This is a genomic window from Streptomyces sp. NPDC052396, assembly GCF_044593195.1.
GTDB lineage: Bacteria > Actinomycetota > Actinomycetes > Streptomycetales > Streptomycetaceae > Streptomyces.
Window position 1 is genome coordinate 1 of the sequence record NZ_JBIUAW010000018.1, and the last position, 54,841, is coordinate 54,841.

A 54,841-nucleotide genomic window follows, 5' to 3' on the forward strand; every position below is an offset into this window, starting at 1 on the left:
GCCCAACTTGGGGGCTCCCTCCAACTCCGCGCAAAACACATCGGGCCCCCTGCAAAACTAAACCCCCGCTTACCCCCCGGGGGTTAAACGCCCCGGGGGGGGGGCCCCCGCAAACCCCCCGGGCCCCCGCCGCCCTTTCGCGTCAGGAGGAGCCCAGCAGCCGGGCCGCCCGCACCCGGTGCAGATGGATCAGCACGTCATAGGAGCGGCCGAGCGCGACCGGGTACTCCGTGCCGGGGCCGGGGTAGGCGGTGCCGATGCTCCGGGTCGGCCGGGCCCGGCCCAGCCAGTCGCGGCCGGTGGACGCCACCTTCCGCAGGTCCAGGACGTAGTCGCGGTAGCGCACCCGGTCCAGGGTGCGCTCATTGCTGCCGGGCCGCGCCGGGCCCACGGTGTGGCGTGTCACCTTCCCGTCCGGCCCGGTGGCGTTGAACGAGCCCTGGCCGAAGGTGGTGGCGATGTTCAGATAGCGCTTGCCCAGCCGGTCACGGAGGAACTCTCCCTGCACCTTGGGGTAGTTGTCCGGGTCAAAGGTCTTGTGGGACACATGCGCGTCATGCGCGGAGAGCAGGATCTTGCTGCCGGTGTGCTGGTTCCACCAGAGCACATTGGCGGCCATCACCGAGTCGCGGTACCGCATCGCCGCCGCCACCTGCCGCTGGTCGTCGAAGTCGAAGGCATAGCCCCGGGCCGTCTGGTCGATGGCCGTGGCGTGCTGCACCGCCCACTCATGGGCCGTCCGGCCGGCGGGTCCGGCGGGTGTCTGCCGCTTGAGGAGCGCCAGGGCCTGCCCCGTACGGCGGGCCATCTCCCGGCGCGCGGCCGGCGGCCGCTTCAGATACTCCCGCATATAGGTGCCGGCATCGGTGACGGGCCGCAGGCCCCGGTACAACTCGGTGAAGCGGGGCAGCAGTTCGGGGTGGGCCCGGGCGGCATAGCCGGTCACCTTGTCATAGAGCTCGGGCCCCGCGTAGGCGAAGTCATCACCCATGAACCGCACCGGATCGTCCGGGTGTTGGCGATTGTAGGAGCGCATCCACTCCAGCAGCTCAAGGTATTCCCTGTTGTTCCACCAGGAATAGGATTCCTGGAATTCCTCGCGCATGATCCGCCGTATATCGCCCTTGCCGTGCAGCACATAGTCGTTGAGCCGCTGCCCGGTGCTCCAGCTGTCCTCCAGGGCGAAGGTACGGAAGCCCTGCCGCTCCACCAGATAGCGGAAGACCCGGTGTTTGAGGGTGAAGAACTCATGCGAGCTGTGGGTGGCCTCGCCCAGGCCCACCACCTGGGCGCCGGCCACCATACGGCCGAGCGGGCGGAGATCGGCCAGGTCCCCGGAAGGCTCGGTGGAGCGTAACGGGCGGGCGGCGTGCTCCAGATCGGGAAGGGGCGAAGCCGGCGCGGCGGCGACCAGCGCCCCCAGGGACAGGAGCAGCCCGCCCAGCACGGGAACCATTCGGCGTCGAGGTGTCATACCGCAAGACTTTCCGGTGGCGTGGACGGCCGCCATCCGGTATGCACCCGGGGCCGGGTGGGGGTATCCCCAGCCCTTTCCGGGCGCGGCCATCAGAGGTGTTGTGGCGCTCCCCCGAGGAGGAAAGGCCCTGCACCGGGCAAGGGTGGGGGAGACCCGCGGGCCGCGTCCGCGGATTTCACCGCCCGCTCTTAGCCCGTTGGAGAACCCGCATGACGCGCCGTTACGCCAAACGCCTCAGCGCCCGGCTGGGTGCGAGCGTGCTGTTGTCCCTGCCGGCAATCCTCCCGGCCAGCGGTGCCCCGGCCGCCACCGTCCAGCAGGCCTTCCTGGACGCGGCCGCCGAGTTCCAGGTGCCCCCTCAGGTGCTGCTCGCCCTGAGCTACCAGACCTCCTGGTGGGAGTCCCATACCGGGCAGCCGAGCACCAGCGGCGGGTACGGCCTGCTCCATCTCACCGATGCCACCGCCGCCGCGGATGCCACCGCCGGTGCCGCCGGTGCCGCCGAGGGCACGGCCGGCAGGCCGCCCGGCGAGGCGGACCGGGCCCGGGCGGGCGACGCCTCCCTGCACACCCTGGACGCCGCCGCCAGACTGCTGGGCACCGCCCCGGAGCGGCTGCGCAGCGAGGACCGGGCGAACATCCGGGGCGGCGCCGCACTGCTGGCCCAGTACGAGCAGTCGCTGACCGGCGGCCGGCCCCGCGACCCCGCCCAGTGGTACGGGGCGGTGGCCCGCTACAGCCAGGCGCCCGGCAGGAGCGGCGCCGCCGCCTTCGCCGACGAGGTCTACGCGACCATGCGCCAGGGCGCCCGGCGGGTGCGCTCCGACGGACAGGTGGTGCGGCTGCCCGCCGACCCCAAGACGGCCCCCGACCGCGGCCAGCTGGCCCGGCTCGGCCTGGCCCCGGACGCCGCCCGCACCTACACCGAGTGCCCGGCGGGCGGCGGCTGCCGGTTCGTCCCCGCCGCCGCCACCAACTACCAGAGCGCCAACCGGATCGAGAACGGCATTCCCATCAACTACATCGTCATCCATGATGCCGAGGGCAGCTACAACGGGATGATCGCCACCTTCCAGAACACCGCCGCCCGCACCTCCGCGCACTATGTGGTGCGCTCCTCCGACGGAGCGGTGACCCAGATGGTGGCCACCAAGAACGTGGCCTTCCATAGCGGCAACTACTGGTTCAACCTGCACTCCATCGGCATCGAGCACGAGGGCTTCGCGGCCCAGGGCGCCACCTGGTTCACCCCCACCCAGTACAAGGCCACCGCCGCTCTGGTGCGTTACCTGGCGGAGCGGTACCACCTGCCGCTGGACCGGCAGCACATCATCGGCCATGACAACGTTCCGGGCATCTCCCGGGAGGCCGTCGGCGGCATGCACTGGGACCCGGGCCCCTACTGGGACTGGAACGCCTTTATGGACCTGCTCCAGGCACATGACGACGCTGAACCGGAGCGGGCTGCTCCGGCGGTCGGCTCGGTGGTCACCATCGCGCCCGTCTTCACGGACAACAAACAGACGGTACGGATCTGCCAGCGCCCCCCCAAGCCCGCCAAGACCCACCGCAGAACGGTCAGTTGTGCCAACCAGACACAGCCCGCCAATCTGCTGTTCGTCCGCACCGCGCCCAGCGCTACCGCGCCGCTCTTCCCCGACCCCGCCATCCACTCCGGGGAGAGCACCGGCACCAATGCCATCGAGGACTGGGGGAGCACGGTGGTGGCCGGGCAGCAGTTCGTGGTCGCCGACCGGCAGGGGGACTGGACCGCCATCTGGTTCTCCGGCCGCAAGGCGTGGATCTACAACCCGGGCGGCAAGTACACCCGCGTGGACGGCGCCGCCCGGATCATCCGCCCCCGGGCCGGCGCCACCGCCGTCCCCGTCTACGGCAGCGCCTATCCCCCCGCCGACGCCTACCCCAAGGGCCAGACGCCGTCCGCACAGAACGCCGTCGGGCTGTACACCGTCTCCGCCGGGCAGGGCTATGTGACCACCGCGCCGGCCGCCGAGGCGGACGACTACGCCGCCAAGCAGGGCACCGTGGTGATCGGCAGGAAGCGCTACTACACCGTCCAGCTCAATCACCGGGTGGCCCTGCTCAACGCGGATGACATGGTGGAGTCGGGCAAGGACGAATGACGGCTAACCGGCCGGCGAGGCGCAGGACTTCTCGATGGCGGCCACCAGGATCGAGCAGGCCGTGTCCACCACCTCCGCGCTGACGTTCAGCGGTGGCAGCATCCGCACCACGCAGTCCTCCCGCCCGCCGAGCTCGGTGATCAGACCGTGCCGCAGCGCATGGCTCTGCACCGCCCTGGCCAGCTCGGGCGCCGGCCGGCCGTCCCGGGGGTCGGCCAGTTCGACGCCCCACATCAGGCCCAGGCCGCGCGACTGGCGCACCCAGCGGCAGCCGTCCAGCTCGGCCAGCCGGCGCTCGATCTGGGCGCCGCGCGCCCGGACATTGCCCAGCACGCCCTCCTCGCGGACGATGCGCACCGTCTCCACCCCGGCCGCGAAGGCCAGTTGGTTGCCGCGGAAGGTGCCGGTGTGCGCGCCCGGCGCCCAGACGTCCAGCCGCCGGTCGTAGAGGATCAGGGCCACCGGGGTGCCGATGCCGCTCAGCGCCTTGGACGCCACGATCACATCCGGCTCGATACCGTACTGCTCGAAGGCGAACCAGCTGCCGGTGCGCCCGCAGCCGGTCTGCACCTCGTCGACCACCAGCGGAATGTCCAGCTCGCGGGTCAACTCCCGGACCCGGGTGACGAATTCCCGGCGGGCCGGGATGACGCCGCCCTCACCCTGGACCAGTTCCAGCACCACCGCGGCCGGCAGGGACACCCCGCCGTTGCCGTCGCGCAGTGAACGCTCCAGAAAGGCCACGCAGTTGGTCTCGCAGCTGTCCGGCGACAGCGCCAGCGGGCAGCGGCCGCAGTAGGAGTACGGAAAGAAGTGCACCCCCGGCATGCCATTGGGCACCGGCTGTTTCTGGGCGACCAGCCCGGTGAGCGCCATGGCGGCATGGCTGCTGCCATGGAAGGCGCCCTGGAAGGCGATCACCTCCCCGCGGCCGGTGGCCGTCTTGCACAGCTTCACCGCCGCGTCCACCGCGTTGGCACCGGTGGGCCCGCACAGGTGCACCTTCATCCGGTCCCGCAGGGCGGCCGGCAGCATCGACAACTGGGCCTCGACAAAGGCGTCCTTGACCGGGGTGGGGAAGTCCAGGCCATGGGTGAGCCGGGCGGCCTGCCGGGTCACGGCAGCCACCAGGTCCGGGTGGCCATGGCCCAGGGAGAGCACCCCCGCCCCGGCGAGGAAGTCGATGAACACATTGCCGTCCAGGTCCCTCACCCAGGGCCCGTTCCCCTCGGCCAGCGCGATCGGCAGCCGGCGGGGGTAGGTACGGGCGTTGGACTCCCGGTGCCGCTGGCGGGCCAGCAGCTCGGCCGAGCGCGGACCGGGCAGATCCCCGTGCACCCGGGGCCCGTTCCAGGCGGTGACATCCGTTGCCGTCATGAGGACTCCCTTGCTGTGGTGAGGTGGCGGGCGCCGCCGGATGGGCACGGCCGGGCCGGAATGCCGCGCCAGGCGGTGCCGGAGGGCAGGTTCTCGCCCTTCATGACCAGGGAGAGCGCGTCCAGCACGGCACCGGCGCCCACCCGGGCGTCGTACAGCACCACACAGCGCGCGCCCACCGAACTGCCCGGATCCACCCGGACCGTGGACATCTTCATCACCCGGTCCTCGAACAGATGGGTCTGCAGCGAGGTGGCCTCGCCCACGGCGGCGTCATCGCCGATGGTCACCAGGTCGAACTCGGTGACAAAGGTGGTGTCGATCCAGCACCGCCGCCCCACGCGGACCCCGAACAGCCGCAGCACCGGGGCGATCCAGGGCGTTCCGGTGAGCAGGCCCACCAGTGAGGGCACCACCAGGTTCTCGTAGAGCCCGGTGATCAGCTCGGTGCGGCGGACCCAGATGCTCCACAACGGTTCGGTACGCGGCCGGTAGCGGCCGATCACCAGCCACTTGAGCGCCGCCACCACCAGGGTGCAGGCCAGCCCGGAGGCCAGCAGCAGGGCGGGGGAAAGAGCGAGCAGGGCGGTCGGCGACAGCCGCCGGGCCAGCGCCACCATGCTGTACAGCAGGGCCAGCAGGCCCAGTCCGCCGATGGTGGCGGGCAGGGTGACCCGCAGATACTCGATGGCCAGCCGGGCCGCGATCAGCCCCTTGGTGGGGGCGAAGGTGTACTTGGCCGGGAAGCTCCGGCTGGCCTCCCGCCGCGGCAGGAACAGCGCGGGCGAGCCCAGCCAGGTGGTCTCCGGCTCGATGGGGCCGTCCGGGGCCAGCGAGTGCACCCCCAGCAGACTGCGGTCGCCCAGCCGCGAACCCCCGGGCACCAGCGCGCCGTTGCCGACGAAGGCACGGTCGCCCACGGTGGCGGGGGCCAGCGCGATCCGGCCGCGGTGGAAGACGGCCGGGGCGACCACGGCGATGTCGGCGACAAAGCTGCGCTCACCGATCTCCAGCAGGTCGGGGTCGACAAAGCTGACCGTCGCCACCTCCGCCCAGCGGCCGGTGCGGGCCCCCAACGCCCTGAGGAACGGCACCAGATACAAGGTGGAGTACAGGGAGTGGGTGAGGGTCAGGCTGAGCGTCATCATGCCGTCGGCGATCCACTTGGCGGCGCCGAACGGGCTGCGCTCGGGATGGATGCCGATACGGGCCCGGGGCAGCAGGCCGCGTTTGACGGCCAGCACCAGCAGGCAGGTAGTCAGCGGAACCAGCGGCCCGGAGACGGCCAGCGAGGCCAGGGCCCACAGCGGTCCGCCCCGGGCGGCCGCCCAGCCGGTGAGCACCGCGCCCGGTGCCACCACCAGCAGCGGCGCCAGGACCATCAGCAGCACCCCCAGGCCGTAGCAGGCCAGCACCCGCCCGGGCCAGGCCCGTTGGCCGGCGGTGGCCTCCAGCTCGGCGATCAGCGCCGGCTTCCCGCCCTGTGGCGTGGCGGGTGATCCGGCCCAGTAGGCGCCGTCCGGAACGCTCTGGCCGGCGGGCACCAGGGACTGGGCGCCCACCACCGCGTCCCTGCCCAGCCGGGCTCCCGGCAGCAGCATGCTGTTGGTGCCCAGGCAGCTGCCCGGACCCAGGACGACCGGCGCCAGCCGCAGCCAGCCGCCCTCGACCGCGAAGGGCTGCACCCGTGCGCCGTAGCCGACGCTGCAGCCGTCACCGTAGGACACCAGCGCGGGCACCGCGGGCACGGTGGCCAGGTGACAGCCATGGCCCACCTCGGCCCCGAGCAGCCGCAGAAAGGGCGCCAGCAGCGGGGAACCGGCCAGCGCCGCGGCCGGGGACAGGCCCAGCACCTTGCCGTGCAGCCAGAACCGCAGATGCGTCCGGCCCCACAGCGGATACCAGCCGGTGCGGACCCGGCCCATCAGCAGCCGGGCCGCCGCCACCGGCAGCGCCACCACGTCCACGGCCAGCCAGACCAGGTCCAGGGGGATGAACCGCGCCCAGCTCAGATGCGCCAGCGCGGCCAGGACGCCCGGGCCGCTGGTGCCCTGCGCGGGCAGGCCCACGGTGGTGCACAGCCGGTAGAACAGCACCAGCACCGGCAGGCTGAGCAACATCAACCAGCCGTAGAGCAGGGCGAGTTGGGCCAGTCCGAAGACCCGCACCCGGGCGGTGGAATGGCGCCGGGGCGGCGGCACCGGTACCGCCGGGCGCTGCCCGGCGGGCTCCCGGTCCTGCTCCAGCCGGGCGGCCAGGGTGCGGATGGTGGGATGGGCGTAGAGGTCGCCCATGGCCACCCCGCGCAGCTCCGGTTCCTGGCGCAGCCGGGAGACCAGCCGGGCCGCCGCCATGGAGTGGCCGCCCAGGTCACAGAAGAAGTCGTCGTCCACCGAGATCCCACCACCGCCCAGGATCTCCCGCCAGGCGGTGGCCAGTTGGTGCTCCAGCGCGGTGCGCGGGGCGACCGGCTCGGTACGGCGGCGGCCGAAGGGTGGCGAGACGGGCGCGGGCAGCCGGGTGCGGTCCACCTTGTCGGCGGCCAGCAGCGGCAGTTCGTCCAGGATCTCCACAAAGGCGGGGATCATATAGTCCGGCAGCCGGTGGCGCAGCGCGGAGTGCAGCCGGCCGCGCAGCTGCTCCGTGTCCTGGCGGCCGTGTCCGGCGGCGAGGGTGAGATAGCCGACGAGGTCCTGGGCGGACCCGTTCACCTGGCGGGGCACCACCACGGCGTTCTCCACCGCCGGGTCCGCGCGCAGCAGTTGCTCGATCTCGGCGCACTCAATGCGATAGCCGCGGATCTTGACCTGGGTGTCGGCCCGGCCCAGGTACTCGATCTCTCCGGCCGGGGTGATCCGGCCCAGGTCTCCGGTGCGGTAGAGGCGGGGAACGGTGGCACGTTCGGCGGCCACCGGGTTGGCTATGAAGCGCTCGGCGGTCAGTTCGGGCCGGTTGAGATAGCCGATGGCCACGCCCGGGCCGCCAACACAGATCTCGCCCTCGCCGCCCTCCGGGACCGGCCGCAGCCGCTCGTCCAGGATGCTGATCCGGTAGCCGGCCAGCGGGCGGCCGATGGTGACCGGCCGGTCCGGCCGCAGTTCCGCGCAGGTGGCGGTGACGGTGGACTCGGTCGGCCCGTAGGCGTTGAGGATCCGCCGTCCCCGGCGCGACCAGCGGCGCACCAGATCCGGCGGGCACGCCTCGCCGCTGACCAACAGGGCACGCAGCGCCGGCAGTTCACCCTCAATGGTGGTGAGCAGGGTGGGCACACAGCACAGTACGGTGATGGCGTGCCGGGCCAGGAACTCGGTGAGCCCCTGCCCCACCCGGCGGTCGTCGCCCGGGCCGGCGTAGAGCGTCGCCCCGGCGATCCAGGCGGGCCAGATCTCCTCCAGGCAGAAGTCGAAGGCCAGCGAGAGCCCCTGGTAGACGCGGTCCTGCCGGTGCACCTGGTAGACCGGGACGGCCGCTTGGAGGAAGCTGACGATATTGGCGTGGCTGACCACCACCCCCTTGGGCCGGCCGGTGGTGCCCGAGGTGTAGATGACATAGCAGGGGGCGGCGGGGTCGCGCAGCGGGCGCAGCCGGCCGTCGGGCCGGCCGGCCGGCCCCCCTGCCGGCAGGTCGAGTTCGAGCACCGGGCAGCCCGCGTCCCGGGTCCGCTCACGGTGGGCGGAGGTGGTCAGCAGCTCGCTGAGCTCGGCGTCCTGGGCGATATAGCGCACCCGCTCGGCCGGGAAGGAAGGGTCCAGGGGCACATAGGCCGCACCGGCCTTGAGGACCGCGAGCAGGCCGGCATAGAGGTGCGCGGACCGGTCCAGCAGGATCCCCACCGTGCTGCCCTCGCCGATGCCGTGCTCCTTGAGCAGATGCGCCAGCCGGTTGGCGCGCCGGTCCAGCTCCGCGTAGGTAAGCCGTTCGTCCGCGCAGACCACCGCCAGGGCATGGGGAGTTCGGTCGCAGGTCCGCTCGAAGAATTCGGGAAGAAATCGTACGGGCGATTGCGCGCTTTCCTGTTCGGCTCTGGTGGCTTTCTCCTCCTGTCGCGGGGCCGGGCGTTCCGGAGTCGCTTTGGTGTAAGGCACTTACCCCCCTTGGGAATGGGGAATCGGGGTAGGGGATGTCGCCGGGCCGCGGACTTTGCCATGCGGGAGTCCGTGACGCGGGTGCGAGGAAGTTAGGCGGGTTGGGGGTATGGCCGATAGCGGAATTCCGGCCAAGGGGATTCCTGTGGAAGGGGTCCTGGTCGTTGGCCGGCGGTGGGACGGAAGTGGTTCAAGGGGGCCGGTGTGTTGCCCGACCTGCGCGAACGGGTGAATGCTTCCCAGAGGTTGACGATTAAAGGGGAGAAAGCGACCTCAACTGGCGAGCGTATACCGGCCAGTTCTCACCGAGCACCCGGCCGACCGGGCAAAGAATGCGTACCGGCCCCGGCCGCTGCCGTAAATACCGCATCAAAAACAGGTCGGTGAAGTGCCCGGAAGGTAATCGGGCACCGCGCGGCGGATGTTGTCGGCCGGGCGACGGCAGCGGTCCGCGCTCAGCGGGTTGGCTCTCGGGCGGCGTCATGCCCGAACACCCGGACGTCGCCGGCCGGTACGGGCAGCAGGGTGGTGATCGCGCGCAGTGTGGTGGTCCTGCCGGCGCCGTTGGGCTCAGGAGGCCGAAGACCTCGCCCGGGGCACCCGTCAGATCCAGGCCGTCGACGGCCCAGTGACCGCCGAAGGAGTAGCGCAGGCCGGTGCATTCCACGGCAGGGCTCTCGGCGCCTTCCGCACGATGAGCGATGGTCGCGGTGCCTCCTCGGTGTCACGCAGCGACATCGGGCGGGGTCATAGCCGGATTTCAGCTCCGTAGCAGAGCTGTTGATTCACGCAGGCCACCCGTGCCGCCGGGGTGGCCCACAAGTTCCGGCAGGGGTTCGGCCCTCACCCGGCCAGGAAGCCCAGGATGTCGGCGTTGAGCCGGTCCCGGTGGGTGAAGTACAGCCCGTGCGCGGCCCCTTGGTACTCCATATAGCGGCAGCCCGGGATGAGCCGGGCGGTGCGGCGCCCGGTGAACTCCACGGGGGCGCTCATGTCCGCGTCGCCGTGGACCACCAAGGCGGGCACGCCCAGCTTGGACAGCTCCTCCTCATGCGCGGCCCCGAAGTTGGTGCGGGTCACCTCCAGCGATGCCATGGGCGATGTGCTCAGGATCTGCCGGATGGTCTCCTCGACATACGCGGGGGCGACCTCATTGCCCAGATGGGCGGCGAAGTACGGAGCGGCGTTGTCCACCAGCCACTTGACCCGGTCCCGGCGCTGTGCGTCCAGCACCGCCGCACCGGCGGCCGCCGGCAGTCCGTCGGGATTGGCCGGACCGCGCCGTAGCGAGGGCAGGGTGGACGCCACCAGGACGATCCGGGCGACCCGCTCCTCCCCATGGCGGGACAGACAGTGGGCCACCTCATGGCCGCCGAAGGAATGGGCGATCAACACCGCCTCGCGCAGGTCGAGCTGCTCCAGCAGCGCGGCGAGGTCATCGCCCAGGGTGTCCATGTCGTACCCGGCCGAGGCGCGCTCCGAGCGGCCATGACCGCGCCGGTCCAGCAGGACGCAGCGATAGCCCTGCTCCACAAAGAACGGAACCTGGTACTCCCACATATCGGCGTGGAGCGCCCAGCCGGCGACAAACACCAGCGGGGTGCCGGAGCCGTAGTCCTCGTAGGCCAGGCGGGTTCCATCAGCGGTCTGTACGAAGGGCATGGTGTCCTCTTCCCCGAGTTCCCTTGGTTTTCCGGGGGTTGGGCACCGCCCGGTGACCCATACTCTGCCGATCCGTGGTGGCCGGGGTCGATTACCTCTGACGTCACGCGCGCGAAGGTCACCGCCGACTTGGACCCGACGGCCAACGGCTATACGCTCCGGCAGCTCAGGCGCCGATCGTGAGACGAGGGCTGGGATGAACGGCAAGGACGGAGTGACGGGCGGCTGGCGGCGGCTGTCCCGGGAGACGGTGTACCAGGACCCGGGGCTGCTGCTGCACCGGGACCGGGTGACCCGGCCGGACGGCGCGACCGGCGACTTCCGGGTGCTGGACGTTCCCGACGGCGCACTGACCGTCGCCGTGGACCAGGCAGGGCGGATCGCCCTGGTCCGCTATGGCACCTATCTGCACGACGAGATGCTGACCCCGCCCGGCGGCCGGGTGGAGCCCGGGGAGAGCCCCGAGGCCGCGGCGCGGCGGGAACTGGCCGAGGAGGCCGGCATCACGGCGGCGTCCTGGCGCCGGCTGGGCACGGTGGCGCTGATGACCAACAGCACCTCCCGGCTGCATATGTACCTGGCCACCGGCCTGACCCTGGGGGAGCAGCGGCTGTCGGGCACGGAGACCGGCATGAAGCTGGAGTGGTGGGAGCTGCCGGACGCCGTAGGGGCGGCGCTGGACGGGCGGATGCGGCTGTCGGGAGCGGCGCTGGCGGTACTGATGTACGCGAGCGGGGCCACCGGTTCCGCTTAGCTCCCGGGCCTCGGGTACGGTGCTGCCCCCGAGCCGGTGATCATGAAGCGTGGCCCACGCGACGGCCCGGGACGAGTGCCAGGAGGACACCTTGCTTTCATCCGGTCTGCGGGTCGCGGCAGCGGCCGCCTGCGGTGTGGTGCTGGTCTGCACCTCGGCGACCGGCGCCGATGCGGCGCCGGCCACCGTGCGGGACGGGGACGCCCGGATCACGGCGGCGCTTGCACAGTTGCGCGCCGCCGGCATGACTGAGGGCGGGGGCACCGGAAGCCTCGCCCCGGCCGCGCTGGCCGCCCAGCTGCGGGCCGGCCTGAAGAAGGCGCCCCAGGGCGCCGGCGCGGCGGCGGGGGGCTACAACCTGCCCAAGTGCCAGGGAATGTACAGGCAGGCCGCCGCGGACATCACCTTCCAGGAGTCGGCCCGGGGCGGTATCGCCTGGAAGGTCGCCCTGACCAAGGCCAACGCGAAGCTGGGCGTGGTCAACTTCAAGACCCAGATCTTCGCGGAGGGAGTCGAGGTGAACGTCTCCCCGCAGAAGCGCAAGGAGAAGTGGAACTACAACTTCCACGATGTGGTGGCCCGGTCCTTCAAGGAGAAGGACGGTGGCCGCAAGGTCACCATCCCGCAGGGGGCCTGGATGTCCTTCTTCTGGACCTGGAAGTCGGCAGCCAACCTCAACAACGGAGGGTATCGGTTCGCCAACTGTGCGTTCCAGCCGTAGCGGTGTCGGGCCCGCCCCATGGGCGGGTCCGGAGTAGCGGTTGGTGGGCGGTGGGTGAGTTCGGGGGGTGTGGGGTGTGAGCCCGACCATGAGACCTGGGTCACTTACGAGTCTCTTTAGTGATAACCGAACCCTGGGATGGGCGAGTTGGCGGGGTGTGGCCGGGTTTCAGCATGAGGTTTGGTCGTAGGTCACACCCTTTGCCAGGGGGTTTTTGCGTCGCTAAGACTGGTCGGGTCGCACGGCGCCGGTCGTCGATCGAGACGAAGCGCTGCGGCGCACTCCCCCGACTGGAAGGTTCAGCTCACTTATGCGTTCTGGCTATACCCACCTGACCAAGGCCCACAAGTTCGCTGTTGCCGGTATTGCCACGGCTGGTGCCGCTGCCCTGTCGCTGGGTGTGGCGGGTACCGCTTCGGCTGCTGAGTCCTCCTCGGTCAAGCCGGTGGCGTGGAACGCGCAGACCTTCGCCGGTGCGGGCCAGGCCGAGCTGGCCAAGGTGTCGGACACTGCCGCTGCCCAGGCCAAGGCCGAGGCCGCCACGGTCAAGACCACCGCCGCCAAGAAGCAGGCTGAAACCAAGGCCAAGGCCGCCGACAAGGCCAAGGCCGCCAAGGAGCGCGCTGCCAAGAGCGCTGCCGCCAGCCGTTCCGAGGCCCGCAAGCCCATCGCCGCCGCCCCGGCCCCGGCCGCCCCGGCCGCTCCGGCGCCGAAGGCGTACGCCGACAACCTGGATGGCTGGATCAACCAGGCGCTGGACATCATGCACGCCAAGGGCATCCCCGGCTCCTACGACGGCGTCAAGCGCAACATCATGCGTGAGTCGACGGGTAACCCGCAGGCGATCAACGACTGGGACGTCAATGCCCAGGCCGGTATCCCGTCGAAGGGTCTGCTGCAGATCATCGACCCGACGTTCAAGGAGTTCCACGTCGACGGCACCTCGTGGGACATCTACGACCCGGTCGCCAACATCGTGGCCTCCTGCAACTATGCGGCCAAGACCTATGGCTCCATGGACAACGTCAACTCCGCCTACTGATCAGTAGTAGTAGCAGTACGCCAAGAGGGCGGCGGCACCCGGCACACCAGCCGGGGCCGCCGCCCTCTCCGCTGCCCGGCGGAGGTGGCTCAGATGCGGTCGGCGGCGATGAGCAGATAGTGGAAGCTGCCCTCGCGGTAGGCGGTCAGGAAGGGCTCCTCGACGCCGGTGGCGACGGAGGACTTGGCCCGTAGCTCCCAGTAGGGGATGGTGGCAGCCGTCAGGTCGACGACATTGATGGGCACTAGGCCGTTGGCGGCCATGGCCTTGAAGTAGGCGCTGCGCGGGTGGATGTTGCAGGTGTAGTGCTCGTCGATACGGCTGACCGCCTTGGAGCGGCCGCCGGTGACATCGTTGGAGCAGCCGGTGATCACCACATAGCGGCCGCCGAAGGCGAGTTGGCGGGCGTGTTCGGCGAAGAGGTCGAAGAGGTCCACATACATGGTGGACTCGTTGTTCCAGATGCCCTGGAAGGCGGCGGTGGGCAGGGCGGTGTCGAGCATATTGCGGAAGTGGTAGCGGACCTGGTCCTCCACGCCCCGCTTGGCGGCCTGGGCATTGGCGAACTCCACCTGGGCTTCCGAGATGGACACACCGTCCACCTGGCAGCCGAAGCGGGCGTTGGCCATGATGCTGGTGCCGCCGCGGCCGCAGCCGGCGTCCAGGAGGCGGTGGGCGGGCTGGATGGAGCCCAGGTGGTCCAGGAGGACATCGGCCTGTGCGGATTCCAGGCGGTGCAGTTCCTCGATGATGCGGGCGTCGCGGGACTCCTCGGGGCCTTCGAGCACCGAGGGGTCGTAGTCGCCAATGCCGTAGTGGTGGTGGAACAGGCCGTCGACCTCGCCCAGGCGCAGATTGACCGGGTCCTTCTCGTTGTTCCAGTAGTCGGCGACCGCCTTCTGGTAGGCGGTGCGCAGGACATGGGCGGGGGCGTCCGGGGTGATGGTCATGGTGGGCTCCTTACGGCGTGCCGGTGGTTCCTTCCAGGACGTTCGCGGTGCTCAGACGCGGCGCGCTGCCGTAACAGACGACACCCGCGGGACAGGGGGACGGCTCAGGCGTCGGGAACGCGGGCGATCTCGACGTTCTCCAGGACGCCGAGCGCGTCGGGGACCAGTACGGCCGCCGAGTAGTAGGTGCTGACCAGGTAGGAGATGACGGCCTGGTCGTTGATGCCCATGAACCGTACATTCAGGCCGGGTTCGTACTCGTCCGGGATGCCGGTCTGCCGCAGCCCGACCACTCCCTCGATGTCCTCGCCGGTGCGCATCGCCAGGATCGAGGTGGTGCCCTGTGCGGAGACCGGCAGCTTGCCCAGCGGGAAGACCGGCACGCCGCGCCAGGCGGGCAGGCGATGGCCGTTGACATCCGCGTCGCCGAAGTAGAGGCCGCGCCGGTTGCACTCCCGGCCGAAGGCGGCAATCGCCTTGGGGTGCGCGAAGATCGCCTTGGTCTGGCGGCGCATGCTCAGCAGCTCGTCGAAGTCGTCCGGGGTGGGCGGACCGGAGAGGGTGGAAATCCGCTGACCGTGGTCGGCGTTGTGCAGCAGCCCGAACTCACGGTTGTTGACCAGCTCGTACTCCTGGCGCTCACGCAGCGCCTCAATGGTCAGCCGCAGCTGCTGCTCCACCTGGTTCATCGGGTCGTTGTAGAGGTCGGCGACCCGGGTATGCACCCGCAGGACCGTCTGCGCCACACTCAACGCGTACTCACGCGGCTCGAGTTCATAGTCGACGAAGGTGCCGGGCAGGGCGGGTTCCCCGGCGTGGCCGGAGGCCAGCGCGATATCGGCCTCGCCGCGCTTGTTCTGCGGGAGCTCCCTCTCGGCCTGGCGCCGCCGCACATGCTCGCGCAGCCGCTCGCTCCGCCCGGCCGCCTCCTCATAGGCCCGCCGGGGCAGTACCAGGACCGTGCACGCGGTCATCGCCCGCGCCGTGAACTCCCAGGTGCCGGGCTCCTCCGAGACCACCTGACCGCCGAAGAACCCGCCATCGGCGAGCACCCCCAGCCGTGACTCGTCCCCGTACTTCCCGGTGCCGACCTTCTCCACCTTGCCGTGTGCGATCAGGACGACCTGGTCCGCCGGCTGCCCGGCCTGTGCGAGGAGCTGGCCCGGCTCGTACTCCCGCTGCTCGAACCGCCCCGCCAGCGCCCGCAGCACCTCCGGGTCGTCGAACCCGCGCAGCAGCGGTAGTTCGCCCAGCTCGGCCGGTACGACCGTGACCTGGACCCCCTCCTGGACAAAAGTCACCCGGCCGTCGCCGACCGTATAGGCCAGCCGCCGGTTGACCCGGTAGGTACCACCGCCGACCTCCGCCCAGGGCAGCATCCGCAGCAGCCAGCGCGAGCTGATGCCCTGCATCTGCGGCACGGTCTTGGTGGTGGTGGCCAGATTCCGCGCAGCGGCGATCCCAAGGCTCAACTGCGCCCGGCCCGCGTCCCCTTCACCCTGCTCCGGTTGATCCTGCGTCACTGCGGTCGTCATTACGGTTCCCTTCCAAAGGAGTTGGGGAGCGCATGTCGTGCGCATTTCGGCAGCTGGCCGGTCCTGCCGCAGGAGCTGCGCACCGGCAAGTCAAGCAGCGGGCAACGAAGTTGGGCGAGAGCGGCCTTGGGCGGCCGGAATGCGATTGGCGCGTTTTGCGCCACCGTCCGCGCTGGACGGACGCCATGCTCAGCCCTCGCCGACACCCGTCAGGAGCGGAGGCCGTCGCTCCCCAGGACGGCCGGAATCGAGCGAACTGACCCATGTCATCCGACTTCATGAGCGAATGCCGTGGGTGGGCGGCGAGTGTTCAGCAGGATGGGCACATTTGTCGGGCCTATGGCAGCGGTGCAGGTCAGGGCCCTGGAGGGTGAGGACCGGCCTTGTTGCCGCCCCGGAGGCCGTGCTATCCCTTCGGCGAGAACGAGGACAGCGCCAAGTCGAGCCCGCGTGGACGGAGTTGCGGATGACGGCACCACTTCCCGGCACCACCGAGGTACCCGCGGCGGATGCCGGCTCATCGGAGCTACTGGCGCGACTGCTGTCCGGGCCGACCGGGATCGGGACGAACTCGCTGCGGCCGGCGTCCGCCCCGGCACCGGCCATGGAACCGCCGCCGGTCGCCGCCACCCCCGTGTCCGAGCCGCCCGAGCCGCTGGCGGCGCAGCCGTCGTCGTCGCAGCGTATCGAGGGCCTGTACTGCCCGCCGGCCGTACGGGACGACCGCGCGCTGGCCGATGAGATCAATGACCGGCTGGTGGAGTGGGCCGAGAAGGAGGTGGGCCTCTACCCGGACACCGAGCTGAGGGAAGCGCTCGTCGGCTTTGACGCGGGGCGGTCGGTGGTGCTGTGCCACCCGGACGCGCCCGGCATCGATCACCTCATGGCCGCCGCCCGCCTCCTGATCGGCGAGAACGCCGTGGACGACTACTTCTGTGAAGCGGAGTACGGCGGCAGCGCGGACCGCCGTGGCGCGGCGCTGGCCGTCGCCCAGTCCGCGATCGACCCGGCCCACAACACCCCGCGCTATGAGGCGGATTGGCGGACCGGCATCGACTCCCATCCGGCCCTGCGCTCCATGCGGTCGGCCATGGACTACTTTTACGCCCTGGCCACCCCGGCGCAGGCGCACCGCTACCGGCACGACATCGCCAACCTCTACCTCGGGTACAGCGCCGAGGGCGACTGCATCAGCCGGCACCGCACTCCCGCGGTGTGGGAGTACCTGGTGCAGCGGCAGTTCAACAACTTCCGTCCGTGCCTGACCATCACCGACTCCATCGGCGGCTATGAGCTGCCCGCCCACCTTTTCGCGGAGCCCGCCGTACAGCGTGCCGTCGCCCTGTCCTCCAACGCCTCCACCCTCTGCAATGACCTCTACTCGCTGCGCAAGGAGCAGGCCGGCGACCGCTTCCACTACAGCCTGCCCACCGTGATCGCCGCCGAGGAAGAGTGCTCCATCGAGGACGCCTTCCAGAAGGCGATCGGCGTCCACAACGACATCGTCCATCTCTTTGAGGAGCAGGCCGCCGCGCTCTCCGCCGGCAATCCGCTCGTGGCCCGTTTTATGACCGGGCTGCACAACTGGATGTGCGGCAACCACGAATGGCATGCCGGGAACGTCGGCACCCGCTATGCGACCTCGCCATGACACGAGTTATCAGGCGGGCTGGTCAATTCGGGGTGATCCAGGTCCCCTTGGCGGGATTCCAGTGGATGGCCGCTTTCTGGAATTTCTGGGCCCGGCCGCCCGCCTCGTCCATCTCGTCCGTCAGGGGATAGCCCAGCGCATGCTCATGCCCCGCGTTGTGGAACGCCTGGTAGATCTCGCCATGCACCACATGCGCACCGGCCTGCCGGGACCACAGGAACAGCCCCTGCTCAAAGAACTGGTACCGGCCCCGCGTCCCATCGGGTGCCGGCGCCGCGTCGGCCTCGTCCATGGTCGGAAAACCCCAGGCGCGTTCCGCGTCCGTGGCCCAGAACCTGGTCAGGATGTCGCCGTAGACCGCGAAGGCCGCATCCGGATGCCAGATGATGATCCCGTTCTGGAACTGCTGGAAGCGGCCGCCCAGCATGGAGTCGCGTTCGCCCCGGACCGGCGGGCCCAGCACACCGCCCGGGCCGCCCATGCCGTTGTACTTCGCCCCGATCGAGCCATAGGGCATCAGGTCGTCCAGCCGGTTGTACCGGCGGGGAGTGAAGCCCCGGAGACCGTTGCCCCACACCCGTTCCTCGGCCACATGCCCGTCGTCGTACTCCTCGCGCACCACCGGCTGGGTGTGGGCGTCATCCGCCCACCGGACGAACAGCGCCACATGGTGCCAGCCGCCCGAGTCCCGTAACAGGGCGTCCCCGGGCTGCAGATCGTCCGCCGGGATGTCGGAGGTGACGTTCCACAGACGCAAGGTGTCCAGGGACAGACTCAGATGCCAGGCCATCGACACAAAGCCCGAGCAGTCCGGGCGGTAGCAGCCGAACTGATTGCGGTGGCAGCCGACATTGCTGTACGGCACCTGTTCGGCGACCCAGGACCACGCACGGTCCATCACCTCGCCCCGCCCGATCGGCCCGTCCTCGTCCGAGGCGCTCGCGGCCGGTGCCGAGGCGAGGGTGGCGGCGATGGCCGCCAGCGTCAGCGCCAACGTTCCCAAGGCACGCCGGAATAGCGGCGGTCTCATGGCTGTCCCCTGTTCGGTGAGGGTCAGGACCAGCTCTGGTACTGGCTGTTGTTGCAGGCCCAGGTACGGAATCCCTGGGAGCTGTCGTCGATGCACCGCAGGGTGGCCTGGTTCTGGAAGCGGACGGTGCCGTCGTCCCACACTTTGACCCACCAGCTCTGCTCCCGGGCCGAACTGCAACTCCCCACGGTCCGGAAGCCGTTGTCGGTGTCCTCGATACAGCGGCCGGTATTGACGCTCCTCAGCTGGCGGGTTCCGTCGTCCCAGACGTGAATGGACCACTTCTGCGGGTTGCTGCCATTGCAGCTCCAGGTGCGGAAGCCGTTGTCCGTATCGTCCATGCAGCGGCCCGTGGCCTGGTTCCGGAAGCTCTGGACGGCGTCTTCGGCGCCCGCCGGGGCCGCGGCGACAGCCGGCGCGAGGGCGAGGGAGGCCACGGCAAGGGCCGTGCCGAGCAGGAGTGTTCGGGTGCTGCGCATAGATCCGCTCCATTCCTTCCGGTCCGTCCGGAGGCGTGAGTCGACGGGTGGAAGGTAGCCGTGGCCGGGCGGGGCGGAGCATCCGGAACGATCCGGGGTGACAGCGCACCAGGCGCGGGAAGACGGCCCTGGAGTTCAGCGGCCGGGCAAGGAGGCTTCCTGAAGTACCGTAACCTTGATCAACTTCAGCCACCGAGGAGCCCGCTCATGACCACGTTCGTCCTTGTCCCCGGAGCCTGTCACGGCGCTTGGTGGTTCGAACCGCTGGCCCGTCGGCTGCGCGAACATGGCCACCAGGCCTATCCGTTGACACTGACCGGCATCGGGGCGCGCAAGCATCAGCTGGCTGCCTCCGTCAACCTCGACACCCATATCGACGATGTGGTGAACCTGCTGGAGGACGAGGAGATCACGGACGCGGTGCTGGTCGGCCACAGCTACGCCGGCATGGTGATCACCGGCGCGGCCGACCGGGCACCGGATCGGGTCGAGGGCCTGGTCTATCTCGACGCCTTCCTGCCCTCGGACGGGGACTCCTGCTGGACGCTGACCACGGACGCCCAGCGCGAGTGGTACATCGGCGGTTCCGCGGCGACCGGTTACGGGGTGGAGCCGTTGCCGCTCTTCGGCGAGCGGACCACGCCGCACCCGCTCGCCTCGTTGCTCCAGCGGATCCGGCTGAGCGGTGAGCTGAGTCGCTTCAAGCGCAAGGACTACGTCTACGCCACCGAATGGGGCGGCGCCGAGTCCCCGTTCCGCCCGGCGTACGAACGGGCCTCGCAGGACCCCTCGTTCCGGGTGCACGCCCTGAAGACTCGGCACAATGTGATGCGGGAGGTGCCGGACGAAATCCTGCGCATCCTGCTGGAGGGGTAGAGCGGAACCGGACAAGGGGGGTTGGCGCGTAGCAAAGCCGTGCGGGGCGGCGCCCGGGACGCGGCTGGCGCCGCGCGGCGAACGGATGCTGCGGCCCGGCCCTGGCATGTGGGGCCTTCGTCGCGGAACGGGCCCCGGGAGACGGCAGGATGCGGTGGGTCCGCCGGACTTCCGGCCTCCGTGGTGAAGGGGTGGAAATGAAGCGTTCCTGGTTCCGGGCGTTCCGGGCTCTGGGAAGTGCGGCTCTGGCCTCGGCTCTGCTGGCCTGGCCCGCCGTGCCGTCGGCCTCGGCCCATGGGGGAGACCCCGACCGCCCGACGCTCACCTGCGCGGGCAGCGCCACCATCCGCTTCGAGCCCGGGCTGACGCTGCGGACCAGGCACTCAAGCATCGGCGGCGCGGCGGGCTATCTCTGCTCGGGCACCGACCCCCGGGTCACCTCGGCCCAATCGGTGATCAAGGGCGCCGGGGAGACCAGCTGTCTGTCGGTCTCCAGCACGGCCGTGGAGTGGGTCACCTGGAACACCGGTGAGCACAGCAAAATCCTCTACACCAGGCGGAACCTGGTGCAGCCGGTGGCCGGGGAGACGGTGGCGCTGGTCGAGGGCACCGTGGTGGAAGGGAAGTACCGGGGCAGGCCGGTGGCCTCGCCCGGCCTGCAGGGCACCCTCAATCTGCTGGACTGCGCCTCACACAAGGGAGTTGAGGAGATCAAGGGCCCGACGACACTGCTGTTCCTCTGAGGGCCAGCCGCATCGGCAGCGTCCTGGGCGCCAGCACACTGCGGGCCGCCGGGCGGACCGGGCGGCCCGGCAGCGGCAGCAGCCGCCAGTGGGCCGCGATGGCGGTCAGGGCCACGGTGGTCTCGGTGAGCGCGAAGGACTCGCCGATGCACCGGGTGGGCCCGGCGCCGAAGGGCAGGAACGCGGCCCGGGCCGGCTGGTCCATTGCGCCCGGCAGCCACCGCTCCGGGCGGAAGCGCTCCGGCCCGGGAAACAGGTCGGGCCGGTGATGCAGCACATAGGGGCTGAACACCAGAGTGGCCCCGGCCGGCAGCCGGTGGCCTGCCAGCACGGTCTCCTGGGTGATGGTGCGCGGGATGGCCCAGGCCGGCGGATAGAGGCGGAGGGACTCCTTCACCACCCGGTGGGTGTGTTCCAGAGCCGCCGGGTCGCGCCGGCCGGAGTCCACCTCGGCGTGCAGTTCCGCCTCGGCCCGAGGATGGGCGGCCAGCAGGTGCCAGGTCCAGGACAGCGCCGCCGAGGTGGTTTCGGCACCGGCCAGTACCAGCACGGCGATCTGGTCGGCCAGTTCCTCCTCGCTCAGCCCGCTCTGGGCGTCGTCACGGGCCTCCAGCAGGGCGGACAGCAGATCCGGCCCTTCGGTGGGCCGCCGCCGCGCCTCGGCGATGATCTGCCGGACGTAATGCCGCCACTGGGCCAGCGCCCGCTCGAAGCGGCGGTTGGCGGGGGTGGGCAAGGCGGCGGACAGCGGCAGCAGGGTGCGGGTGTAGGAACCGCGCAGATAGACGTCCAGGCAGCGCCGGAGCGCGGCGGTGGTGGCCGCGTCGGCCCGGGCGGAGAACAGCGTCCGCACCGCCACCGAGACGGTCAGCCCGAACATGGCCGCCACCACGTCGATCACCTGCCCGTGGCGCCAGCGCCCCAGCAGCGCCTCGGCCTCCTCGCGCATCACCACGGCATAGTGGTCCAGCCGTTCCCGGTGGAAGGCCGGCCGCAGCAGCAGACGCTGCCGGCGGTGCTCGGCGTAGGGACAGGTGGCCAGGCCGTTGCCCATATCCGCGCGGACGCGGTCGAAGAGCGGGCCGGTGCGGTCGAAGGTCCGTCCGTCGGCCAGCGCGCGGCGGGCCGCCTCCGGGTGGCAGAGGACAAACACCCGCCGCCCGGGCAGCCGGACTTCAACCAGCTCGCCGTGGACCGGCAGGGAGCGGAGGAAGCGCAGGGGATCCCGGCCGAACCGGGGCAGATGGCCGACCAGCGGCCAGGCCGCCGGTGCGCGGGGAGTCATGGGCGGTGCACCTCTCATGGGGCGATGGCTGCGGTTGTCCATCGGCCTTCCCCGGGCGGGCGGCCGGCAAGCCGGCGGGACCGGCTCCACATGACAGTGGGTGCCCACGATGCGACCATGCGTTCAAGTGCCACTGCCGTAGGAAGGAAGCCGTCATGGCCGGATCTGACCTGGGAAGTCTGCTGGAGCGGCTGCTCGGCGAGAGCGGCGGTCAATCCGGCGGCAGCCTTCTCGGATCCTTGCTGGGCGCGCTGGGCAGCGGCGGCGGGGAATCGCTGGAGGGCCTGATCCAGGAACTCAACGAGGGCGGGCTGGGCGAGCAGACCCGGTCCTGGGTGAGCACCGGCGGCAACCAGCCGGTCGGCGGCCCGGACATCGCCCAGGCCGTGCCGGACCAGGTGCTCAACCATGTGGCACAGCAGTCCGGCCTCTCCCCGGAGCAGACGGCGGACCGCCTCGCCGAGGCGCTGCCCCAGGCCGTGGACAAGCTCACCCCGGCCGGGGAGATCCCGCAGGGGTCGCTGGAGGACATCATCCGGCAGCAGGTCGGGTAGCCACCAGGGCATGGCGGTGCTGATCCCCGCCGAGGAGTGACCGGATGCCCGAAGGGGACACCGTCTGGCGCGCCGCACGGGAGCTGGACCGGGTGCTGACCGGGCAGCGGCTGGTCCACTGCGATCTGAGGGTGCCCGCGCTGGCCACGGTGGACCTCACCGGCCGGGAAGTCACCGGGGTGATCTCGCGCGGCAAGCATCTGCTGATCCGCGTCGAGGGCGGGTTCACCCTGCACTCGCACCTCGGCATGGACGGCTCCTGGCGGATCCGGGCCGCCGGTGAACGCCGGCGAGGCGGGCCGGAGCACCAGCTGCGGGCCGTGCTCGGCACCGCCGCCCACACCGTCCTCGGCTACCGGCTGCCCACCCTGGAACTGCTGCGCACCGCCGAGGAGGACTCCGTGGTCGGCCACCTCGGCCCCGACCCGCTGGGCCCGGACTGGGACCCGGCCGAGGCCACCCGCCGTCTGCTCGCCGAGCCCGGCCGGGCCGTCGGGGAGGCCCTGCTGGACCAGCGCAATCTGGCGGGCGTAGGCAATGTCTACAAGTCGGAGCTGTGCTTCCTGCTGCGGGTGACGCCCTGGCTGCCGGTGGACCGGGTGCCACGGCCGGAACGGATGGCATCGCTCGCCGGGAAGCTGCTGGAAGTGAACAAGGCCCGCACCGCCCGTATCACTACCGCCGACCGGCGGCCCGATCACCATCTGTGGGTGTACGGCCGGGCCGGCCGCCCCTGCCGCCGCTGTGGCACCGCCATCGCGGTGGCAGGCCAGGGACCGCCCGGGTGGGAGCGGCCTGCCTACTGGTGCCCCGGCTGCCAGACGGGCCCGGAGCCGGAGGGCCCGGTGTGACGCCGGAGGGCGTCGGCCCTCTTGGCGAACCGCGAGACGCGGACCGTCCAGGCTCCGGGGGCGGGTCCGTCAGCGGTCGCGGCCGACCGTCAGTGTCCGCAGGCGGTTGAGGGCCGCGGCGACCTCGAAGCGGCGGGGGAGGGCGAAGTCCTCGTCGCGTACCGACAGCAAGGGGCCCACACCGAGGGCGAGTTGGCCGTCCAGCAGATCCAGGGCGGCGGCCAGGGTGCGTCTGCCGTCCAGGTGGCCCTCGCGCACCAGCAGCGCCAGGGCGTGCCCTACGCCCACCACCTGCGGGGAGTCGGCCAGCTGCGCAACGGCCCGCAGGTCCACGGTGTGTTCGCCGAAGACCAGGGCGTCGGTGCCACGGGCGGCGATCCGTACCCGGCCGCGAGCCGTGCCGTTCACCGACGCCGGGTCGGGCCTGCGGTGCGCCACGGCGGGGAAGGCGTCCGCCTCGGGGCGCCGGCCAGTGGGTACCGCGGCCAGTTCTCCGGCCCGGGCGGTCACATCGGAGGGCCGGTAGCCGTCCATCATCAGCACCCGGTCGGCGATCTCCAGATAGTCGCCCGAGCCGCCCATCACCAGCACCGTGGAGACCCCGTGGTCGCGGTGCAGGGAGCGGACCAGGTCCACGAACGGGGTGAGCGGCTCCCGGTCCTTGGCGACCAGCGCCTGCATCCGGGCGTCCCGGATCATCAGGTTGGTGGCCGCGGTGTCCTCGTCGACCAGCAGCACCCGGGCGCCCGCCTCCACCGCCTCCACCATGGAGGCCGCTTGCGAGGTGGAGCCGGAGGCGTTGTCGGTGCGGAAGTCCGCCGTGTCCTGACCGGTGGGCAGGTGGCTGACAAAGGCGTGCAGATCCACCCGCTCGACCCGGCGGCCGTCCTCGGCACGGACCTTCACGGTGTCGGGCCGGGCGGCCACCAACTCCCGTCCGTCGCCCGGCACATGGTCGTGGATTCCGCTCTCCAGCGCGCGCAGCAGCGTGGACTTGCCATGGAAACCACCGCCGACGACCAGGGTGACGCCCTCCGGCACACCCATGCCCGGCACCCGGCCCGCATGCGGCAGTTCCACGGTCAGGCGGAGTTTCTCGGGGGAGCGGAAGGGGACCACGCCCGGTCCGGTGGCCATCCGGTCGTCCACCCCGCTGCGGCGCGGCAGTACGGCGCCGTCGGCCACAAAGGCGACCAGGCCCAGGCCGGGCAGCGCCTCCCGCAAGGCGCAGGAGTCCTCCACGGTGTGGATGAAGCGCTGGAGCGCGGCGGTGTCCAACGCCTGGTGGCGCAGGGCGCGTTCGGCCAGCCGGGGCAGGCGGTGGCACAGCAGCTCCTCGGCGGCGCGGCCGTCCACCCGGCGCCTGGGGCCGGGCAGGGGCGCGTTGAGCCGCAGGGTCACCGAACCGGGGTCGGCCGCGTCCGGTCCGCCGATCTGGCAGGAGGCCCGGTCCAGCACCTCCTGGCCGCCCGCGTCCACCAGGATCCCGGGCCCGGCCTCGGCGGCGGCCCGCCGGGCCAGGAAGCCGGCCAGGGCACGCCGTCGCAGCGGCGTCCGCCACAGCTCGGGCGGGAAGCCGGCGATGGCGGAGGGGATGTGCAGGGCCAGCCGGGCGGGCGGTGCGAAGGGGTCCGCCTGGGCCCGGACCATCTCCAGCTGGTGGCCGGGGGCGGGCCAGCGGCCGGTCAGCGACTTGTAGCGGCTGTACGGTGCGCCGTCCAACCGACGCAGTACGGAGGAGAGTTCGCCGTCCCGGCGGGGGCGGTGGGTCATGCCTGCTCCGTCACGGGCGCGTCGGACAGGCCCAGTTGCAGGTGTTCCACGTGGTACAGCGCCTGGTCGAGGAGTTCGGCGACATGGTTGTCGTAGAGGGTGTAGACCACCGAGCGACCCTTGCGGGTGCCGGTGACCAGGCCCAGATTGCGCAGCAGGCGCAGTTGGTGGGAGCAGGCGGACTGCTCCATGCCGACCTCGACGGCCAGTTCGGTGGCGGGCAGCGGGCCCTCGCGCAGGCGGGCCAGGATCAGCAGCCGGGAAGGCGTGGCCAGGGCCTGGAGCGTGTTGGCCACCCTGGCGGCGTTGGCCGCGTCCAGGCGCATATGCGGGACGGCGTGCTTCGCGGGAGTGGCTCCATGACCCATGCGTTCATGTTACCGGCCGGAATGAATGCATGAATCAATGTTCATGTGTTCCTGTATGGTGTCGGGAGTCGGACCCGTTCCCACCCCGCTCCCACCCGCATGCGAACGAAGGATCACCGCTGCGATGACCTCCACCCTCAGCCGGCCTGCCACGGTGCCCGATGCCGTGCGGGAAGTGGTGACGCCCCGCCGCCGCACCCGGATCTTCACCCTGCCCGAAGCCCGGTGGGCGGCCGCCGCCGTGGGGCTGTTCCTGATCGCGCTGCCGCTGCAGCTGCTCGGCGCCCCGGCCTGGGCCTGGGGCCCGCTGTACGCGCTGGTGTATCTCACCGGCGGCTGGGAGCCCGGCTGGGCGGGCCTGCGGGCGCTGCGGGAGAAGACCCTGGACGTCGACCTGCTGATGGTGGTCGCGGCGATCGGGGCGGCGGCGATCGGGCAGGTGCTGGACGGCGCCCTGCTGATCGTCATCTTCGCCACCTCCGGCGCCCTGGAGGCCATCGCCACCGCCCGCACCGCCGACTCCGTACGCGGGCTGCTCGACCTGGCGCCCGCCACCGCCACCCGCATCGCCGACGACGGTACGGAGACCACCGTCGCCGGCGCCGGGCTGGCGGTCGGGGACGTCATCCTGGTCCGGCCGGGCGAGCGGATCGGCGCCGACGGCCGGGTGCTGGACGGCACCGGAGAGGTGGACCAGGCCACCATCACCGGAGAACCGCTGCCGGTGCTCAAGGAACCCGGTGACGAGGTGTTCGCCGGCACCCTCAATGGCACCGGGGCGCTGCGGGTGAAGGTCGAGCGCGATCCCGCGGACTCGGTGATCGCCCGGATCGTGGCCATGGTCGAGGAAGCCTCCGAGACCAAGGCGCCCACCCAGCTGATCATCGAGAAGGTCGAACAGCGCTACTCGCTGGGCATGGTGGCCGCCACCGTGGCCCTGTTCGTGCTGCCGCTGCTGTTCGGGGCCGCCCTGCGGCCCACCCTGCTGCGGGCGATGACCTTTATGATCGTCGCCTCCCCGTGCGCGGTGGTGCTGGCGACCATGCCACCGCTGCTGTCCGCCATCGCCAACGCCGGCCGGCACGGCGTCCTGGTGAAGTCCGCCGTGGTGATGGAGCGGATCGGCCAGATCGACCGGGTGGCCCTGGACAAGACCGGCACCCTGACCGAGGGCACCCCGCGCGTCACCGGGATCCACCCGCTGCCCGCCGCGGGCCTGGACCAGGACACCCTGCTCACCCTGGCCGCGGCGGCCGAACACCCCAGCGAGCATCCGCTGGGCCGCGCCATCGTGGCCGCGGCCCGCGACCGGGCGCTGCCGGTGCCCACGGTGACCGGTTTCACCGCCACCCCCGGCACCGGGGTCACCGCCACCGTCGACGGCCGGACGGTGACGGTGGGCAGCCCCGCCCGGCTGCCGGGCGGCCGCGAGCTCCCCGTCGCCGGGGTGGTGGCCGGCCTGGAGGACGAGGGCGGCACCGCGGTCCTGGTGCTGCTGGACGGCAGCCCGGCCGGGGTGCTGGGCATCGCCGACCGGCTGCGCGCCGAGGCCGCCGCCACGGTCAGCGCCCTCACCGAACTGACCGGCGCCACCCCGGTGTTGGTCACCGGTGACAACCCGCGCGCCGCCGCCCGGCCGGCCGCCGAGGCAGGCATCGGCGAGGTCCGCGCCGGGCTGCTGCCGCAGGACAAGGTGGCGGCGATCGGCGAACTGGCCGCGGCCGGACACCGGGTGCTGATGGTCGGTGACGGCGTCAATGACGCCCCGGCGCTGGCCGCCGCGCATACCGGCATCGCCATGGGCCGCGCCGGGTCCGACCTCGCCCTGGAGACCGCCGACGCCGTCATCGTCCGCGATGAACTCACCACCGTGCCCGCCCTGGTGGCCCTCTCCCGGCGGGCCCGCCGGCTGGTGGTGCAGAACCTGGTGATCGCCTCGGTGTTCATCACCACCCTGGTCGTCTGGGACCTCGCCGGGGAACTCCCGCTGCCGCTCGGGGTGGCCGGACACGAGGGCTCCAGGGTGATCGTGGGCCTCAACGGGCTGCGGATGCTGGCCGATTCGGCCTGGCGGCGGGCGCGCGGCGACGCGGCGGGGTGAGGCACGGCACGGGCAGCGGCCGGTCCGGGGACACCCCCACGGCCGGCTCCTCCGGTGAGGTGCTCCCCGGCGCCGGCGCCGCCGACCGTACCCGCGGCCCGCCAGGGACGGCGTTACCCCGGACGCCGACTGGCCGGGTGAACCGGCCCGGCAACCGGTGTCCCCGCCGGTCACCGGAGGAAGGGATCGGGCGCCGAACGCCATACCGCCGTACCGGGAGGAATGCCGTGGACATGCCGCAGGTGACCGTCTGCCAGGTCACCGAATGCGCCTACAACCAGGACAGCAACTGTCACGCCCTGGCCATCACCGTCGGAGACTCCCGGCACGCCCACTGTGACACCTTCTTCAGCTACCCCGGCAAGGGCGGGGACGCCTCGGCCGTCGGCCGGGTGGGCGCGTGCAAGATGTCCGGCTGCCGCTACAACATGGACCTGGAGTGCCAGGCGCCCGGCATCACGGTGGGGACGGTGTGGGAGACAGCGGACTGCCTGACCTACACCTCCCGTTAGGCCGTGCAACGGGACCGGACGGTTCCCGGACCGCCCCCAGGGGCCGTGGTCCGTCATCCGCAAAGGTCCTTGGGAGGAGAGCGCGAGACGGTAGAAAGGGAGGCATGGCCAATCGTGCGCGCCCCGTCCAAGGAACGGACGATGTCGATGCGGTGACCCATGCGGTGCTCACCGCTTCACGACTGCTGGTGGCGGTCTCCGCGCGTTCGCTCGCCGCAGTCGAGGACAAGGTGACCCTGCCGCAGTTCCGGCTGCTGGTCGTCCTGTCGACCCATGGCGCCGTCAATCTGGTGACGGTGGCGGAGCTACTGGGCGTCAACCCCTCCACCGCGATGCGCATGATCGACCGGCTGATCGCCGCCGGACTGGTCTCCCGGCAGGTCAACGCCGACAACCGCCGGGAGACCGTACTGCGGCTCACCCCGGACGGCAGCCGGCTGGTCGGGGAGGTCACCTCCCGGCGCCGCGAGGAGATCACCGGGATCGTGGGGCGCCTGCTGCCGGCCCAACGGCAGGCCCTGGTCGAGGCGTTGACGGCCTTCGCGGAGGCGGGCGGTGAGCCCGCCGCCGAGGGACTGGGGCTCTACCCGCTGGGCTGGGTGGCTCCCGCCGCCTCATAACGAGGACCTGGCTCCGCGTTCCCGGCCGGATGGTCCCGCTGGACCAGGGAGAGCAGAAAGGCGAGATCGGACGGGGCATGGGCCAGCAACTCGGCCCCGGCGCCGGCTTTCAGCCGGTCGGCGATCGCCGCGATACGCGCCTGCCGCCCGGCGACGGCCCGCCGCCAGCGGGTGTGCTGCGCCGCGGTGGCGTACCAGTACCTCCCACGGTGGCCATGAGTGACGAGCCCGGGCTGGAAGGCGCCGCCCAGCAACTGCCGCCAGCCGGTGTCCGAGAGCAGTACCAAGGTGCCCTCCCGGCGCATCCGGTCCACCAACCGGGCCAGTGCGGCCTGGGTTTCCGGCAGGTCGTACACGGTGCGGTAGACCTCGCGGTCATAGCCGGCGGCCCAGAACACCTCCAGGACCAGATCGAAACGCCGCAGCGGATGTTCCCTGGATTCGAGTACCGCGCAGACGATGTCGCGGTCGAGGAGCATCGTCACCCAACCCGCCTCCTCCCGGCGCCTCCGAACACCTTGAGACGAGAAAGATTTGCACAGTCCAAAGATGATCGGGGGAGGTCCATCCGCCAAGAAGCGGTAAAGTCTGACGCCCCGTCGTCCCCGACAAGGAGGCAGCAGTGTCCGCCCCGCCGACCTACCAGGACGTCCTCGACGCCGCCGGCCGCATCGCACCGCACGCCCACCGCACCCCCGTACTGCACTCCCGGCTGATCGACGCCGAGCTGGGTGCCCAAGTACTGTTCAAATGCGAGAACTTCCAGCGCATGGGTGCCTTCAAGTTCCGTGGCGCCTACAACGCGCTCTGCCGGCTCTCCGCCGCACAGCGCCGTGCCGGAGTGGTCGCCTACTCCTCCGGAAACCATGCCCAGGCCGTGGCACTGGCCGCCCAGCTCCTGGACATTCCCGCCACCATCGTGATGCCCCATGACGCCCCCGCCGCCAAGGTCGCGGCCACCAGGGGCTATGGCGGGCACATCATCAGTTACGACCGCTACACCGAGGACCGGGAGGAGATCGCCCGGACGCTGACCGCCGAACGGGGACTGGCCCTGATCCCGCCCTTCGACCACCCCCATGTGATCGCCGGGCAGGGCACGGCCGCCAAGGAACTCTTCGAGGAGGCAGGCGAACTGGACGCCCTCTTCGTCCCGCTCGGCGGCGGCGGACTGCTCTCCGGAACCGCCCTGGCCGCCGGGGCACTGGCACCGCGCTGCACGCTCTATGGCGTCGAGCCGGAGGCGGGCGACGACGGACGGAGATCCCTCCGCGAGGGACGCATCGTGCGCATAGACATCCCCCGGACCATCGCCGACGGAGCACAGACCGAGCATCTGGGCACCCTGCCCTTCACCCTGCTGCGCCGGGCCGCCCCCGAGATCCTCACCGCCACCGACGCCCAACTCATCGAGGCCATGCGGATGTTCTTCACCCTGATGAAGATCGTGGTGGAGCCCACCGGATGCCTGGGCCTGGCCGCGCTGCGCACCATGGCCGGGCAACTGCGCGGCCGGCGGGTGGGCGTCCTGGTCAGCGGCGGCAATATCGACCCCGCCCGCTTCGCCGCCCTGACGGCCCGGTGACCGGACGGCGGGCGGACCGGGGCGGTCAGCGGCCGCGCCGGGCGTACTCCCGGTAGAGCACCCGGAGCGCGGTGAGCACCGGCGGCCGTGCCGAACCGCCCAGCAGCGCAACGTCCTTGGCCTGAGCCGCGTCGGCGGTACGCACCTCCAGCTCGATCACCGCCCGGACGAACGCCCGGTTGGCCGGCGGAGCCAGGCGGACCAGCGGCCGGGCGGCCAGCAGATCACCGCGCGCCTGCTCCAGCAGAGTCCGCAGCAGGGACCGGACGCCGGCCGTGTCCCGGCCCCGCTCCAGGTCCTCCCGGCTGACGCCATGCCGGGCCAGCGTGGTCACCGGCAGGGTGAGCCGGCCCGAACCCAGGTCCTCGGCCAGGTCGTTGACGAAGTCCAGGCGCTGACTGCCGTCGATATAGGCCCGGCACAGCTGACGGGCGGCCAGGGGGTCGGCGTCCGGCGCCAGCAGCAGGGAGGCGATCAGCATAAAGGCGGGCAGCGAGTAGGCGTCCACATAGCGCTGGTAGTCCGCCTCATCGGGAAAACCGGTGAACTCCCGGTCCAGGGACGCCCCGGTGAGGAAGTCCTCGATAGGGCCGCGCAGCGCGGGATGCACGGAGAGGGTGTGCAGCAGCGGCCGGAGCTCCGGGTCGGTGGTGTCACCGGTGGCCAGCGCGGCGCGGACCTCCTTCTCCCAGCGCGCCCAGGAGACCCCCTCGTCCTCGGCCCGGTCCAGCAGGGTGTCGGTGCGGTGCATAAACGCGGTGGCGGCGATGACATGCGGGACCAGGGCGGCGGGCAGCAGCAGCCGCACGGCGGCGTAGGCGTGCCGCCGGTAGGCGGCGACCAGATCGCGTTGGCGGGTGTAGTCCGCCCGCAGTGACGGGTGGCCGATGCCCGCCAGAGTGAGGGTCCGGTCCCAGTTGTGCATATGGTTCTCCAGCGGACGGCGATGAGCGGAGGCGAGCCTACCGCCTCCGGCGCCGGGGTGTCCCGTCGCGGCAAGTCGGGGCGCACGGCGGCAGGTTGGCGCCCGCCCCGGGCAAGGCCGCCTGTCTCAGCTGCCGAAGGTCCGGAACGAGGGCGTGCGCACCCGGACCCCCGCGTGCCTCAGATCGTCCATGGCCGCTTCCAGGTTGCGCAGGTGCGCGGCGAGCGCGGCGGCCTCGGCGCTCCCCGGGCGGGCCCGGAGGGCGAGTCCGGTCACCGAGTGCTGGGGGTGTGCCATGGGGCCGGTCCAGGGCGGGCTGAAGCTCCAGGGCACGGGGCCCGTTCGACTGTGGGCCGACATCCAGCCGTCGATCCGGGCGTCCACCCAGCCATGGAGCTTCCAGAACACCGGGTTGACATGGGAGGAGTAGAAGTCGGCGAGCCAGTCGTAGCCGGGATCGTCCCAGCGGGGATCGACGGCGAAGGGGTCGCCGTCCGGGCGGTAGGCGGGCAGTCGGGCCGCCCAGCGCAGATGCATCCGGTTGTGAATGGTGAATTCGATACTCGCCCCGAGCCGGCCCAGTGACATGGTGCGCAGCGCCGACGGATCCGTGAAGTCGCCCTGCCACCGCATGATTTGGGCGTATGACGCCGCGCTCTTGGCGCTGTCGATGGCACCGGTGGTGTCCGGGTCTCCGGGCACCTCGAAGGCCGGCGGAACCGGATACCCGGTGTCGCCGGGCGCCGGGATGACCCGCCAGCCCCGCACCCGCGGATACCGGGGATCGGCCAGCCGGGCAAGGATCGCATTGACCCCGGCGATCATCTGCCGGTGCATATAGAGGAAGTCCTCGCCCGAGCCGTTGTCGAGCTCGGGCCGCGGCGCATCCCCGCCCGTCAGGGCCGGGCGGGGCGGATCCCAGCCGTGGTCGCGGAACACCTGCCGCCGGCCGGGCGAGAGGCCGGCCCACTCATTGCGCGAGATGTGCCACAGCATGTGGTGCATGCGCATCGCACGGGCGGCCATGGCGTCGATCACGGGCCGGGGCAGAGAGGTCATGGTGGGCTCCTCATGGTTGGCGCCTCGGATCCCATGCTCTCCGGCCCGCCGCCGGGTCAGTGGACTTGTGCTCCTTCGCACCCTTGCCAGGGACCCAACGACCCGGCGCGGAGCGGCCGGTAGCCGCGCCGGCGTGGCGCGGCGGGCGCGTCCCGTCGCGGAGCTGCCACACTGACGGCCCCTCAGCCGAGGTTCAGGGTCCGCGCCGCCAGGGCGGGCGGCACCGGCGCCGCATAGTCCGGCTCCGGCCCTGGCTCAGGCATCTCCAGGAGGAGGGATTCCTGGCCAGGGCCGGGCTCTTGATCCCGGTGCGTCTTGCATGGGCCGCCGCCGGTGGCCATCCCGCACCGGCCTCGCCGCGTCGGGCGGCCGCACTGGAGGTCCGCCCGGCATCATGCCGGATCCGTTCGGTGCCGCGAACAGCGCCGCTTGGCCACCGCCCGTCGGGCTCACTCAGACTGCCGCCTGATAGGCGCGGACCTCCGTGAGGATCGCCCCGTAGGCTCCTCCGTCGGGATCGCCATGGAACTGCACGACGTCATGCCCTTCGGCGCTGAACTGGTACGTCACCTCGTGCCAGTAGTTCTGTTTGCCGGGCTGGTCGACGAGATCGGCGAGCGCGCCGAGGTTGTAGGTGACACGGGTGGCGGGGTTTCCGTTGACCTGGATCCAGAACAGCGCGTCCTTGTTGTACATCCCGCCCGTGTTGTGGCCGGCTCGAAGCTTGACCGTGACGCGGTGGCCCGGAGTGGTGAGCAACTCCTGCTGGATTTCGCCGACTTGGCTGCCGTTGAGGTTCACGGCCTGGGACAGGTTGCCGGTCTTGGCGAAGTCGGCACTGAAGATGTCGATGTTGTCGACGGTGACAGCCCAGCCGTCGAAGCTGGGGTTGCTGGAGATGGTGAGGTAGTCGCCGGTGACATGTGGGCCGAGGAAGCGCGCGTCGACCACATGCAGCTCCTGGCCCAGGCCGGTGTAGTACGCGTTGGGCTGGGCCGGGGGACTGGTGGAGAGATCGACGATGGTGCCGGTTGGAGACATGACGTTCTCCCTTTTATCGCAAACCAGCCGAATAGCCAGTTTTGCGCGTTAATGCCAGTAAGCGGCAGGTCGCCCATGTCCGGTAGGGGGGATCTGGCCAATTCGACTGCGTGGCAAGGGGCTTATCGCGCCGTGGGAGGCGCACCCTGCCGCACGGGGTGGCACTGCTCACTGCTGTCGCGTCCGATTGGAGCGTATCGGGCGAGGCGGTGGCGCCCGCGTCCCGACTCAAGGCGCGCACGGCTGTCCGGCCCGGCCCACAGTAGGCGCAATACTTGCCGTATCGGCAAAATTTGCCCGATGCCCGTATGGCACCCGCAGACGAGCCCCGCACGACCGGTCAGCCCGGACTCCGTGAGCGCAAGAAGCGGCAGACCCGGGTCGCGCTGAGCCAGGCGGCGATCCGGCTGTGCGTCCTGCATGGCTGGGCCGATGTGACCATTGAGCAGATCGCCGCCGAGGCCAATGTCTCCGTCCGCACCTTTCGTAACTACTTCGCGGGCAAGGCCGAGGCGATCGCCGCCGGCCACCTGGAGCGGATGCTCCAGGTGGCCGACGACCTGCTCGAGCGTCCGGCCGGCGAACCGCTGTGGGACTCGCTGCGCCACGCTGTCCTGGGCCAGTTCGTACCGCCGGAGGGCTCCGCGCCGCAGAACGAGCGCTGGCGCGAGGGGGTGCGGCTGATGCTGGCCGAACCCGCGCTGGCCGGTGAGATCGTCAAGGCCAACGCGGCCGCCCAGCAAGTGCTGGCCAAGGCCGTTGCGCGGCGCACCGGCACCGACGCCGAGCGTGACATCTACCCGAGGCTGGTCGCGGCTGGCAGTGCGGTGGCCGTCGAGCACAGCCTGCGCGCCGACGAATCCATGCCGCTCGGCGCGGTCCTGGCTCAGGTCTTTGAGTAACTCGCCGCCGGCCTGCCCGTTCCGTAACGACGAGCGGCGGCCGACTCGCCTGGCGATGCCGTCCTTTCCCGTTCGCATCAAGGAGATCCGACCGTGATAGCCGACGTGATCATTGTGGGAGGCGGCCCGAACGGGCTGATGCTGGCCTGCGAACTGAGCCTGGCCGGCATCCGCCCGATCGTGCTGGAGCAGCTCCTCCAGCCGAGCACGGAGCCCAAGGCCAACGGCCTGCTGGGGCAGGTGGTGCGCATGGTCGACCACCGCGGCCTTTATGAGCCGCTCGGTGGCAGTCCCACGCCCCCGCTGCCGAACTCCGCCTATTTCATGTTCGCCGCCATGGGCCTCAACCTCGGTTTGCTGGAGGCCAGTCCGGTCTTCGGGCTGGCGGTCCCGCAGCACCGTATCGTCGAGGTCCTGGAGGAGCGCGCCCGCGCTCTCGGCGCCGACCTGCGGCGCGGTCACCGGGTCAGTGCCATCACCCAGGGCGAGGACGCCGTCACCCTGGAGGTCAGCGGGCCCGACGGCGATCAGCGGCTCCGCGCCCGCTATGTGGTCGGCGCGGACGGCGCGCACAGCGTGATCCGCAAGCTTTCCGGGATCGCCTTTCCCGGTGTCAGCTACGACCGCCGCACCAACCGCTCTGCCCACGCCACCGTCCCGGCCGAGTGGCTTGACCCGGTCGGCGGCGCCCTGACGATTCCCGGCCATGGGCCGGTCCTGCCCTTCCTGCCCCACCGGACCGACCAGGGCGGCTTCTCCTACGCGCCGTTCCCCGGCCAGCCGCCGCTGGTCAGCACCACCGAGTGGGACCAGCCGGCCACGCACGAGCCGATGACCCTGGCCGAGATGCGAGCAAGTATCCGTCGGGTCCTCGGAGTTGACCTGCCACTCGGCCCGCCGGACGGAGCGGGCCCGCATGTGCTGCGACGGCTGACCGGCGGCAACACCCGGGTCGCCGACCGGTTCCGCGACCGCCGGGTCTTCCTGGTCGGCGACGCCGCCCATGTCCATGCCTCCGGCGGCGGCCCCGGGCTGAACCTCGGTCTGCAGGACGCCGTCAACCTCGGCTGGAAGCTCGCCGCGGCGCTGCGTGACACCGCCCCGCCGGGCCTGCTCGACACCTATGACACCGAGCGCCGGCAGGCCGCCCGCCGCATGGTGCTCAACGCCGAGGCGCAGTCCGCGCTCACCGCACCAGGGAGCGATACCACCGCCCTGCGCGAACTCTTCACCGAGCTGCTCGACCACAAGCAGGTCGTCCAGCACCTCGCCGACCTCACCGCGGGCACCGATGTCCGCTACGACATGGGCATCACCGACCCCCACCCCGCGGTCGGCTACTTCGCACCGGAGCTGGAGCTGATCACCGGGGCAGGGAAGGTCCGGCTCGCCGAACTCGCCAGGAACGCCCGGCCGTTGCTCATCGACCTGACCGGGGACGGGGCGGTGGCAGCAGTGTTGACGGACGGGCAGGACGCTCTCGACATCGTCATCGCGCAGGGCGGCGGCTCGGCCGGCCTCACCGGCCTGCTGATCCGCCCCGACGGCTATGTGGCCTGGGCCTGCCGCTCACCCCGCCCCGACACGGGCGAGCTGGCCGAACTGCGAGCGGCCGTCCAACGCTGGTTCAGGGTCCGCGTTCCGCGCATCGCATAACTCGCCCTGCTGCCAGAACAGTTTATCGGCAAAAAACCGGCTCTGTCGCCATGCCTGCGAATGATCTTGAGGTGGTCCGGCCGCACCTAGCCTGATGGAGCCGGAAACGGAGCAACGGGCAAGTGAGGGAACGGACATGACAGCAGGGGAAGCGGCCGCCCTGGCCGAGGAGCTCATGGCCATGGCCGAGGCGGACCACGGCGCCGCCGCGGGCGCCAACAGTCCGGAGCCGGCGGATCAGTTGGCCTGGCGCCGGCTCACGGCGCGGCACGGTGACCGGCTGAACGAGATCATGGACCGGTATGGCTGGCCCACGGCCGGGCTGGTCGGTGCGGACGCCGCCCGCTCCGCCTGGCTGATCGCCCAGCACGCTGACCGCCAGCTGGAGGTGCAGCGCCGGGCGCTACGGCTGATGGCGGAATCGGAAGCGGCCGATCCGCGCCAACTGGCCTTCCTCCGGGATCGGGTGCTGGTCAACGAGGGGCATCCGCAGATCTGTGGGACCCAGATCGCCGGGGTGCGCGACGGCGCTCCGGTTCCCTGGCCCTGCCAGGAGCCGGAGCGTATGGACGAGTTGCGGGCGGCGGCCGGGATCGAGCCCTTCGCGGAGTATGTGGCCCGGTACGCGGTGAGCTGAAGCGCGGTCAGTCGTGACGCCGGCCCGCCCGCCGCCAGATCACCGCCATGCCGGTGGCGAGGGCGATCAGTGCCACCACCACGATGACGGCCTTGATCGCCAGGTCCACTACCAGGTGGTGGAGGGTCATCGCCGGCCGCCCCGGCGGCCGTTCTCCAGGCGCTCGGCCATCATCCGCAGCGCCGCCCGGGCCGCGGGGTCCGCATAGCGGCGGGCCTGGTCGAGCCGGCCGCGGCGCTTGAGGGTCAGGGCCACCGCGAAGACGGCCAGGGCCAGCACCACCAGGCCGCCGGCCAGCAGGCCGAACCTGATGAGCATGAGGTTGAGATAGGTCTCCATGTGCCCTCCCGGCCACAGTTTTTCTATCACGGGTGTGATGCCAAAATAATTTATCACGGTCGTGATAGAAAAGGGGGCATGCCCAAGCTCGTGGATGCGGAAGCCCGTCGCCGGGAAGTCGTGGACGCCCTCTTCCGGGTCGCGGTACGCGACGGGCTGCAGCGCGCCTCGCTGCGCGCCGTCGCCGACGAGGCCGGACTCAATATCGGCTCGCTGCGCCATTTCTTCGCCAGCCAGCAGGAGTTGATGGACTTCGCCATGCGGTCGATGCTCGACCGGGTCACCGGACGGGTACTGCGGCGGGTGGAGCGGATCGGCGACCTGGCCGTCCATGACCGCCCCGAACGCCTCCGGCTGGCCGCCGAGTTGCTGGGCGAGTTGCTGCCGCTGGACGAGCGGCGCCGCGCCGAGGTCACCGTCTTCATCGACTTCAACGCGGCCGCCCGGACCAACCCCGCGTTCGCGGAACTGGCGCACCACACCGCGGTGGGCACCAGAAGGCTGGTGCACCGGGTGCTCACCCGGCTCGACGACTGCGGCACGCTGGGCGTGGGACGCGACCTCGAGCTGGAGACCGAGCGGCTGAGCGCGCTGGTGGACGGGCTCGGCCACGCTGCGGCGCTGCACCCGGAGGTGCTCGGCGCGCCCTCATGCCAGGCGGTGCTGCTGGCCCATCTGACCGAGCTGGCCCGGTAGCGGGTCACGGCTGCGCCGCCCGCGCCGGATCACTCCCACTTCCGCGTCCTGGCGGCGGAGCCGCAGGGCGCCACCGCTAGCCGATAACGGTCGCCCCCTTCACCGCCCCCTCCCGCAGCAGCCGCCACATATGCCGGCGGCGCGGCTTGCCGCTGCTGGTCCGCTTGAGCAGGCCGCGCCGTCCGGCGACCAGGGTGAGTGAGGGCTCGGGGCCCAGCTCACCCCGGAGCGCCTCGGTCACGTCGGCTGTCCAGGGGCCGGGGGCCGACTCCACGAAGACGGCCAGACCGGCCCGTCCCCGGTCGTTGACGGCGACCACCGCCACCCGGTCCTTGGCCACGCCGGCCGCCGCCGCCACCTTGGCGTCCAGGTCGTCGACATACACACTGCGGCCGCGCAGCTTGAGGCTGTCTCCCATCCGGCCCAGTACGAACAGCTCGCCATGATGGCGGAACCCGGCGTCCCCGGTGCGCAGTTCACCGCCCGCGAACCGGGTGGCGCCGCCCTCGCGGCCGCCGTGGTAGCCCTCGGCGACCGAGGTGCCGGTCACCGCGATCTCGCCGAGACGGCCGTCGGGCAGCGGGCGGCCCTCCTCATCGACGACCCGTACGCCGATGCCGTCCCGCACATGCGGCGCGCCATGCCCCACCAGCCAGCCGGATCCCGGCTCGATGGGCCGGTCGCCCAGCTTGGTCTCCTCGGTGATGGTCACCGCCCGGCCCATCCGCAGCGAGGACCAGTCGGGGCGTACCAGCAGCACCGGGCCGTCGGCGCCGGTCACCGCCAGGGTGTTCTCGGCCAGGCCGTAGGAGGGCAGATAGGCGTCGGGGGAGAAGCCGGCCGGGGCGGCGAAGCGGGCGAAGGCGTCCAGGGCCGCCGGGTCGATCACCTCCGCGCCGATGATCACCGTGCGCCAGCCGGACAGATCCAGCTCCGCCAGCCGGTGCGGCCGCAGCCGCCGGGCCGCATAGGCGAAGGCGAAGGACGGCGCCGCCGAGTGCGCTGCCCTGCCGGGTGCGAAGCAGGCCAGCCAGCGGGCGGGGTCACGGATGAACTGTTCCGGCCGCATCAGCCACAGCGGGCTCTGTGCGGCGACCGGGAAGAGGAAGCAGCCGATCAGGCCCATGTCATGGTGGAGCGGCAGCCAGGAGGCCACCCCGTCCCCGTCCCGCCAGCCCGACATCCGCCGCTGTACGGCGTGGTTGGCCGCCAGATTGGCCCAGGAGACCCGGACGCCGCGCGGCTCCCCGGTGGAGCCGGAGGTGAATTGCAGCAGGGCGGTTCCGGCGGCCGGCTGGACGTCGGCCGCCGCGACCGGGCCCTCCCGGGGAGTCCAAGGTCCGTCCGCCCGGCCGGCCTCGGCCATCGCCCGGGCGACCAGCGGGGCGAACTCCTCCGCGGTGACCACCAGGGCGGGCTCGGCCTGCCGGAGAATTCCCGAGACGTATTCGGTGTACTCGCCGTCCGACTGGAAGGAGGGCGGCAGCAGCGGGGAGATGGTGGCTCCGGCCGCCCAGGCGGCGAAGAAGGCGCTCAGGAAGGAGCGCCCGCTGGGCAGGATCAGGCAGACCACGGAGCCGGGGCGCACCCCGGCCGCCGTCATCTCCGCGGCCATCCGCCGTGCGGAACGGGCGAGTTCACGGTAAGGGACGAACTCCCAGCCGTCCGAGTCGTCGGCGAAGCGCACACCGCGCTCGGGGTGGGGGTCGGTCAGCCAGGAGAGAAGAGGCGACATGGCGCGGGCCTTCCTATCGCTTGCCGGCCGGGGCGGTCTCCGCCAGCGGCCCGGTCTCCGGAATCCGGCCCGGGCGGGGGAAGAAGCGCCCGGTGTGGGCGAGGTAGTCGCGGTACTCGGCGCCGAACTCCGAGGCGGCCAGGCGCCGTTCCTCCCGCACCGCCGTGCCGTGCAGCGCGCACACGCCGTAGACCGCCAGCGCCAGGGTGGACCAGTGCGGCCAGGCCAGCAGCCCGGAGACAAAGGCGAGCAGGAAGGCGGAGTAGAAGGGGTGCCGGATCCGGCGGTAGGCGCCATAGGTCACGATGTGCCGGGGAGCGTCGTTCTCCTGGTGCCACAGCGCCAGCGGAATGCGATGGGTGCCCAGGGTCATAAAGATCAGCGCGATCGAGGCCACATTGAGCACCACGGCGGCGAAGGTCAGCCCGGTGCGCCAGGAATGCGGGACCAGCGGCTGCCAGTCGAGGGCGGCCGCCGCCGTGACCAGCGCCGGGCAGAGGAAGAACGGCAGGGCGGTCAGCCACCACTTGAGGTTGAACCGGCCGTCCGAGCGGAAGAAGAGCCTCGGCAGCGCGCCGATAAAGCCGAAGTTCAGCAGCAACAGCAGAAGTGCGGAGCCATCCACGTGCGGTGTGTTCCTTTCGTAGGGAGCGGAGTGGTTATGGGCGGGCGGCCGGTTCCCCGGTGCGGACGGCGGGGGCGGGGCGGGACGACCGGCCGGGCAGCCACCAGTTCCAGTCGCCCATCAGCTGCATGGCAGCCGGCACCACGACCAGCCGGATGACGGTGGCATCCAGGGCGATGGCCACGGCAAGTCCCAGGCCCAGCTGCTGGATCGGCATGATGCCGGTGAAGGCGAAGGCACCGAACACCGCCACCATCAGCAGCGCCGCGCCGGAGATCAGCGGCGCGGTGCGCGCCAGGCCGCCGGCCACGCTGGTGGTGTTGTCCGCCCCGCCGTCGAACTCCTCGCGGATCCGGTGCAGCAGGAAGACCTCGTAGTCGGTGCTCAGGCTGAACAGGATCGCCAGCAGCAGCACGGGCACGAAGTTCTGCAGATAGCCGAACTCGGTGAGGCCCAGCGGGCCGGCGAGCGCGGTGTGCTGGAAGACCAGCACCAGGACGCCATAAGTGGCGCCCAGGGAAAGGAGGTTGATGAGGATGGCCTTGACGGGCAGCAGCACCGACCGGAAGGTGACCAGCAGCAGGAGGTAGATCACTGCCAGCATCACCAGGACCACCGCGGGCAGCCGGTCCTCGATGGCGGCATTGGCGTCCACGCCCTCCGCCGACTCGCCGCCCACCACAATACGCAGACCGGGTGCGTCCAGGTTTCTCACCAGTGAGCGCATCGAGGCCACCAGCGCACGGGAGTGCGCGGCGGAGGCGTAGTCGTCCCCGATGACCTCCAGTACCAGGGTGCGCCGGTCGGCCGAGACAAAGTGGTCCACGGTGGCGCGGGCGTCACCGGGCAGGCGGGCGAAGGCCGCCGGTTCCAGGGCGGCGAACGGCCGCCCGGGGCCGGCGGTGCGCAGGGCGTCCAGTGGCGAGTTGACGGCGGTGACATGGGGGAGCGCGGCCAGCCGGCCGGGGAGTGCCAGGATCGGCCCGGCGTCGGGGGAGGCGGTGAGTGGGGTGCGGGAGGTGATCACCACCTGGTGGGGTGAGGCGGTGCCGGGGCCGAACTGCTCGCGCATGGCGTCGAATCCCTGGCGCACCGGGGAGGAGCCGGGCACGATCCGGGCGTCCGGGGTGAAGGTGCGCAGTGACAGCGAGGGTGCGGCCAGCGCCGCCATGGCGATGACGGCGGTGGTCAGGAAGAGCACCGGCCGGCGCATGATCTGCCGGGCCGCCTGCCGCCAGCGGTGGCCCCGTTCCCCGGCCGGGCGGCGCCGGCCGGGCAGCCGCCCCCACAGGATGCGGTCGCCGAGCAGCCGTAGCACCAGGGGCAGTACGGCCACCGAGGCCAGCACGGCGAAGGCGACCACGACCACGATGCCCAGGGCGATCGACTGGATGACATTGAGGTCCACCAGGAACAGGCTGGACATCGCCAGCACCACGATCAGCCCGGAGAACACCACCGTCCGTCCGCTGGTGCGCAGGGTGACGGCGAGCGCGGCGTCATGGTCGCGGCCCCGGGCGAGTTCATCGACATAGCGGGAGATGACAAACAGCGAGTAGTCCACGCTCACCCCGAGGCCGATCATCGTGGCCGCGTTCTCCACAAAGACGGACAGCTCGAAGTGCCGGGCCAGCAGGGACATCAGGCCCAGGGTGAGGACGATGGCGGTGGCCGAGACCACAAAGGAGACCACCGCGGCGGCCACCCCCCGGTAGAGGAGCAGCAGGATCACCAACAGCAGGGGAAAGGTGATCAGTTCGGCCTTCTGCAGGCCGTGCTGGCTGAGGGTGTTGATCTCGCCCCATAGGGTGCCGCCGCTGACCAGGGAGACCCGCAGCCCCTGTGGGGCGTAGCGGTGGTCCAGTTCCCGCTGGACGTCCGGCAGTACCCGCCGGGCCGTGCCGTCGTCCAGCTTCAGCCCGACCAGGGTGATGGCGGTGTGCCGGTCCTTGCCCAGGAACGTGCCGCGGGCGGCGGGGGACAGGCCGGCCCAGCCGTAACTTCCCACCGTTCGCAGCCGTTTGTCGCCGGTCACCCGCTCCGTCACCTGGTGCACCCGCTGGGCGAAGGCCGGGTCGGCGGCGGTGTGCCGCTCGTCCCTGACCACCAGGGTCAGGTCGCTGGCGCCCCGGTCGGCGAAGCCCGAGCGGGTGGCGGCGACCGCCTGCTGCGACCCGGAGCCGGGTACATACCAGCCGCCACCGCTGAGCCGTTCGGCCAGCGGCAGGGCGGCGGCTCCGGCCGCCACCAGGGCCACCAGCCACAGGGCCAGCAGCGGCCACCGGAATCGTGTCATCGCCCGGATCAGGCGCTCGGACATGGCGGGCTCCGGTCTTCAGGGGCGGACGCCGACGAGGCCGGCGAGTTCGCCCAGGGTGGTGATCTCGCGCAGCTCGTTCTGGGTGAAGACGGTGTCGAACTCCTCCTGGAGGTCCACGGCCATCTCCACCAGCAGAAAGCTGTCGGCGGCCAGTTCACGCAGCCGGGTGTCGGGCGTCAGCCCGGCCACCGGGATGGAGAGGGTGGCGCTGATGCGCTCGGCGACATCGTCGAAGGTGAGGGCGGGCACGGGACGCTCGCTTTCGGGTGCGGGGGAACATGGGGGAGGACCGGGCCGGGTAGCCGCGGCGATGGACAGATGGCCCCGGTGCAGCCGGGCGCTGGTGTAGCCGAAGGGGATCCGGGGGTGTGGCCGGGCGTGGGCCCGGCCGCACCGGGCCGCCGGGTCGGCGGTGGCGTAGTCGAGCAGGACGGTGCGGTGGTTGTCCGGATCGGCCTTGAACAGTGCCTCCTTGACGGTCCACAGCCGTAACCGATGGACGGCCCGGTCGTCTTCGGGAAGCGAGGCCAGCCAGGACCGCTCGCGCGGGTCGAGGAAGAAGCGGGAGGTGTCCACCCGGAGCGCGCGTTCCGCCTCCAAGTCGACGCCGAAGCCGTGCAGGGCGGCGGTGCCGGTCACCGCGCCCGCCGCCACGGCCGCCCCGTCGATATGCGAGAGGGACAGCCGGCGGTGCGGGAAGGTGTGGGCGGTGGTGTCACGGTCCAGGCCCAGCAGGCCCAGCAGCACCCGCAGGGCGTGCCGGGAGATCAGCCACTGGCCGCGCATCCGGGGCGGGAGGCCGGCCAGTCGCTCCCGCTCCCGGGGGGTCAGCGCGTTCATGGCCAGCGGCCGCCGGCTCCACACGGCGAGCACCCGCACCCTCATCCGGCCGGGGGGCCCTCGCCGAGGAAGGCGATGCGTTCGCCGTACTCGGCCAGGGTCCTGGCGTAGACCTCCTCGTCGGCGGCGGTGAACCGGGCGAGGGTGTCGTCGATGAGCTCCTGGCCGTACTTGGCCGCCATCTCCTGGAGCGCGTCGCGTACGTACTTCACATGCCAGCGCTCGTCTTCCATGATCGTCTCAATGGTCTGCCGGACCCGCGGATGGATGTCCGGAGCCCTCAGATGCCGGTGGTACTGGCCGATCACCCGCTTCTCGAAGACCTGGGTGATGGCCATGACCTCCATCAGATTGGCGGGCAGGCCCACCGCGTCCAGGTACTGGTCCTGGTACGAGCCGGACAGCTTGGCGGCGTGGTGGCCGAGGTCCTCGATGCAACGGGTCCAGTACTTGGCGTGGTTGGCCTCATCGGCGAAGTGATGGGTCACATCGGCCTGGAGGGGGCCGCCGCGTAGGGTGCGGGCGACCCGGCCGAAGAACAGGGCGCCATTGATCTCGGAGGAGCGGTAGTAGCTGAGCAGCCACAAGTCGTTCTCGGAAAGGGTCATCGGGGTGTCTCCTGGGTCCGGCGGCCCCACCTGGAGGCGATCAGCCCGGCGCAGGTGGCCCGGGCCAGGGCGATGGGGTCGGGGGCCGCATAGCCGGGCCAGACGGCCCGCAGGGCCGTGTTGTCAAAGGTCTTGGGCAGATAGAGCTGGTGGGCGAAGGGCGAGACCGAGGCCAGCGACTGGTGGATGGGTCCGGCCCGCAGCAGGTCGGAGGCGGTCAGCAGGTCCTCGAAGCTCTCCCGGTCACAGGGCAGCGGCCGCAGCACCCCGCGCCGCCGGAAGGCATCCTCGCCCTCGAAGACGGTGAAGGCGGTGTCGATCAGCTCGCCCAGCGAGGCGGTGCCGGCCGGGTCCGGGCAGATATGGAAGACGCCCCCCGCGATCGCCGGGTCCAGCAGCCGGGCCACGGCCGTGGTGGTGAACTCGGCGGTCGCCAGGCTCAGCGGAGTGCCATGGTCCCCGGGCATCAGCGACAGCAGCCCGTAGTAGAAGAGCTTGAGGGTGTTGTGAAAGGCGTTGTACTGGCTCACCCGGCCGCTGTCGTCATCCGCGATCAGGGTGGGCAACCGCAGTACGGACACCGGCAGTTCCCCGGCCGCCGTCAGTACCCGCTCCTCCGCCGCCCACTTGGACCACTCGTAGTGGTTGACGAAACCGGCGTCGGACAACCGCTGTTCCCGGACCTCACCCCGGCGGCGGCCGGCCGCGTACAGGGTGGACAGCAGGGCGAACCGCTGGAGGCGGTCACAGCGGGCGGCCAGGGCCAGCACCCGGGCGGTGCCCTCGGCATTGACCCGCCGCGCGGTGTCCCGCTCCACATTGAACCGGGTGACCGCGGCGGCGTGGACGATCCGGGTCACCGCCCGGGTGTCAAGGTCCTCCCAGGCGTCGTCGCGGGTGACATCGGCGGCCATCACACGGGCCCGGCCCCCGGGCTCCATGCCCAGCTCGGCGGCCAACCGTTCCCGCTTGGCGGCCAGTTCGTCCCGGTCAGCGGCGCGCACCGCCAGGATGAGGTCATCGTCGCCCTCGGCCAGCAGCCGGGCGGCGAGCCGCCGGCCGAGGTAGCCGTCGGCGCCGGTGATCAGTGTGGTGCCCCTCATGCCGGACCTCCGCCGAGCTCCGCGCACACCTTGGCCGCCAGCGGCTCCAGCGCCGGCCAGCGCTCCGGGTCGGTGCCATACCGGTCGGTGAGGGCGAACAGCCAGCGCTCGACGCCGAAGGCCAGACAAGCGCTGTGCGCCGGACCGCCGTTGAGCGTCAGCTCGAAACCGGTCCCGAAGTGGTCGTGGTGCCGGTTGACGGAGGCGATGGCCAGGTCACCGCCATAGGTGGCCTCGTGCTTCACCGGGTCCACCCGCTGGAGCAGATAGCGGGGGTTCTCGCGCGGGCGGAAGAAGGGGTCGGTGGCCGGGCGCCAGTCCAGCTCCAGTCCGGCCAGCCCGGTGAACATATCCAGCGCCTCCCTGGCCAGCCGGAGGAACTCCGCCGTATCGGCGCCCGTGCCCAGGCAGACCACCTCCCGCATGCTGAAGCCGCTCAGCCGGCGCAGCGGCAGATACTCCCGCTCATGCCGGAAGCAGGTGTTGCGGGTGGTGACGAACCGTGGCCCGGCCAGCTCCTGGCCCAGGCGGTCGCTGAAGACGTGGTAGCAGGCGGCCGGGGTGAGCACCTGGGAGACCGGCGCCAGCCGGGCCCCGGCGAGGACGCCGTCCCGGTCGAGCACCGGGCCCGCCAGGAAGGCATCCAGATCGGGCTCCGCGGGGCTCAACCGGGCGGCGAACGCCGCCTGATGGGGGAAGGACCGCAGATAGCCGGCCCGCTGCAGCCGCTCGGCCGCGATCCAGGCGGGATGACGCTCCTCTTCCGCCCGCCACAGCGCGGCCAGCCGGACAAAGGCCCGGTCGCACTCCTCGGCCAGCCCCAGCAGCGGGCCGCGCAGCGCCGCCTGACCCGAGGGCTGCCAGGACAGCCCTATCCGGGCCAGTTCCGCGAGCGAGGGCGGGGTCATGAGGCCACTCCCGCCCGGCCGTAGCGGCGCACCATGGCGTCGATGGACCTGAAGTCCCGGGGGTTGAGCTCCTCCACATCGATGGGCTCGCCGCACAGCCGCTCCAACAGCAGCAGCAGTTCGGGCAGATGCACCGACCTGAGGTACCGCTCCTCGAACAGGGCGGTCCCATCGGTGAGCCGGTCACCTTCGCCGTCAAGGGACTTGGACCGTATCCAGGAGCGCAGGCCGTCCCGGATCTCCTGGTCAGAACGCATCTGCCGGCTCCTTGTCGAGAATTCCACTGGACATCAGAAAGCCCAGGACCTTGGCGGACACCGCGCGGCGGTGCTCCCGCTGCGCCGGTGCCAGCCACGCCTGTTCGGCGGTCTCCCAGGGCTCGTCGAGCCCGGCGTCGGCATAGACGTCGGGGTTGTAGTACTCGCGCCAGCTGGTGGTGAAGAACTGCCGGAGGTGATCGCGGACTTCGGCCACCGTGGCGTCGTCCCAGGAGGGCGCGCAGGCCGCCCACAGGGCGGCCACCAGGCGGCGGCCGAAGACCAGGTGGCGGGACTCCTCGACATGGTGGTTGTGGTTGATGAACCGGGCCACCGGGTGGAGCCGGGAGTCCCTGGACTGCACCCAGTTGTAGTTGTCCACGATCTCCTCGAAGACCATGGTCCGGGTGAAGAAGAGGAAGTCCTCCACATCGCGCGGGCGGTCATCGCGGGAGTCCGCGAAGGAGAACTGGCGGCTGCGGTAGACCTTGGCATAGCGGGTGCAGAAACCGCCGAAATAGATGCTGTGCTTGTTCTCCTCGTCGAGGAAGTGGTGCAGATACTCGGCGACGTCCAGCAGGTCCTTGCGGTAGAGCCGTTCGGCCAGGCCCTGCATCAGGCCCTTCTCGCCGTGGATATTGAGGCTGTAGAAGTTGGCGGCCTCATGGAAGGCGAGCCTCCGGCGCGCGGGTCCGTCGAGCCGCTGCCAGAACTCGGTGCCGTACAGGCTGAGGTACTCGGGGGAGCCGAACCAGTCCTCCTCGGGCCGGACTCGCTCCGGCCACTCCACCGTGGTGTACGGATTCTGGTAGGAGCGCTGCGAAAGGTGGCTGAGCCGGTTGGCGGTGGGGCCGAGCGAGGCCAGGGCCTCGGCCAGCCTGGCTTTATGGGCGTTGGTGGTAGTCAAACGGTCCTCATAGGCGGATCGGTGCCGGTGTCCGGTGGGTGATGTCCGGTACGGGCCGGGTCAGTCGCCGGTCAGGGCGTCGGTGGCCTCCAGGACCAGGCACTGCCAGTTCAGCCCGAAGCCGGCCATGACCAGGGCGATGCGCTGGCCGGGCCGCACCTTTCCGGTGGCCAGCAACTCGGCCAGGTTGACGATGTTGTCGGCGGAGATCACATGGCCCACATCGGGCATGGAGGAGAAGAAGACCTTCCCGAAGTCCACGCCCAGCAGCCGGGCCAGGATCTGCCATGCCTTGTCATTGGTGTTCTGGGTGACCACCCAGTCAAGATCGGCCGGGGTCAGCCCGGCGCGGTCCAGGGTCTCCCGCAGCAGCCGGTGGGTGTAGGTGAAATAGCTGCCCACCGTCTCGTCGTCCCCGGCCCGGCCGAGACCGCCATTGGTGATCTGATGGGCCGTCACCAGGCGGAAGGCGGCGGGTTGCCGGCTCACCACACAGGCGGCGGCGCCGTCCGAGATCAGGTTGTACGCCTGCTCGTACTTGGCCCCCTCGGGGAACCGGTCGGCCGTGACGCACAGCACCCGGTCCCATCCGGGCTCCGCCCGCAGCAGGGCGTCCGCCAGCCGCACCGAACCCAGCATGGCGGTGCACGCCTGCTGGTTGAGCCCGATGACCACGGCCTCCGACAGCCCGAAGTCGGCCTGCAGCCGGCTGGCGGGAAAGTCCATCAGATGCTTGACATCCCCGGAGCGCTGCCAGGCGTCCAGGTCACCGGCGTTGGCGTTGCCGGGCAGACAGGTCGCGTAGACGATGGCGTCCACCCGGCCCAGCCGGCCCGAGGCGGCCAGTTCCCCGGTCACCCGACGGGCCAGGTCATAGGAGCTGGTGGTGGGCTCACAGATGTGGTGCCATCGAAAGCCCGCGGACTCCAGGTCCCGCGGAGCCGAGATCAGCCGGCCGGCCGCGGCCGTTTCATAAACCTGCACTTTGCGTTCGCCCAGTGCGTAGACGAATGAGTCGACGAAGACACCCGCCACTGACAACTCCCCAGGATTGCCGTCGCGAACCGCGCGCTTCCCGTGGTCTCGCCGTCCGCCTCATCGCGGACGGGACCAACGGCTCGGTCGAAGGCGGCATCCCCTCACGCCTTCGCCCCCCGGCTCCATGATTCCCCCGGCCATCCGTCCCGTCGATGGCCGTTCGCTGCGGATCGGCGCGGTGCGGTTGTGCGGTGAGCACAACGGGTGTGCCGTCAGGCGGCGCCCCGCAGGGTGTGCACCACCACCAGGGCCATCCGGCAGGCCAGTTGGTGGCGGTCGTCGTCCAGGGGGCGGCCGGTGAGCGACTCGATGCGGCGCAGCCGGTTGAGCACCGTATTGCGGTGGCAGTGCAGCTCCTCGGCGGCCCTGGCCGCCGAACAGCCGCAGTGGAACCAGGAGTCCAGGGTGGCCAGCAGCAGGCCGCGTTCCTCCTGGGCGCACTCCAGCAGCCCGCCGAGCGCGCGCTGCGCCAGGCGCCGCGCCACCTGGGGGCTGGTCACCACAAACGCCTCCAGCAGCCGGTCGTCGAAGGCGGCGGCGCCGGTGGTGCCGGGCGGCAGGGTGCGCAGCGCCGTCTCCGCGAAGTGGTAGGCGGCCGCCAGTTCGGCCAGGCCGCCGACCTCGCCGGAGACCCCCACCCGCCGGCCGGTGGCGGCGGAGAGGCCGTCCACCAGCCGCCGCAGTTCGGTGCGCCCCAGCTCCAGCACCCCGACCTCCCGGTCGGCGCGCAGCCCCCACACGGCCCGCACGGAGTGGGCGGGCAGGGCCCCGGCCAGCGCCCGCCCCGGGTCGCCACCGCCGGCGTCCAGCGCCATCACCACAAACCGGCCGCGGGTCGGCAGGCCCAGGGTCACCCGGGCCTCGGCGGCCACCGCGGGCTCCACCCCGCGCCCCTCCAGCAGGGCGTCGAACAGCGCGTCACGGCGCGCCGCGTCCCGGCGGCGGGCATCGGTCTCCGCCGAGCGGTAGCCGGCGACCAGCGCCGAGGAGTAGCTGTCGAGCACCTCCCACACCGGGCCGCTCTCGTCCAGCAGCCGCTGCAGGGTCCCGGGGGAGTCGGCCCGGGCCTCGTCGAACAGCTTCTCCCACAGCAGTTGGGTGGCCAGCCGGTGCAACCGGAGCATCGACTCCACCGGCACCCCCTCCCGGGCCCGGCAGTGGCCCCAGGCCAGCGGGACCGCCAGCGGATCCCCCTGGGCGGCCGACCGGTCCGTGATGAAGCGCAGAAAGCCCAGGACATGCTCGCGCACCGAACGCCGGAGGTCGTCGGCGGGCACCTGGCCGAGATAGCGCACCTCCCGCTCCTCCGCCAACACCAGCAGTTCCTCCACCAGTTGGGGCACCCGCCTGATCAACGCCCGGGCGAGGGCGGGGACCACCGAGTGGGCGGGGTCCAGTGGCTGAGGGGCGGGCAGCGGTATCGGCTGCGCCCCGCCCCGGGTGCGCTCGGCGCCTTCGGTGCGGCCATGCGCCATGGCCATATGGGTCGTTAACGACATACGACGCTCCCTTCGCCGGCCGTCCATGGTCGACGGCCACCCTTCGTAGACTACGAGGGGTGACGGAGACATCGCCCATTGGTCATCATGATGTGGCCACTGACACGCCGGTCGTCCCACGAGGCGCCCGGGCGTTACCGACGGCCAGCAGGGACAGCACGGCGCACCACACATAGGCGCCGCCGGGCCAGGCCAGCGGGGCCGGGTAGGGCAGCGGATGCGGAAGCGCGTCTTCCAGGCGGACCAGGACCGATTCCAGGCGGGTGACCAGGACCAGGGCCCAGGCCGCCAGCGTCAGGCGGGTCAACGCCCGGTGCCGGGACGGTCCGTGGGCCAGCCACATCAGGGCGGGCAGCACCCAGATCCAGTGATGCTTCCAGGAGATGGGGCACAGCAGGAGCCCATAGAGCTCCACGGTGACCAGGATGCCCAGCGGGTCCTCGTCACGCATGGCAGCCCACAGCGCGCGGATGGCCAGAACGGTCACCAGGGCCAGTGCCGCCCACCACAGCGGGCCGCCGGCGGGGTCCTGGCCGAGGAGCCTGCTGAGCGCGCCGCGCAGGGACTGGTTGCGCACCGACCAGACGGGCCCGATCCGGTGGGTGTCCAGAACCAGGGCGGTCCAGTAGCGCGCCGACTCACGCGGGGCGAGCCACCAGCCCAGCGCGGTGGCCGCACCGCCGGCGGCCAGGGCCCAGAGCGCCGGCCGCCACTGCCGGGTGGCCAGCAGATACAGGCCGCCGAAGGCGGGGGTGAGCTTCACCGCGGTGGCCAGGCCGAGGGCGGCGCCCCGGCCGGCCGCCGTCCGCAGCCGGGTCAGCCCGGCCAGCACCAGGGCGGCCAGGATCAGGTTGACCTGGCCCTGGTCCAGGGTGTGCCGCACCGGTTCCAGCCAGAGGCCGGCCGCCGTCCACAGCAGCGCCCGGGACCTCGCCCGTCCCCTGGGGACGGGGGCCGGCAGGCGGCCGGCGCAGTGCGCGATGACGAACAGGGCGGCGACCGAGGCCAGTTGCCACAGCAGGTACACCACCGTCCAGGGCAGGCGGGACAGCGGCAGGAACACCAGGGCGGCGAACGGCGGGTAGGTGAAGGACAGCAGGCGCAGCGGCGGCACGGTGCGCAGCTGGAAGCCGTACAGATCCCCGGAGAGCAGATGCGGGGCCGCCTCCCGGTACACCCGAAGATCCATGGTGTCGGGCGGGAAGAAGCCGTAGGCCAGGACATGGGCGGCCAGCGAGGCCGCCAGGCACCAGGCGGCATGGCGGGTGAGCCACCCGCCCACCGCATGCCGGAGGGCCGCCCGCCCCGTGTCGCGGGGCGGGCGGCCCGTCAGAACATCCTGGTTCACGGCGGACACTGTGGCGTGGCAGCACGGGCGGATGAGCCCATTGCTCCGTCGGCGGCATGTCCCGCCGGCGGCCCTTGACGGCCTGCGCAAGGAGCTGGCCGAGCTCACCAAGGCCGCCGAGGAGGCCGACCCGGCCGCTTGCGCCGCCGCCGACCACCGGCTGTGCACCCGCCTCGCGGCCCTCAGCCCCAACGCGCTGCTGCGCTCGCGCTACGCCACCCTGCTCTCCCTCACCGAACCCGAGGGCACCGAAGACCTGCGGGAACGCTGCCGGCGGCAGGCCGCCCTCATCGACGCCCCGGAGGCCCGCGACCGCGCCAAGGCCCTGGAACCGACCCGGCCGGGCTGACGGTTAGGGTGCGCCCATGAGCTCACAGGAATACCTCTCCCAACTGTTCTCCCTCGACGGCAGGGTCGCCCTGGTGACCGGCGGAAGCTCGGGCATCGGCCGGGCCATAGCCGTCGCCCTCGGCCGGGCGGGGGCCAGAGTGGTGATCGTGGCCCGGCGGGAGGCGGAACTGGCCGACACCGTGGCCGAGTTGACCGGCCACGGCTGCCGGTCCGCCTGGGTGAGTGCCGACCTCGGCACCCGCGAGGGCGTGCGCACCGCGGCGGAACGGGCCGTCGAAGCCTTCGGCGAGCCCGACATCCTGGTCAACTGCGCCGGGATCAACCTGCGGCCGCCGATGAGCGAGCTGGGCGAGGACGTCTGGGACACCACCATGGCCGTCAATCTGGACGCCCCCTTCCTGCTGGGGCAGCGGTTCGGACCCGGCATGGCCGAACGGGGCTTCGGCCGCATCATCCATGTCTCCTCGCAGCAGGCGCACCGGGCATTCGTCCAGAGCGGCGCCTATGGAGTCTCCAAGGGCGCGCTGGAGTCCCTGGCCCGCTCCCAGGCCGAGGCCTGGTCGCCGCACGGCGTCACCTGCAACACCCTGGTGCCGGGCTTTGTGATGACCCCGCTCAACGCCCGGCTGTCCAGCGACCCGCAGAAGGTGGCCGCGCTGGCCGCCCGTACGCTCACCGGCCGCAATGGCCTGGCCGAGGACTTCGCGGGCGCGGCGGTGTTCCTGGCCGGCCAGGGCTCCGGCTATGTCACCGGGCAGACGCTGTTCGTGGACGGCGGGTTCTCCGTGCACTGACCCGTCATCCCCTCGATCGGGTAGGCCGCCGCCGGTTTCCGCCCCGCCCGGCAGCCGCCCCGCGTAGCGTCCGGATTCCAGAATTCCGTTACCTGGGAGGCGGAGGGGCGCATGCGGCGCAGGGATGTACTGCGGTACGGAGCGGCGGCGGCCGGGGCGGCCGGCATCGGCGTCCCGGCCGCCGGGCGAGCGGCGGCCCGCGGCGGCCGGCGGGTGGCCGTGCTGGGAGCGGGGGTGGGCGGGCTGACCGCCGCCCATGAACTGGCCGAGCGGGGCTTTGAGGTGACCGTCTATGAGCGCCGGTCCGTCCCCGGTGGCAAGGCCCGTACCCTCTACGCCCCGCACACCGGCACCGGCGGCCGCCGTGACCTCCCCGGGGAGCACGGCCACCGGGCGGTGTTCGGCTTCTACCACAACCTGCCCGACACCCTGCGGCGCATCCCGCTCCCCGGCGGCGGCACCGTCCATGACAACCTCGCCACCGTGGGGTGGATCGAACTCGCCCGCACCGGCGGCCGGCTGACCACCCCGATCCCGCTGCGGGGCTGGAAGCCCGCACCGGCCGACGCCGGATCCCTGGTCACCTCGCTGACCGGGCTGATCGGCGAGAACCTGCGGCTGCCGCCCTGGGAATCCGCCTTCCTGGCCAAGCAGTTCGCCATCCAGCTCACCAGCTGCACCGAGCGCCGGTTCGGGCAGTGGGAGTACCTGGACTGGTGGCACTACATCCAGGCCGACCGGATGTCGCGGGACTACCAGCGGCTGTGGGGCGGCGGCGTGCACATCCTCCAGGCCCTCAACCCCCGGACCGCCAGCACCCGCACCTGCGGCCAGGGCTTCGAGGCCATCTTCTGCGACCTGGCGGGCCGAGGCAGCGACGGACCCCCGGACCGGGTCTTCAACGGCCCCACCAGCGAGGCATGGATCGAGCCCTGGGCCGCCCAGCTGCGGGCCCTGGGCGTGCGGTTCGCCTTCGGCCGGTCGGTCGAAACCCTCCGGCTGCGCCAGGGCCGTATCGAGACGGCCGCCGCGCGCGGCCCCGACGGCCGGCTCGGCCGGATCGACGCCGACTGGTTTATCGCCGCGGTACCGGCCGACCGCGCGGCACGGCTGTGGGACTCCGCGCTGCGCGCCGCCGACCCACGGCTGGCGGGCATGGAGGGGCTGCGGCACACCTGGTGCAATGGCATCCAGTTCTTCCTGCCCCGGCCGGCGGACGTCATCCAGGGCCATATCGAGCATGTGGACTCGCCGTGGAAGCTGGTCTCCATCCCGCAGTCCGCCTTCTGGCGCGCCCCCTTCGCCCGTACCTGGGGGGACGGCACCGCGCAGCAGTCACTGTCGGTGGACATCTCGGACTGGGAGACGCCGGGCCCGCTGTACGGCAAGCCCGCGCGGAACTGCACCCGGGCGGAGGTCGCCCAGGAGGTGTGGGCCCAGCTGAGGGCCGGCCTCAAGGGGCTGGACGAGACACCGCCCCGCCAGTGGTACCTGGACGAGGCGATCACCGAGGAAGGCGGTCAACTGCGCAATGACGACCCCTTCTTGATGAACACCACCGGTTCCTGGGACCTGCGGCCGGAGGCCACCACCACGGTGGGCAACCTCTTCCTGGCCGCGGACTATGTCCGTACCCACAGCAATATCGACTTCGCCTCGATGGAGACCGCCAACGAGGCCGGCCGGCGGGCGGCCGCCGGGGTACTGGCCGCCGCCGGGGTGTCCCAGGAGGTACGCACCTTCCAGGGCTATGAGCCACCGGAGCTGGCGGCGGCCAAGGAGGACGACCGGGACCGCTGGCGGCAGGGCCTGCCGCACCGGCTGGACACCGAACGGCGCTGATCAGCCCGCCATGCCCGGACAACGGCGCAGCGCCCGCACGCAGTTGCGGACGTAGGCCCGCTGGAACAGCGGCACCAGAGGCCCCGCGGCCCTGCTGTACCAGCGGGCCGGGCGGCTGAAGGCGGTCACCGTCAGGCGCACGTCCTCCGCCCCGTCGATGGTCACCACAAAGGACTCCTCCCCGCACTCCGGATGGCCCGGCAGGGTGCCATAGGCGAAGCCGGTGCGCCATGCGCCGCGCTCGGCCCACACCACCTCACAGGGTGCCTCCACACGCAGCGGGCCCAGGGCCACGGTGGGGGTCACCCGGACACCCGGGGCGGCCGGCGGGGTGTCCCTGGCGATCCGGACGCCTGCCGCCCGGTGCATGTCCCAGCCCAGCACGGCCTCGCCCGCCGCCTCGAACACCGCCCGGCCCCGGCCGAGATAGCCGCTGTGGCGGAGATGGTGGTAGCCGGCCGGCAGGGTGTCCCGCCGGGTGGCGCCGGCCTCGGGGTAGCTGAAGGAAGTCATCCCCCGCAGTATGCGACACCGGTCTCCGGGCGGACTCATACCGGGGTATCACCCCGGAATTCGCCCCTGGGGAGGGCGCGCCCGGACCGTTCCGCTCCCTAGAGTCCTGGCGTCGGACGGTGCACGGGAGGAGCGGACATGGCGGAAGCGGTCGGACAGTTGAAGCGCAGGGCCGTGGTGGCAGCGGGCACCCTGGCGCTCTCCGGGGTGCTGCAGGTATTCGCATCGAGTGCCGGGGCCGCGGGCGCGGCCACCCGGCCACAGTTGCCGGAGCCCACGGGCCGGTACGCGGTGGGGACGACCGTCCGCCAGTTCACCGACCCCTCCCGCAAGGACCCCTGGCATCCCGAGCGCGGCCCTCGCCAGGTGGCGGTGAGCTTCTGGTACCCGGCCGCCCGGGGCGCGGCGCACGGTGGGACGGTGCCGCAGATGCGGCGGGACGCGGCGGTCCACTTCGGGTCCGCGGACGGTGCCGGGCACGGCAACTACGGCGTCCCGGCCGGCGCGGTGGACTGGGCGGCCACCAGGACCCACGCCCACCGGGACGCCCCGCCGGCCAGGGGCACCGGGCCGTGCCCGGTGGTGCTCTACTCCGCCGGGCTGGGCGATCCGCGCACCTGGAACACCACCCTGGTCGAGGAGCTGGCCTCGCGCGGCTATGTGGTGGTCACCCTCGACCACACCTATGACTCCTCCGAAGTCGCCCTCTCCGGCGGCCGGTTG

51 protein-coding genes and 1 pseudogene (1 of these 52 cut by a window edge) are annotated in these 54,841 nt (G+C 71.6%); 21 read left to right on the forward strand and 31 right to left on the reverse strand.

Going from position 1 to position 54,841, the window contains the following annotated elements; translation table 11 throughout:
* Window positions 1-142: 142 nt before the first annotated feature.
* Window positions 143-1,474 carry an erythromycin esterase family protein gene (locus tag ACIHFE_RS31105; RefSeq protein WP_400111903.1) on the reverse strand — a complete coding sequence of 444 codons (1,332 nt, stop codon included), beginning with the start codon at window positions 1,472-1,474 and terminating at the stop codon, window positions 143-145.
* A 212-nt stretch (window positions 1,475-1,686) separates the two neighbouring features.
* Between ACIHFE_RS31105 and ACIHFE_RS31110 the strand changes: the two genes are divergently transcribed.
* The gene (locus ACIHFE_RS31110; RefSeq protein ID WP_400111905.1) at window positions 1,687-3,621 is read left to right on the forward strand and encodes an N-acetylmuramoyl-L-alanine amidase; all 1,935 of its coding nucleotides are present in this window, start codon (window positions 1,687-1,689) and stop codon (window positions 3,619-3,621) included.
* Window positions 3,622-3,624: 3 nt separating this feature from the next.
* Here ACIHFE_RS31110 and ACIHFE_RS31115 read toward each other — a convergent pair whose 3' ends face one another.
* From ACIHFE_RS31115 to ACIHFE_RS31130, 4 genes and pseudogenes are all read right to left on the reverse strand, one after another.
* On the reverse strand, window positions 3,625-4,998 hold the full coding sequence (locus ACIHFE_RS31115) for an aspartate aminotransferase family protein (RefSeq protein ID WP_400111907.1): 1,374 nt from the start codon (window positions 4,996-4,998) through the stop codon (window positions 3,625-3,627).
* The gene (locus tag ACIHFE_RS31120) at window positions 4,995-9,083 is read right to left on the reverse strand and encodes a Pls/PosA family non-ribosomal peptide synthetase (protein ID WP_400111909.1); all 4,089 of its coding nucleotides are present in this window, start codon (window positions 9,081-9,083) and stop codon (window positions 4,995-4,997) included. The genes ACIHFE_RS31115 and ACIHFE_RS31120 overlap by 4 nt, the downstream gene beginning before the upstream one ends.
* A 467-nt stretch (window positions 9,084-9,550) precedes the next feature.
* A pseudogene (locus ACIHFE_RS31125) lies at window positions 9,551-9,786 on the reverse strand (ATP-binding cassette domain-containing protein); the annotation flags it as partial.
* A gap of 140 nt (window positions 9,787-9,926) precedes the next feature.
* The gene (locus ACIHFE_RS31130) at window positions 9,927-10,745 is read right to left on the reverse strand and encodes an alpha/beta fold hydrolase (RefSeq protein ID WP_400111911.1); all 819 of its coding nucleotides are present in this window, start codon (window positions 10,743-10,745) and stop codon (window positions 9,927-9,929) included.
* Between the two features lie 196 nt (window positions 10,746-10,941).
* Here ACIHFE_RS31130 and ACIHFE_RS31135 point away from each other — a divergent pair, with 196 nt between their 5' ends.
* From ACIHFE_RS31135 to ACIHFE_RS31145, 3 genes are all read left to right on the forward strand, one after another.
* Window positions 10,942-11,499, forward strand: coding sequence for an NUDIX domain-containing protein (locus tag ACIHFE_RS31135; RefSeq protein WP_400111913.1), 558 nt, complete (start codon window positions 10,942-10,944; stop codon window positions 11,497-11,499).
* A gap of 49 nt (window positions 11,500-11,548) precedes the next feature.
* Window positions 11,549-12,220, forward strand: a complete 672-nt coding sequence (locus ACIHFE_RS31140; RefSeq protein WP_400111914.1) for a hypothetical protein — start codon at window positions 11,549-11,551, stop codon at window positions 12,218-12,220.
* Window positions 12,221-12,530: 310 nt separating this feature from the next.
* Window positions 12,531-13,262, forward strand: a complete 732-nt coding sequence (locus tag ACIHFE_RS31145) for a transglycosylase SLT domain-containing protein (RefSeq protein WP_400111916.1) — start codon at window positions 12,531-12,533, stop codon at window positions 13,260-13,262.
* 89 nt (window positions 13,263-13,351) lie between these two features.
* Here the strand turns inward: ACIHFE_RS31145 and ACIHFE_RS31150 are convergent, their stop codons facing one another.
* Together ACIHFE_RS31150 and ACIHFE_RS31155 are read right to left on the reverse strand one after the other, a co-directional pair.
* A complete protein-coding gene (locus ACIHFE_RS31150) occupies window positions 13,352-14,212 on the reverse strand; it encodes a geranyl diphosphate 2-C-methyltransferase (protein WP_400111918.1) in 861 nt (286 codons plus the stop codon).
* A 104-nt stretch (window positions 14,213-14,316) separates the two neighbouring features.
* Window positions 14,317-15,747 carry a family 2B encapsulin nanocompartment shell protein gene (locus tag ACIHFE_RS31155; protein WP_400111920.1) on the reverse strand — a complete coding sequence of 477 codons (1,431 nt, stop codon included), beginning with the start codon at window positions 15,745-15,747 and terminating at the stop codon, window positions 14,317-14,319.
* 466 nt (window positions 15,748-16,213) lie between these two features.
* Here ACIHFE_RS31155 and ACIHFE_RS31160 point away from each other — a divergent pair, with 466 nt between their 5' ends.
* Entirely contained in the window at window positions 16,214-17,398 is a 1,185-nt protein-coding gene (locus ACIHFE_RS31160) for a family 2 encapsulin nanocompartment cargo protein terpene cyclase (protein WP_400111922.1), read from the forward strand.
* Between the two features lie 22 nt (window positions 17,399-17,420).
* Here the strand turns inward: ACIHFE_RS31160 and ACIHFE_RS31165 are convergent, their stop codons facing one another.
* A complete protein-coding gene (locus tag ACIHFE_RS31165) occupies window positions 17,421-18,428 on the reverse strand; it encodes a hypothetical protein (RefSeq protein WP_400111924.1) in 1,008 nt (335 codons plus the stop codon).
* 23 nt (window positions 18,429-18,451) lie between these two features.
* The gene (locus tag ACIHFE_RS31170; RefSeq protein ID WP_400111926.1) at window positions 18,452-18,907 is read right to left on the reverse strand and encodes an RICIN domain-containing protein; all 456 of its coding nucleotides are present in this window, start codon (window positions 18,905-18,907) and stop codon (window positions 18,452-18,454) included.
* 207 nt (window positions 18,908-19,114) lie between these two features.
* On the opposite strand from ACIHFE_RS31170, the gene ACIHFE_RS31175 reads away from it, so the two are divergent.
* A complete protein-coding gene (locus ACIHFE_RS31175; protein WP_400111928.1) occupies window positions 19,115-19,783 on the forward strand; it encodes an alpha/beta fold hydrolase in 669 nt (222 codons plus the stop codon).
* Between the two features lie 197 nt (window positions 19,784-19,980).
* Complete coding sequence (locus ACIHFE_RS31180; protein ID WP_400111930.1) at window positions 19,981-20,526, forward strand: hypothetical protein; 546 nt, start codon at window positions 19,981-19,983, stop codon at window positions 20,524-20,526.
* Here the strand turns inward: ACIHFE_RS31180 and ACIHFE_RS31185 are convergent.
* Entirely contained in the window at window positions 20,495-21,811 is a 1,317-nt protein-coding gene (locus tag ACIHFE_RS31185) for a cytochrome P450 (RefSeq protein WP_400111932.1), read from the reverse strand. The two genes, ACIHFE_RS31180 and ACIHFE_RS31185, sit on opposite strands and share 32 nt — an antisense overlap.
* Before the next feature lie 155 nt (window positions 21,812-21,966).
* Here ACIHFE_RS31185 and ACIHFE_RS31190 point away from each other — a divergent pair, with 155 nt between their 5' ends.
* Together ACIHFE_RS31190 and ACIHFE_RS31195 are read left to right on the forward strand one after the other, a co-directional pair.
* Window positions 21,967-22,365 (forward strand): YidB family protein, encoded by a 399-nt coding sequence (locus ACIHFE_RS31190; RefSeq protein ID WP_400111934.1) that lies wholly within the window; start codon window positions 21,967-21,969, stop codon window positions 22,363-22,365.
* Between the two features lie 44 nt (window positions 22,366-22,409).
* The gene (locus ACIHFE_RS31195) at window positions 22,410-23,216 is read left to right on the forward strand and encodes a DNA-formamidopyrimidine glycosylase family protein (protein WP_400111936.1); all 807 of its coding nucleotides are present in this window, start codon (window positions 22,410-22,412) and stop codon (window positions 23,214-23,216) included.
* Between the two features lie 69 nt (window positions 23,217-23,285).
* On the opposite strand, the gene ACIHFE_RS31200 is transcribed toward ACIHFE_RS31195, so the two are convergent.
* Together ACIHFE_RS31200 and ACIHFE_RS31205 are read right to left on the reverse strand one after the other, a co-directional pair.
* Window positions 23,286-24,989, reverse strand: a complete 1,704-nt coding sequence (locus tag ACIHFE_RS31200) for an ABC-ATPase domain-containing protein (RefSeq protein WP_400111938.1) — start codon at window positions 24,987-24,989, stop codon at window positions 23,286-23,288.
* The gene (locus ACIHFE_RS31205) at window positions 24,986-25,357 is read right to left on the reverse strand and encodes an ArsR/SmtB family transcription factor (protein ID WP_400111939.1); all 372 of its coding nucleotides are present in this window, start codon (window positions 25,355-25,357) and stop codon (window positions 24,986-24,988) included. Before ACIHFE_RS31205 ends, ACIHFE_RS31200 begins: the two co-directional genes overlap by 4 nt.
* Window positions 25,358-25,481: 124 nt before the next feature.
* Between ACIHFE_RS31205 and ACIHFE_RS31210 the strand changes: the two genes are divergently transcribed.
* The 3 genes from ACIHFE_RS31210 (at window position 25,482) to ACIHFE_RS31220 (ending at window position 28,590) form a co-directional block, all read left to right on the forward strand.
* Window positions 25,482-27,458, forward strand: a complete 1,977-nt coding sequence (locus tag ACIHFE_RS31210; RefSeq protein ID WP_400111941.1) for a heavy metal translocating P-type ATPase — start codon at window positions 25,482-25,484, stop codon at window positions 27,456-27,458.
* 233 nt (window positions 27,459-27,691) lie between these two features.
* Window positions 27,692-27,970 carry a DUF1540 domain-containing protein gene (locus tag ACIHFE_RS31215; RefSeq protein WP_400112018.1) on the forward strand — a complete coding sequence of 93 codons (279 nt, stop codon included), beginning with the start codon at window positions 27,692-27,694 and terminating at the stop codon, window positions 27,968-27,970.
* Window positions 27,971-28,074: 104 nt separating this feature from the next.
* Complete coding sequence (locus tag ACIHFE_RS31220; protein ID WP_400111943.1) at window positions 28,075-28,590, forward strand: MarR family winged helix-turn-helix transcriptional regulator; 516 nt, start codon at window positions 28,075-28,077, stop codon at window positions 28,588-28,590.
* On the opposite strand, the gene ACIHFE_RS31225 is transcribed toward ACIHFE_RS31220, so the two are convergent.
* Entirely contained in the window at window positions 28,554-29,075 is a 522-nt protein-coding gene (locus tag ACIHFE_RS31225) for a hypothetical protein (protein ID WP_400111945.1), read from the reverse strand. The genes ACIHFE_RS31220 and ACIHFE_RS31225 overlap by 37 nt on opposite strands.
* A 137-nt stretch (window positions 29,076-29,212) precedes the next feature.
* Here ACIHFE_RS31225 and ACIHFE_RS31230 point away from each other — a divergent pair, with 137 nt between their 5' ends.
* Complete coding sequence (locus tag ACIHFE_RS31230; protein ID WP_400111946.1) at window positions 29,213-30,175, forward strand: threo-3-hydroxy-L-aspartate ammonia-lyase; 963 nt, start codon at window positions 29,213-29,215, stop codon at window positions 30,173-30,175.
* Window positions 30,176-30,200: 25 nt separating this feature from the next.
* Here the strand turns inward: ACIHFE_RS31230 and ACIHFE_RS31235 are convergent, their stop codons facing one another.
* From ACIHFE_RS31235 to ACIHFE_RS31245, 3 genes are all read right to left on the reverse strand, one after another.
* Window positions 30,201-31,100: a phytoene/squalene synthase family protein gene (locus tag ACIHFE_RS31235; protein WP_400111948.1), complete on the reverse strand. Its 900-nt coding sequence runs from the start codon at window positions 31,098-31,100 to the stop codon at window positions 30,201-30,203.
* 126 nt (window positions 31,101-31,226) lie between these two features.
* Window positions 31,227-32,159, reverse strand: a complete 933-nt coding sequence (locus tag ACIHFE_RS31240; RefSeq protein ID WP_400111950.1) for a hypothetical protein — start codon at window positions 32,157-32,159, stop codon at window positions 31,227-31,229.
* Between the two features lie 453 nt (window positions 32,160-32,612).
* Window positions 32,613-33,200 (reverse strand): hypothetical protein, encoded by a 588-nt coding sequence (locus tag ACIHFE_RS31245; protein ID WP_400111952.1) that lies wholly within the window; start codon window positions 33,198-33,200, stop codon window positions 32,613-32,615.
* 308 nt (window positions 33,201-33,508) lie between these two features.
* Here ACIHFE_RS31245 and ACIHFE_RS31250 point away from each other — a divergent pair, with 308 nt between their 5' ends.
* The 3 genes from ACIHFE_RS31250 to ACIHFE_RS31260 all read left to right on the forward strand — a co-directional run bounded on the left by ACIHFE_RS31250 (window position 33,509) and on the right by ACIHFE_RS31260 (window position 36,395).
* Window positions 33,509-34,102, forward strand: coding sequence for a TetR family transcriptional regulator (locus ACIHFE_RS31250; RefSeq protein ID WP_400111954.1), 594 nt, complete (start codon window positions 33,509-33,511; stop codon window positions 34,100-34,102).
* A 93-nt stretch (window positions 34,103-34,195) separates the two neighbouring features.
* Entirely contained in the window at window positions 34,196-35,758 is a 1,563-nt protein-coding gene (locus ACIHFE_RS31255) for an FAD-dependent monooxygenase (protein ID WP_400111955.1), read from the forward strand.
* A gap of 136 nt (window positions 35,759-35,894) precedes the next feature.
* Window positions 35,895-36,395 (forward strand): DUF6624 domain-containing protein, encoded by a 501-nt coding sequence (locus ACIHFE_RS31260; RefSeq protein ID WP_400111957.1) that lies wholly within the window; start codon window positions 35,895-35,897, stop codon window positions 36,393-36,395.
* A 7-nt stretch (window positions 36,396-36,402) separates the two neighbouring features.
* Here the strand turns inward: ACIHFE_RS31260 and ACIHFE_RS31265 are convergent, their stop codons facing one another.
* Together ACIHFE_RS31265 and ACIHFE_RS31270 are read right to left on the reverse strand one after the other, a co-directional pair.
* Entirely contained in the window at window positions 36,403-36,525 is a 123-nt protein-coding gene (locus ACIHFE_RS31265; protein ID WP_400111958.1) for a hypothetical protein, read from the reverse strand.
* Window positions 36,522-36,734, reverse strand: a complete 213-nt coding sequence (locus ACIHFE_RS31270) for a hypothetical protein (RefSeq protein WP_400111960.1) — start codon at window positions 36,732-36,734, stop codon at window positions 36,522-36,524. The genes ACIHFE_RS31265 and ACIHFE_RS31270 overlap by 4 nt, the downstream gene beginning before the upstream one ends.
* A 78-nt stretch (window positions 36,735-36,812) precedes the next feature.
* Between ACIHFE_RS31270 and ACIHFE_RS31275 the strand changes: the two genes are divergently transcribed.
* Window positions 36,813-37,430 carry a TetR/AcrR family transcriptional regulator gene (locus tag ACIHFE_RS31275; RefSeq protein ID WP_400111962.1) on the forward strand — a complete coding sequence of 206 codons (618 nt, stop codon included), beginning with the start codon at window positions 36,813-36,815 and terminating at the stop codon, window positions 37,428-37,430.
* A 76-nt stretch (window positions 37,431-37,506) separates the two neighbouring features.
* Here ACIHFE_RS31275 and ACIHFE_RS31280 read toward each other — a convergent pair whose 3' ends face one another.
* The 12 genes from ACIHFE_RS31280 to ACIHFE_RS31335 form a co-directional block, all read right to left on the reverse strand.
* Window positions 37,507-39,165: an AMP-binding protein gene (locus tag ACIHFE_RS31280; RefSeq protein WP_400111964.1), complete on the reverse strand. Its 1,659-nt coding sequence runs from the start codon at window positions 39,163-39,165 to the stop codon at window positions 37,507-37,509.
* Window positions 39,166-39,178: 13 nt separating this feature from the next.
* Window positions 39,179-39,790 carry a methyltransferase family protein gene (locus ACIHFE_RS31285; protein WP_400111966.1) on the reverse strand — a complete coding sequence of 204 codons (612 nt, stop codon included), beginning with the start codon at window positions 39,788-39,790 and terminating at the stop codon, window positions 39,179-39,181.
* Between the two features lie 34 nt (window positions 39,791-39,824).
* Complete coding sequence (locus ACIHFE_RS31290; RefSeq protein WP_400111967.1) at window positions 39,825-42,110, reverse strand: MMPL family transporter; 2,286 nt, start codon at window positions 42,108-42,110, stop codon at window positions 39,825-39,827.
* A gap of 15 nt (window positions 42,111-42,125) precedes the next feature.
* On the reverse strand, window positions 42,126-42,983 hold the full coding sequence (locus ACIHFE_RS31295; RefSeq protein WP_400111969.1) for a 4'-phosphopantetheinyl transferase superfamily protein: 858 nt from the start codon (window positions 42,981-42,983) through the stop codon (window positions 42,126-42,128).
* Window positions 42,984-42,991: 8 nt separating this feature from the next.
* Window positions 42,992-43,558 (reverse strand): ferritin-like domain-containing protein, encoded by a 567-nt coding sequence (locus ACIHFE_RS31300; protein ID WP_400111971.1) that lies wholly within the window; start codon window positions 43,556-43,558, stop codon window positions 42,992-42,994.
* On the reverse strand, window positions 43,555-44,661 hold the full coding sequence (locus tag ACIHFE_RS31305) for an SDR family oxidoreductase (protein ID WP_400111973.1): 1,107 nt from the start codon (window positions 44,659-44,661) through the stop codon (window positions 43,555-43,557). The genes ACIHFE_RS31300 and ACIHFE_RS31305 overlap by 4 nt, the downstream gene beginning before the upstream one ends.
* Complete coding sequence (locus ACIHFE_RS31310; RefSeq protein ID WP_400111975.1) at window positions 44,658-45,569, reverse strand: hypothetical protein; 912 nt, start codon at window positions 45,567-45,569, stop codon at window positions 44,658-44,660. Before ACIHFE_RS31310 ends, ACIHFE_RS31305 begins: the two co-directional genes overlap by 4 nt.
* Window positions 45,566-45,826: an acyl carrier protein gene (locus ACIHFE_RS31315; protein ID WP_400111977.1), complete on the reverse strand. Its 261-nt coding sequence runs from the start codon at window positions 45,824-45,826 to the stop codon at window positions 45,566-45,568. Before ACIHFE_RS31315 ends, ACIHFE_RS31310 begins: the two co-directional genes overlap by 4 nt.
* Entirely contained in the window at window positions 45,816-46,733 is a 918-nt protein-coding gene (locus tag ACIHFE_RS31320) for a diiron oxygenase (protein WP_400111979.1), read from the reverse strand. The genes ACIHFE_RS31315 and ACIHFE_RS31320 overlap by 11 nt, the downstream gene beginning before the upstream one ends.
* A 60-nt stretch (window positions 46,734-46,793) precedes the next feature.
* Entirely contained in the window at window positions 46,794-47,768 is a 975-nt protein-coding gene (locus ACIHFE_RS31325; protein WP_400111982.1) for a 3-oxoacyl-[acyl-carrier-protein] synthase III C-terminal domain-containing protein, read from the reverse strand.
* A 215-nt stretch (window positions 47,769-47,983) separates the two neighbouring features.
* Entirely contained in the window at window positions 47,984-49,270 is a 1,287-nt protein-coding gene (locus ACIHFE_RS31330; protein WP_400111984.1) for a PucR family transcriptional regulator, read from the reverse strand.
* A gap of 85 nt (window positions 49,271-49,355) precedes the next feature.
* A complete protein-coding gene (locus tag ACIHFE_RS31335; RefSeq protein ID WP_400111986.1) occupies window positions 49,356-50,618 on the reverse strand; it encodes a glycosyltransferase 87 family protein in 1,263 nt (420 codons plus the stop codon).
* A 31-nt stretch (window positions 50,619-50,649) separates the two neighbouring features.
* On the opposite strand from ACIHFE_RS31335, the gene ACIHFE_RS31340 reads away from it, so the two are divergent.
* The 3 genes from ACIHFE_RS31340 to ACIHFE_RS31350 all read left to right on the forward strand — a co-directional run bounded on the left by ACIHFE_RS31340 (window position 50,650) and on the right by ACIHFE_RS31350 (window position 53,605).
* Window positions 50,650-50,967, forward strand: coding sequence for an FCD domain-containing protein (locus ACIHFE_RS31340; protein ID WP_400111988.1), 318 nt, complete (start codon window positions 50,650-50,652; stop codon window positions 50,965-50,967).
* A 16-nt stretch (window positions 50,968-50,983) separates the two neighbouring features.
* Window positions 50,984-51,763 carry an SDR family NAD(P)-dependent oxidoreductase gene (locus ACIHFE_RS31345; RefSeq protein WP_400111990.1) on the forward strand — a complete coding sequence of 260 codons (780 nt, stop codon included), beginning with the start codon at window positions 50,984-50,986 and terminating at the stop codon, window positions 51,761-51,763.
* 111 nt (window positions 51,764-51,874) lie between these two features.
* The gene (locus ACIHFE_RS31350; protein ID WP_400111992.1) at window positions 51,875-53,605 is read left to right on the forward strand and encodes an FAD-dependent oxidoreductase; all 1,731 of its coding nucleotides are present in this window, start codon (window positions 51,875-51,877) and stop codon (window positions 53,603-53,605) included.
* Here ACIHFE_RS31350 and ACIHFE_RS31355 read toward each other — a convergent pair whose 3' ends face one another.
* Complete coding sequence (locus tag ACIHFE_RS31355) at window positions 53,606-54,118, reverse strand: DUF1990 family protein (protein WP_400111994.1); 513 nt, start codon at window positions 54,116-54,118, stop codon at window positions 53,606-53,608.
* A gap of 138 nt (window positions 54,119-54,256) precedes the next feature.
* Between ACIHFE_RS31355 and ACIHFE_RS31360 the strand changes: the two genes are divergently transcribed.
* Window positions 54,257-54,841 carry the beginning of an alpha/beta hydrolase family protein gene (locus ACIHFE_RS31360; protein WP_400111995.1) on the forward strand. Its footprint extends 645 nt past the window's final position, so 585 of the gene's 1,230 nt are visible here — the first part of the coding sequence; it begins with the start codon at window positions 54,257-54,259; its stop codon lies off the right edge, out of view.

What these genes read in the sequence shown, in the direction of transcription:
- ACIHFE_RS31165 (WP_400111924.1), bottom strand. Translation starts at nt 18,428, where the DNA reads ATGAGACCGCCGCTATTCCGGCGTGCCTTGGGAACGTTGGCGCTGACG.
- ACIHFE_RS31260 (WP_400111957.1), top strand. Translation starts at nt 35,895, where the DNA reads ATGACAGCAGGGGAAGCGGCCGCCCTGGCCGAGGAGCTCATGGCCATG.
- ACIHFE_RS31130 (WP_400111911.1), bottom strand. Translation starts at nt 10,745, where the DNA reads ATGCCCTTCGTACAGACCGCTGATGGAACCCGCCTGGCCTACGAGGAC.
- ACIHFE_RS31240 (WP_400111950.1), bottom strand. Translation starts at nt 32,159, where the DNA reads ATGACCTCTCTGCCCCGGCCCGTGATCGACGCCATGGCCGCCCGTGCG.
- ACIHFE_RS31300 (WP_400111971.1), bottom strand. Translation starts at nt 43,558, where the DNA reads ATGACCCTTTCCGAGAACGACTTGTGGCTGCTCAGCTACTACCGCTCC.
- ACIHFE_RS31105 (WP_400111903.1), bottom strand. Translation starts at nt 1,474, where the DNA reads ATGACACCTCGACGCCGAATGGTTCCCGTGCTGGGCGGGCTGCTCCTG.
- ACIHFE_RS31210 (WP_400111941.1), top strand. Translation starts at nt 25,482, where the DNA reads ATGACCTCCACCCTCAGCCGGCCTGCCACGGTGCCCGATGCCGTGCGG.
- ACIHFE_RS31185 (WP_400111932.1), bottom strand. Translation starts at nt 21,811, where the DNA reads ATGACTCCCCGCGCACCGGCGGCCTGGCCGCTGGTCGGCCATCTGCCC.
- ACIHFE_RS31145 (WP_400111916.1), top strand. Translation starts at nt 12,531, where the DNA reads ATGCGTTCTGGCTATACCCACCTGACCAAGGCCCACAAGTTCGCTGTT.
- ACIHFE_RS31190 (WP_400111934.1), top strand. Translation starts at nt 21,967, where the DNA reads ATGGCCGGATCTGACCTGGGAAGTCTGCTGGAGCGGCTGCTCGGCGAG.
- ACIHFE_RS31250 (WP_400111954.1), top strand. Translation starts at nt 33,509, where the DNA reads ATGGCACCCGCAGACGAGCCCCGCACGACCGGTCAGCCCGGACTCCGT.
- ACIHFE_RS31290 (WP_400111967.1), bottom strand. Translation starts at nt 42,110, where the DNA reads ATGTCCGAGCGCCTGATCCGGGCGATGACACGATTCCGGTGGCCGCTG.
- ACIHFE_RS31280 (WP_400111964.1), bottom strand. Translation starts at nt 39,165, where the DNA reads ATGTCGCCTCTTCTCTCCTGGCTGACCGACCCCCACCCCGAGCGCGGT.
- ACIHFE_RS31315 (WP_400111977.1), bottom strand. Translation starts at nt 45,826, where the DNA reads ATGCGTTCTGACCAGGAGATCCGGGACGGCCTGCGCTCCTGGATACGG.
- ACIHFE_RS31350 (WP_400111992.1), top strand. Translation starts at nt 51,875, where the DNA reads ATGCGGCGCAGGGATGTACTGCGGTACGGAGCGGCGGCGGCCGGGGCG.
- ACIHFE_RS31220 (WP_400111943.1), top strand. Translation starts at nt 28,075, where the DNA reads ATGGCCAATCGTGCGCGCCCCGTCCAAGGAACGGACGATGTCGATGCG.
- ACIHFE_RS31270 (WP_400111960.1), bottom strand. Translation starts at nt 36,734, where the DNA reads ATGGAGACCTATCTCAACCTCATGCTCATCAGGTTCGGCCTGCTGGCC.
- ACIHFE_RS31340 (WP_400111988.1), top strand. Translation starts at nt 50,650, where the DNA reads ATGAGCCCATTGCTCCGTCGGCGGCATGTCCCGCCGGCGGCCCTTGAC.
- ACIHFE_RS31175 (WP_400111928.1), top strand. Translation starts at nt 19,115, where the DNA reads ATGACCACGTTCGTCCTTGTCCCCGGAGCCTGTCACGGCGCTTGGTGG.
- ACIHFE_RS31205 (WP_400111939.1), bottom strand. Translation starts at nt 25,357, where the DNA reads ATGGGTCATGGAGCCACTCCCGCGAAGCACGCCGTCCCGCATATGCGC.
- ACIHFE_RS31215 (WP_400112018.1), top strand. Translation starts at nt 27,692, where the DNA reads ATGCCGCAGGTGACCGTCTGCCAGGTCACCGAATGCGCCTACAACCAG.
- ACIHFE_RS31110 (WP_400111905.1), top strand. Translation starts at nt 1,687, where the DNA reads ATGACGCGCCGTTACGCCAAACGCCTCAGCGCCCGGCTGGGTGCGAGC.
- ACIHFE_RS31135 (WP_400111913.1), top strand. Translation starts at nt 10,942, where the DNA reads ATGAACGGCAAGGACGGAGTGACGGGCGGCTGGCGGCGGCTGTCCCGG.
- ACIHFE_RS31310 (WP_400111975.1), bottom strand. Translation starts at nt 45,569, where the DNA reads ATGACCCCGCCCTCGCTCGCGGAACTGGCCCGGATAGGGCTGTCCTGG.
- ACIHFE_RS31160 (WP_400111922.1), top strand. Translation starts at nt 16,214, where the DNA reads ATGACGGCACCACTTCCCGGCACCACCGAGGTACCCGCGGCGGATGCC.
- ACIHFE_RS31355 (WP_400111994.1), bottom strand. Translation starts at nt 54,118, where the DNA reads ATGACTTCCTTCAGCTACCCCGAGGCCGGCGCCACCCGGCGGGACACC.
- ACIHFE_RS31265 (WP_400111958.1), bottom strand. Translation starts at nt 36,525, where the DNA reads ATGACCCTCCACCACCTGGTAGTGGACCTGGCGATCAAGGCCGTCATC.
- ACIHFE_RS31155 (WP_400111920.1), bottom strand. Translation starts at nt 15,747, where the DNA reads ATGACGACCGCAGTGACGCAGGATCAACCGGAGCAGGGTGAAGGGGAC.
- ACIHFE_RS31195 (WP_400111936.1), top strand. Translation starts at nt 22,410, where the DNA reads ATGCCCGAAGGGGACACCGTCTGGCGCGCCGCACGGGAGCTGGACCGG.
- ACIHFE_RS31235 (WP_400111948.1), bottom strand. Translation starts at nt 31,100, where the DNA reads ATGCACAACTGGGACCGGACCCTCACTCTGGCGGGCATCGGCCACCCG.
- ACIHFE_RS31275 (WP_400111962.1), top strand. Translation starts at nt 36,813, where the DNA reads ATGCCCAAGCTCGTGGATGCGGAAGCCCGTCGCCGGGAAGTCGTGGAC.
- ACIHFE_RS31245 (WP_400111952.1), bottom strand. Translation starts at nt 33,200, where the DNA reads ATGTCTCCAACCGGCACCATCGTCGATCTCTCCACCAGTCCCCCGGCC.
- ACIHFE_RS31170 (WP_400111926.1), bottom strand. Translation starts at nt 18,907, where the DNA reads ATGCGCAGCACCCGAACACTCCTGCTCGGCACGGCCCTTGCCGTGGCC.
- ACIHFE_RS31330 (WP_400111984.1), bottom strand. Translation starts at nt 49,270, where the DNA reads ATGTCGTTAACGACCCATATGGCCATGGCGCATGGCCGCACCGAAGGC.
- ACIHFE_RS31345 (WP_400111990.1), top strand. Translation starts at nt 50,984, where the DNA reads ATGAGCTCACAGGAATACCTCTCCCAACTGTTCTCCCTCGACGGCAGG.
- ACIHFE_RS31305 (WP_400111973.1), bottom strand. Translation starts at nt 44,661, where the DNA reads ATGAGGGGCACCACACTGATCACCGGCGCCGACGGCTACCTCGGCCGG.
- ACIHFE_RS31180 (WP_400111930.1), top strand. Translation starts at nt 19,981, where the DNA reads ATGAAGCGTTCCTGGTTCCGGGCGTTCCGGGCTCTGGGAAGTGCGGCT.
- ACIHFE_RS31150 (WP_400111918.1), bottom strand. Translation starts at nt 14,212, where the DNA reads ATGACCATCACCCCGGACGCCCCCGCCCATGTCCTGCGCACCGCCTAC.
- ACIHFE_RS31200 (WP_400111938.1), bottom strand. Translation starts at nt 24,989, where the DNA reads ATGACCCACCGCCCCCGCCGGGACGGCGAACTCTCCTCCGTACTGCGT.
- ACIHFE_RS31115 (WP_400111907.1), bottom strand. Translation starts at nt 4,998, where the DNA reads ATGACGGCAACGGATGTCACCGCCTGGAACGGGCCCCGGGTGCACGGG.